This is a genomic window from Candidatus Tumulicola sp., assembly GCA_036490475.1.
In the GTDB taxonomy this organism is placed as follows: domain Bacteria; phylum Vulcanimicrobiota; class Vulcanimicrobiia; order Vulcanimicrobiales; family Vulcanimicrobiaceae; genus Tumulicola.
Window position 1 is genome coordinate 805,184 of record DASXDT010000005.1, and the last position, 43,628, is coordinate 848,811.

The window sequence follows — 43,628 nt, forward strand, 5'->3', positions numbered from 1 at the left end:
AACGGGTTACCGGAGAAGACGATTCTCGCATCACCGGCCGACGGGCCGGTGAACTTCATGCCGTTGCTCTGGGCGGTGATTCCGCCGGCCGCGATCTTCGTGACGTTTTTGAACGCGACGATCGAATTGTTTTGCCCGTCGGCGAAGTACAGCGTGTCGACGCTAGCATCGTATGCGAGCCCGGAGGGTGCCAATGCAGTTCCGGGCTTGCCATGATTCACCGGAAAACCTTTAGCGATAACGTCGTACGTAAACTTTGAAGCCAGGTTGATGCGCACGATCGTGCCGGTACCGGCATTGGTGGCGTAAAACGCCGGTGCGCCGCTGGTCGGCGCGGCGTAAATCTGGCCCCATGGTTGGCTGAACGGCTTGCCTTTGATATTGACCAGAAGTTTGCCGGCCGCATCCAATACGGGATTATCGTTTGCGACCATCGATGCCGCCCAGATGGTGTCGGCGCCGTCGAGGGCGAGTGCATCGCATCCCTTTAACGTTTTGTCGGAGGATATGTGTAGCGGAACAGAGTTTGCCACCGGATGCAGCGCGATGATCGATCGACCGGTTCCCTGTACGCCGGACTTCGCATTGAAATTGCAGACGACGAGATCTCCCTGTGTGAAACCTCCAATGGTCTGTGGCGCGATCGCCAAGCCATATGGATTTCCCGCACCGTTTACCGGATCCACCGTCGATCCGATCACGACTTGGTGCTTGAGTGTTTTCAACACCGACCCGCCGCCCTTAGCAGCAGATCGTACCGGCTGTTCCATCGCCGGTAGAGTGGTCGACGGCGAGCCGGCGTTGTTAGCGCCGCACGCGCTGGCTAGAATAACCGCTGCGAGAGCGGCAAACCGGCCCATTGTTATACGATTCATTGAAGCTCCTCAACTACCAGATGTGTAGCGGAGCTATCGTGCGGCTTCGATGTGAAGAAAGTCTAAGGACGAAGGCTTTGTGCAACGTGTGAATGATTCATGAATCATTCACACTCAGGGAGAATTCTGAAACTCGACGCTGACGATGCGTGCACCGGGTGCGATGTCCGGCTGTCCTTGCGCCGCGATGGTCTCAACGAAACTGGTGTTTACCGCGAGCTGCGGTGACTTGAAGCAGCTCGCACAACGGCCCATCGTATCGACGATGTGACTCGCCGTCTGGCTAGAAGCATTGAAACGCCAGTTTACCGCCGGCTGCTGCGAACCGTCGCCGGCGATCGAGCGCTGAAACGTGACGGAAAACGTGCTGCTGCGGGCATCGAACTGCAGCTGCGAAGGTGTAACGGCTTCGGGAACCTGGGCCGGCGGCTGATGCGGATCGTTGGGGTCGCTAATATATTGAATGACCTCGACGCTGGGAGCGCCGGACCCGTTCATGGATCTGAACGTCGCCGAGAACGCTTTCCAATCGGCCTTCGTACCGAACTCGGGCGTTAACGCGCTTCCAGTCGTGTTGAACGTGACACTGTATTGGTACTTTGAGAAATCGAGCTGACCGGCGACGCTGAACGTCAGTCGCATGAAACCGGATTTCAGCTGCGGCTGTCCACCAACGGGAACGGTTGTCGCCGTATTGCTTGCGCAAGCCGATAGCACGATCGATACGATGCCAGCGAGGGCCAGGTGTTTCGTTGTTGTAGCGGGGCTCATTCTCGTGTACCTGCGATTCTCAAGCAATTAGTGTTGCGGAAGATACGATTCGAAGATCTTGCGTACTTGCGCGGTCAGAGCCAGACGATTCTTGTACGGGTTCGGCGTATCTGCCGGGAGCGCGGCATCTTCTGCGGCGAGCCGGTCGTATATCGCCTTCCACTGCGGACCGGCAAACCCCGTAGCCATACATGCCAATTCCAGTGCGGAACGAAGCGCCCAGGCTCCATCGGCAGTTTTTGCCGGGTACGGTTGGACCATCCAAATCAGCGCTTCCTTCGACGCGGGATCGATTCCGGCGAAATGCGCGACGGGATCGTAGGCCAGCATTTCCGCCGGACCTCTTGCCCGTAACTGCAGCGTGATCTTCGGACTCTTCTCGGCATCTTCCGTCGCTCGTATGAGCGTTGCAACGTCGTGAGCGGAAAACGTGATCTGATTTGCATCGGGTGCTTGCGGAGCGGGCGAAGCCACCGGTGACGAGGCTTGACTGCCCTTTTGCACGGTTAGCGAGCTGTGCGTATCGAAAAAGAAATCACGTCGATCTTCGCCGGCACTGCATTGTGCGTGTACGACCGTCATTGCCATTGGATCGTGCGTGGCCGAGTCGGGTAGAAACTCTTGCGTCGCAGACTTCCAATAGCCACCGCTTCCGCAATCAGCATGCGCGAGATACGTGTCGATCCACAGTGTATTCGACACTACCACCGAGGGTCGAATCCATATCGCCCGCTCGCGGGACGTTCCGTCGTTCGGCGTTGCCGGTGGCCCGGGCGTCAACAAGTTTAATGTACTTTGACCGGCGAGCAGCTGGATGAAATCGAGTTTGTTCGCGTGGAATTCGTAGACCCACCCGTATGGAAGCGAGCGGTATGTGAGATCGAGAGACCCATCGTCGCTATTGGTCGACTCGCGGACCGCAGGTCCAAGCTTGGTTCTCACCTCATCCGGCGTCAGTCCGAACGTTATGCCATTTGGATCGGTAAAATCTACACTGTTGAAGCGACCGAGAACCGTCACCGATTGCGCGACGTTGTTTTTTACGATCACGTCGGTAAACGTGCCGCCGCCGTGCGTCAAATAACGCCACACCACGGTGCCACCATAGGAACTCACGAAAATCGGATCTCCCAATGTGGGCCGTAGATCGCCCATGGGCTGACCGATGGAAATGCCGTCGAACGATCCTGTCGCCGCCAGCGTGGGCTCTGGCGGCGCGGGCGACGATGACTGCGCCGGCGCCGGATTAGTACTACAAGCGAACGCCACGGTCAATGCCAAAGCCGAACGCCGCGAGAAGCGAGCCAAAATCGACATGCGCTTGCCTTGCTCGCAGTTTTTCTGAAACCCTGTTAGAAAATGGTACGGCGTGAGAACAATAACGCTGGGTCTACGCGCGTCCCGCGGCGGCGCGATCGTCGTCGGCGTCGACGTCAAACAGGGTGCACCACACATTGTGCTCTCGTCGTTCGTACCGACTGCTACTGAAAACGACCGGCTCGCTTCGCAACCCTATCACGTCGCCGCCGAGCTCGCACGCGACCTAACCGAAAATAGCTTCGCCGAAGCAGCGGCCGCCGTTCGCGAAGGGCGCAAACGCCAAGATGAATTCGCAGCCGCCGGATTGCGAAGTGTCGTCGAACGGTTGAACGACGACGGCTTCAATGCCGGCGGCGCCGCGTTGCTCGTCAACCGCGCCGGCTGGGTGACCGATCTGCTGCGCTACAGCCTTGCAACGCCGGAGCATCCGGCCGTCGCCGAGGGGCTCGCGGTGCGCGAGGCATTCCGCCACGCCTTGCGTGAAGATGGCATTCGTTTCGTTGAAGTAGACGAAAAAACGCTTACGTCAGAGGCTGCGTTGCAGCTTCGATTGTCGTCCGTCGAGATCGATGCGAGGCTCAAAACTCTCGGGACCACCGTCGCCCGGCCGTGGCGCAAAGAGCACAAACTGGCGTGTCTCGCAGCGTGGACGGCCGCAACGCAAAGCTGAGATCTACTTTACGAACGGAACGTTGTTGGGCGTGACGATCCGTGCGATGTCACGAAAGATCGCGTTCGTCACTCCGGGAAATGGCTTTTCGACTTGACTGTTTACGAAGGCGATGATCGTGATGCCGGTCGCAGGCATATAGTACGCTCCGGTGTTGTAACCGGTGATGCCACCCGTATAACCGTACCAGCCGGCCGAACAACCGATTCCGAGGCCGAACGATAAGTTACCCACGCCGGTAGGTATGCAGGCAAGACGGTCCTTCTGCGTCGCTGTACTATTGGTCGTGCCCGTCACGTAGGCTTTGACCCAACGCTTCATATCGGCCATGTCGGAGATCATGGCACCGGCCGCCCACGACACCGATGGCGCCAAGAATACCGACTGATCGACCCACGCGCCTTTTTCCAACGTGTAACCGTGCGCGTACGGCGAGGGCATGTTCCAATCGGTCACCGGAAACGACGTTGCCGCCAGCGACATCGGGACGAGTATACGCTTCGAAATCTGGCTTTGAATGGAGTCGTGCGTCACTTTTTCGATGATGAGCCCCAGTAAGAACCAATTCGTGTTGCTGTAGTTGTACTTCGTGCCGGGAGCGAAGAGTAGCGGCTGCTTCGCAGCCAGAGCCACCCATTGGCGCGTCGTTTGCCTCGACCAGAAGGCGTCGCTTTGTTTCTGAACGCCCGGTACCGAGTACACGTCGATTATGCCGCTTCGCATCTCCGCGAGCTGACGCAGCGTGATTTGATTCTCTTTCGGGATGTTGAACCCGAGGCCGAACTTGCCGATCGTGTCGTCCAGGCGCAACTTCTTCTCATCGACCAGTTGCAGCAGCACGGTAGCGACGAAGGTTTTGGTGTTGCTGCCGATGCGAAAGCGGTCGTCGAGTTGCATGGGCGACTTAGTCGCGAGATTGGCGTAGCCATAACCCTTGGTATACTCGCCTTTTCCAGGCACCCAAACGCCGACCACAACGCCCGGAACCGGTTTCGCGCCACCATAGGCGGCCAGCTCGTGTACCACTGCGGCGTCGATTGCCTTTTGCGTGGCGGGATCGAGAGTAGCCGTTGCCGCCCCGCCGGCGGCGGGCAGCGCCAGTAGCGAAAGCACTACGGCAAGAAGGCCGAGCTTGAAATAGGTCATGGGGCGCATTTCGCTATTCACAGTAATTCCTCTCCCTCGGCACGAAGCGTCGCGGCATGCGTGCGGTCGCAGCATTCGTCGTCGCCTGCAGCGGACTTCTCGCGATCGGTGATTCACCATTCGACGTTGGTCACACACCGTGCGCACTGTCGATTCCAAACCGTGACTCCCAGCCGTGCACGCCTTTTGTTCTGACGCCGGCACGAATACTTGCCACGTTTCCCACTCGAGCGTTTCGAGCGTTCACGATCGATGCGATTGCGCCGCTGTCGGACGGCTCGCTCGCCGTAGCGGCAGGAGACGAGCTGTTCAGAGTGCGGAGCGGTGGAGTCGAAGCGCTCTGGGGATCGGGGCACCGACACTCTCGGCAAAGACCTTGGGTCGCCACATGGACGAGTGGGCTGCCGCCGACTCCGCCACCAACGGCCAAACCGTACGATGCGTTTCTGTACCTGCTCGGAACGTTTGGCGATACAGCCCTGATTCAGTACGGAACAGATTGGCTATTCGGAATCGGCAACGATGGAGCGATTAACTTTCGCTTCTACCGCGCGAACAGTGAGCTCGGCGAACAGCCTACATTCTTCGGACGCGATCCCGATGGAACGCTCTGGTTTCAATCCGGCAACAATCGAATTAAGCGTGAAGCCGTCTATGCGTTGTACCCGAACGGTACGCTCGCAATTCTCACCGTAGCTGTTAGCGATGTATTCCAAGCTTCCTCGGGGTTCGTCTACGCGGCGTCGGGTCGCGACCTCGTTCAGCTTCGATCGATTCCCTACCCACAAGCACGATCGGTCCACGAGTCTCCAGTATCGAATACAGATTATCTGAATGATCTCTCCGGAAGTTTCACCGTACGACGGCTCGGTTCGGATAAGTCTGTGTGGTTAAGCACGCCCAATTTCATTTTTCACGAGCATCCGGATGGGCAAATAATAAAATTGCGGCTCGTGAGAGATTTTACCACCATCTCCCATATGCCGAAACCGTTCGAGATATCAAGTAGCACCGACGGCTCCGTTTGGTTTACATACGGCTCGCGGGTCGTTCGGATTACAGGAGACGACCGCATTCAAGTAATGAGTTTGCCCAAGATAGGTTACTACCCGAATCTACGTCTCGCGCCCGACGGAAGTGCATGGGTAAGAACCGATGCCAACGACCGTTCCATTCTTCACATCGCTCCGCCGGCGGAGCGACCCTAAGAACTGCGGATACTTTAGCAACGTTGCGATGGTGCGACCGAACCCCGTTCGTCACGTATTCAACCTTCTTCAGCGGAGCGTACAGCAGCAATGAAGACGCATACGGGCATGGCGCAACTGGGAACCACGAACACCCCTTCGTTCGAATTCATTCAGGACGTTCGAAAAGTCTACGGCTTACGCATCCATTCGCAACGACCCAAAGGCGACTCGACCCATCAAGCGTCGGGCAGGTTTAGCGTGATTTTTCGAAAAGAGAAATTGCATGAGCGATCAGTTCCCAAACGATGAAATAGATGGCAAACCGCGCACGATCGTGCACATTTGGTCCGCGGCGCTCGACGCCGACAGCTGTCCCGGACTAACGTCTCGCGCGACCGATCTGCTTCGCACTGTCGGCGTCGGACTGGAAGGGTTCCTCGAAGGCCAGGTCTTCGAAGCCGACGATGCAAAGAGCGTCACCGTCGTAACCAGTTGGAGGACGCGACATGCGTGGGCCGGCGCCCTTTGGAACCAGCGGGTCGATCAGCTCATTCAAGCGGTTGAAAAGAGCACTATTATGCTCGACATCATCTCGTATCCGATAGCGACGGTCGTTCCGGCCAAAACCTAGTGCCGTGCGATTTGTAGCCATGCTACTCGCGGCTACCGCGCTGCTTGGCGTTGCGGGAACAACGAGAGGCGAGGCGCTACGCGGCTCGCTACAGCAAGACCTCGACCAATATTTACACGCGCGTTCCAGCGTCGAGCATGTAACGGCGATTTCTCTTAGCATCAGCTTGCACGGAGCGCCGGCCAACATCAACATTACCGCTGGATCGACGCGCATTCAAGACGGCGCGCCGGTGGCTTCCGACAGCCTTTGGCAGATCGGAAGCAATACGAAGGCCTTCACGGCAGCCATCATTCTTCAACTCGAAGCGGAGGGCAAGCTCACGATCGATCAGACCGTGGGCCGATGGTTACCGCAATACCCGGCCTGGAAACGCGTGACCATCCGGCAGTTGCTCAACATGACCAGCGGCATCCCCAGTTACGATCACGTTCCCGCCATGCTGCAAGACTATGCGAAGGAGCCGCGGCGGAATTTTACTGTCGCCGAGTTGATCGCGTACGTCTACCCCGGCAACGCGCACGCACCCCCGCCAACGACGGGCTGGAGCTACTCGAATACGAACTACTTGTTAGCCGAACTCATCATCGAGCGCGCCGGTCACGATAGCTACACGAACCAGCTAGAGCAGCGATTCTTGCAATCGAACATCGGGTTGACTTCGTCCTACTATGCGGCCGACCGCTACGCGGCGGCGATCCTCAGTCGCATGGTACCGGGTTACTTCTTTAGCCGAGTCGACGACGCGCCGCTCGCACCGCTCTTCGGACGCGACGTGCGCGACTATAGCGTCTCGTGGATGAGAGCCGCCGGCGGCATCGTTTCGACGCCCGAGGACCTGACGCGATGGGCGCGCGCGCTGTACGCCGGACCGATATTGGCGCCCAAACAACGCACCGAGCTGATGAGCATCGTCTCGCTCAAAACTGGTCATCCGATCGCAAAGACCACGCTCCAAGATTCTGGCGGCTTCGGGCTGGGGGTCGGCCAGACGACGACAGCGCAGATGGGAACGGTCTGGTCGTACGAGGGCTCGACATTCGGGTACAGAGTTCTGCATTTCTACTTCCCACGTCAAGACGCAGTGATCGCCTTTGGACTTAACAGCGATCCCGATCACAAGGAAGATCATGCGGGCAAACTGGCGCTATCGCTCTATGAGACGCTGCATAAGGCGGGCCAACTTTGAACCCTACGAGCGACAAAAAGGTCGTTGTCATCACCGGCGCCTCGCACGGGATCGGCGCAGGTCTCGTCGCTGCTTACCTTGCGGCCGGTTTCAGAGTCGTCGCGAACGCACTTGAAATCGAGCGGAGCACCGGTCCGGATGTACTAAACGTTGCCGGCGACATCAGCGATTCCGCTACCGCGGATCGCATCATGAGCGAGGGCGTTGACAGATTCGGCCGAATCGACACGTTGATCAACAATGCGGGCGCGTATATCTCGAAACCGTTCACGCAGTACACCAAGGCCGACTGCGATGTGATGCTGTCGACGAGCCTTGCCGGCTTCTTCTACATCACGCAGCGGGCACTGAGCCGTATGGAAACCCAAGGATCGGGGCACGTCGTCAACATCACTGCGACGGTTGCCGAACAACCCGTCAAGGGCGTTCCCGCCGTCCTCGTATCCATGGTGAAGGCCGGATTAAACGCAGCTACAAAGTCGCTAGCCATTGAATACGCTGCGCGCGGCATCCGCATCAATGCGGTATCGCCGATCATCATCAGGACTCATCCGGAGGTTTCTTATGCCGGCGTGGAATGGCAGATCCCACTGGGGCGGATCGGCGAGATCGACGACGTCACCTCAGCCGTGATGTATCTAGAAAACGCATCGTACGTAACCGGCGAAATTTCGCACGTAGACGGAGGCCAGAGTGCCGGTCATTGGTAGCATGAAGCATATTGCGGCCATGTTTTGCCTCGCGATCGTCTGCACGGGTTGTGCACATCCGTTTGCGGGGAGGGTTGACTTCGAAGCACCGAAGGGTTGGATTCACTCGGACGATCCCACCGCCGGCGAAACGTGGAACAAACCGGGCTCTTCGAAAGAATCGATCATGGCACAAACCACAAATGGCCCGGTGCCACCACGCCAGCCAGGTTCAAAAGACATCACCATCTGTGGCAATCACCCAGCCGTGTATCTGACACAGAATCACGACCCCGGACAAGTGTGGGAGGTCGTGAGTACCAATTGGAACTCCCACCGCTACATGGCGGTGTACGTACGACCCGTCTCGACTGCACCCGATCCAGCGGCCGAAATAGCCATTCGAACCATCTGCCTAAAACGGAACTAAATCAAGGTGTTGCTCGAACGCAGGTATCGACTGACGCGATAGTTTTACCGCCAACGCTGTAGCTCCCATGCAGGGTGTACTTCGTATCGGAAATGCGATCGAACGTTGTGGAAATGCTTGCGTCGGGATAGACGCTAGTGTACGCGATGTGATTCGGATCGCCGCCCGCTGCGTGCATCACCGTGGCGTCCCCATGCTCGTCGAGGACGACCGCCGTCCACATACTATGTTGTGAATCATATGCGAGCAGCTCTTCGTCGCTGCCGGCCGCCGAGGAAGTGAACTGACGCAACGTTTTGCCGTCGAGATCGTATACGTACGTGTTGGTGTACGGCATGCGTTCCGATCCCCCAACGTACGTGCAGTTCCACGTACCGACGAGATAATGGAATCCATCGAGCGGAGCCGCCGTTGCCGGCATCGTCGCTACGAGCATGAGGGATACGAGCATAAGGAACGTACGCACTTATCTGGATACCTCCGTCGGCGGTTCAAGTCGAACCGAGAGCACTCAATTCCCCGAACCGCCGAGCGAACCCCTACCCGCAGAGCGGCTTGCGCTAAGAAGAACTGCTCCGTCCCATAGCGTCCACATCGATCACGGCCTGTGCGAAGGCTTGCGGAGCTTCCTGGGGCACGTTGTGTCCGATTCCGTTGAAGATTCTGTGCGCGTACTTACCCGAGAACTTCGCTCGATAGGCGGCGCCACTCGCATTGGCTCCGTCGAAATCGCTTGCGATCGTAATCGTGGGAACGGTGATCACCGGCCCCTTCTGGAGCTTGGCCTCAATACGATCGTACTGCGGCTCACCCTTGATCAGATCGATGCGCCAGCGGTAATCCGAAATGACGATGGCTACGTGGTCAGGATTATTGAAAGCCGCTGCACTTCGATCGAACGTCTCGTCGCTGAACTTCCAGTTAGGGGACACGATAGTCCAAATAAGCTTAGCAAAATCGTGCCGGTATTTCGTGTAGCCGAGCACGCCATTATCGGTGGCGAAGTAGTACTGGTACCACCATCCCAACTCAGCCCTCGGAGGCAGCGGCAATACGGTCAGTTTGCGGTTCGTGATCAAATAGCCGCTGACGGCAACGAGACCTTTGCAACGCTCCGGCCAGAGCGCCGCTAAAATGGCGACTTCGCGCGATCCCCAGTCGAAACCACCGAAGATGGCGCTCTTGATCTTGAGCGCGTCCATGAGCGCGATGGTATCGAGTGCTTCCACCGCCTGTTGACCAGTTCGCGGCGTTGCGCTCGAGAGGAACGTCGTTGTTCCATAGCCACGCAGATACGGAACGATAACTCGATAGCCGGCCGCCGCTAATATCGGAGCGACATCGACGTAACTGTGAATATCGTACGGCCACCCGTGAAGAAGGATGACTACTGGTCCATTCGCGGGCCCAGTTTCAGCGTAACCGACATTCAAGAAGCCGGCCTCGATCTGCTTCATCGCACTAAACGAGGTATGCGTGCCCTCTTGAGGAGTGAGGGTGGTGGTCGTGGTGTCGTTCGCTGAGCTATCCGATTGTGCGCTTGCAGAGCCCAGAGTACCTAACTGAGCGGCTGCGATGCTCACGGCCGCGGCTCCCAAGAAGCGACGACGATCGAGATGGAAGTCTTTTGCCATAAGAGATGCCTCCAAAAGATAGATAATTACGACAGCGATCTTTGGATAAGCGTTCGCTGTTTTGCAAGCACTGACGCTAGCATAACACTGGCTTAGCGGAAACAAAAGACATCGTTATGCTTGCTTGCTTGAACGGGCTGTTTTTGGCCGCGCTTTGCCGGTAACGGAGGGCGAGAGCCGAAGGCCGTCCCTATGTTAGACGCACGTCATTCGACCGTCCGCGTTGGTCCCGCAAACGTCTTCTACCGTGAAGCCGGCTCGCCAGACAATCCGATTCTGCTGCTGCTTCACGGCTTCGCAAATTCCTCGCACTACTTCAGGCATTTGATGCCGAAGCTCGCGGATCGATTCCATTGTATCGCGCCGGATCTGCCTTCGTTCGGATTTACAACGATCGAAGACGGAGCAGATTATCGATACACGTTTGCCGGCTTAACCGAGACCATGCAGGGCTTCGTGGACGAACTTTCGCTCCAGCGCTTCGCAATGTATGTGTTTGATTATGGCGCGCCCGTTGGATTCAATCTCGCGGTCGCCAATCCGAATAGAATTACCGCGATCGTGACGCAGAACGGCAACGCCTATGAGGATGGCCTCGGCGACGCTGCTTGGGCGACGTTGCGCGCGTACTGGACCCAGCCTTCACAAGCTCTTCACGACGCGATTAAAGAGCGCATGTCGTTCGATGGAGTTCGCGAGTCATACGTTCAAGGAATGCCCGATTGGGCGGCGATCGAGCCCGAGGCGTACTGGCTCGATGCAACGCTTCTCGCGCGCCCTGGAATGATGGATCTTCAAGCCGACCTCAAGATCGATTACAAATCGAACATCGCACGGTACCCGTTATATCAGCAATATCTCCGGACGTACCAGCCTGAGTTATTGGCGATCTGGGGAAAGAACGATCCGTTCTTTATTCCGCCCGGTGCCAACGCGTTCAAACGAGATGTGCCAGATGCCGACATCCGATTCTTAGACGCGGGTCACTTTGCTCTCGAAACGAACGTGGATGACATTGCCGCGGCAATTTCAGCAATGAAGGTGAATGAGTGAGGGAAGGAGCGAACCGCCCCTTCCCTCGTTCGTTATTTCTTGACCGAGTAGGAATGCGCTCCTGCGCCGGCCAGTTTGCCGCCGTCCACGATCAAATATTCTTCGCGCAACGGCCGGTTCTCGAACCAGCACTCGAGAATTTCGCGCGTTCCTGCAGCGTAGCGTGCTTGCGCGGACAGGGTGGATCCTGAAATGTGCGACGTCATACCGTGGTGCGGCATGGTGCGCCAAGGATGGTCCTTCGGCGCAGGCTGCGGATACCAAACGTCGCCCGCGTACCCGGCAAGCTGTCCGCTTTCTAGCGCGCGAACGACGGCGTCCCGGTCGGCGATCTTTGCGCGCGCCGTGTTGACCAGGTAGGCACCCTTCTTCATCTTTCCGATCATCGCGTCGTTGAATAGGCTTTCGGTTTCGGCATGCAGCGGCGCGTTAATCGTAACGACGTCGCAAACCGGAAGCATCGATGCTACGTCGGGGTGATACGTCAGACCCAGTTCGCGTTCCACATCTTCGGGCAGCCGATGGTGATCCGTATAGTGCAGCTTAACATCGAACGGTTTCAGACGACGAAGAACCGCGGACCCGATGCGTCCGGCGCCGACGGTCCCCACGACCATGCCTTCGAGATCATAGCTACGCTCGACGCAGTCTGCGATGTTCCAGCCGCCCTTGATGACCCACTGGTACGACGGAATATAATTCCGCACCAGCGACAATATCATCATAACAACGTGCTCGGCGACGCTAATGCTGTTGCTGAAGGTAACTTCGGCAACCGTCACGCCGGCTTGAATGGCGGATTCAAGGTTGACATGATCCGATCCGATGCCGGCGGTAATGGCGAGCTTCAGGTTTTTCGCTTTCGCAAATCGTTCGGGCGTAAGGTACGCCGGCCAAAACGGTTGCGAAATGACGATTTCGGCATCCGGCAACTCGCGCTCGAAGACTGAATCGGGACCTTCCTTGTCGGAGGTCACGACGAGCGTGTGTCCCAGGCCTTCAAGGTATTTGCGTAGACCAAGCTCTCCTGAAACGCTGCCTAAGAGCTCGCCGGGCGTAAAGTCGATCGCCTTCGGCGTGGGCAACGTTTGGCCGCCCGGATAGTGATCGAGCTTAGGAATGTCCGCTCGCGCGTACTTCGGCGGAAAACCATCGATCGAATCGTCGTACAGTACGCACAGCACTTTCGCCATCATTCGTCTCCTGCAAGATTAGTGGAGAACGATAATACCACGTTCGACCGGGGCCACTCAATCGCGAAACCGCGTGCGCGGGACCTGCGACTTATCTCGTCGGACGCTCGCCCATGGCATTGCTCGATCGCTCGCACGCAGCAGCAGCCCGGTTTCGGTATTTTACAACCACCTAAAGCGCGCACCGGAGCAGATTCGCTCCACCAAATCTTTCGAGACGATCCGAAGGTTACGATCGTGCGGGAGCGCTGCGAATTTCGTTTGGAAGTGTCTCGAGCGGATTGTTTGAAACGAGGAGGATTAGCCGTGCGCTGAACTGGCGGAATCGATACGACCCTCAGCTATCGCTCTCTGCGATTATGCGAAGCCCGAAGTAGACGCAGCGGAACGTGCATTCAGCCTAATGGTGAAACCCTATTTCAGCTCGACTTCGTTAGACTTGCCATATCGGAACCGGAGTGATCAACCCGCATTCATTGCGTTTTCCGGATAGCCGCAGGCTACTCGCCACAGTAGAGTAAAGGGTGTTCGCTCTTGTCTCTTGCCGTGGAGGTATCGATGTCGGGCTCTACTGAGTCATCAAAACGTGTTCAGCGCGAAGTGCTTCCGATTCCTGACCAGCCCTATGCGGGCTTTATGGCGTACGACGCAAAGGATCCCGACTCGTCATTTCCGCCAATCGAGCCGTTGCGGCCGCCGAAAGGCGCCCCAAATGTCTTAATCGTGCTCATCGACGATGTGGGGTTCGGCGCGTCGAGCGTCTTCGGCGGCCCGTGCGAAGCGCCCACAGCGGAGCGGGTGGCAAAAGACGGGTTGCGCTACACGCGCTTTCATACGACGGCGCTCTGCTCCCCGTCGCGTGCTGCGCTCCTGAGCGGGCGAAATCATCACACCGTTGCAATGGGCGGCATCACCGAAATCGCGACCTCCGCGCCCGGCTACAGCTCGGTGCGGCCCAATTCGATGGCCCCGCTTCCCGAGATCCTTAGGCTGAACGGTTATTCGACCGCGCAGTTCGGAAAGTGCCACGAAGTCCCGGTGTGGGAAGCGAGCCCGGTGGGTCCCTTCGATCGCTGGCCGACCGGCTCGGGATTCGAACACTTCTACGGGTTCATCGCCGGCGAGACAAATCAATGGTACCCCGCGATTCACGAGGGTACGAAAATCGTCGAACCCGACAAGACGCCCGAAGAGGGCTATCACTTCATGGAAGACATGACCGATCGTGCGATAGCATGGGTTCGACAGCAACGATTGCTGGCCGGTGATAAGCCGTTCTTTATGTACTTTGCGCCGGGCGCGACGCATGCGCCGCACCACGTCCCCAAAGACTGGGCCGACAAGTACAAGGGCAAGTTCGATCAAGGCTGGGACAAGCTACGCGAAGAGACGTTCGCTCGGCAAAAACAGCTCGGCGTCATTCCGAAAGACTGCGAACTCACGGTTCGCCCAAAAGAGATTCCATCGTGGGATTCGCAAACGCCGCAGTTCCAGCGCGTGCTCGCGCGCGAGATGGAAGTGTACGCCGGGTTCTATTCGTACGCCGACTACCACATCGGACGACTCATCGATGCACTGGAACAAGTCGAGGCGCTCGACGATACGCTCATCTACTACATCATCGGCGACAACGGCGCCTCCGCCGAAGGCACGCCCCAGGGCACGTTCAGTGAGATGATTCCATTCAATGGAATGAATGCGCTCGAAACGCCCGAGTTTCTCACAGAACGTATCGATAAGCTTGGCGGCGTCGAAGCATACAATCATTATGCGGTTGGCTGGGCCCACGCCATGGATACGCCCTACCAATGGACCAAGCAAGTTGCGTCGCATTGGGGCGGCACACGAAACGGTACGATCGTGCGATGGCCGAAGGGCATCAAGGCGAAGGGCGAGATACGACATCAGTTCCATCACGTCATCGATGTGGCGCCTACGATTCTTGAGGCAGCGAATCTCCCGCAGCCGTATATGGTCAACAGCGTAGGACAGGTCCCGATGCAGGGCGTGAGCATGCGTTATAACTTCGACGATGCGAACGCGGCCGAACGGCGTGAAACGCAATATTTCGAAATGTTCGGCAATCGTGGTATTTATCACAAAGGCTGGACGGCGGTCACGCGCCATCACACACCATGGCTTATGACGGAGAAAACACTGCCGTTCGACGATGATGTCTGGGAACTGTACGACACGACGAAGGATTGGTCGCAAGCGCACGACCTCTCGAAGGAGATGCCCGACAAGCTGCACGAGCTGCAGCGTCTTTGGATCATCGAAGCCACACGCAATGGCGTCTTACCGATGGACGATCGCATGTCGGAACGAATGAACTCGGACACCGCGGGACGACCGGTACTCGTGAGCGGCACATCGCAGGTGCTCGCTACCGGCATGGGCGGCCTCAATGAGAACGGGCTCATCAATGTCAAGAACAAGAGCCATTCGATTACGGCTCAGGTCGCCGTTCCCGAAGGGACGGTTGCCAACGGAACGATCCTTTCTCAAGGCGGAATCGGCGGCGGCTGGATGTTTTATGTCAAGGACGGGAAGCTCACGTACATCTACAACTTTCTTGGACTTCAGAAGTTCCTCATAACTTCAACCGAGGTGGTCCCTTCGGGCAAGCACCAGCTACGGATGGAGTTCGCCTATGACGGCGGCGGCCTCGCTAAAGGTGCGACCGTAACGCTTTTCATCGATGGAAACGCCGTTGGCAACGGCCGCGTCGACCGGACGGTCCCCGCCGTTTTCTCCGCTGACGAGACATCGGATGTCGGGATCAAGCGGGGCTCTCCGATTACGCCGGACATGCCTCCGCAAAAGAGTGCCTTCAATGGCGCCATCGACGTCGTCGTTATCGAAACCAGCGGTGAGGACACCGACCATCTTCTGAATCGTGAAGAGGTCATGAATATGATTATGGCGCGGCAGTAGCCAACTACCCCGTCAGTCTGAACGGTTCGGAGCGAAAATGAAACTCATTCGATTTTCTGCCGGGGTTGAGGCCGCAACCGGCCTTGTCCTCATCGTCGGTCCCTCGCTGGTCGCGCGGCTGTTGCTAGGCACCGAGTTGTCTGCCGGCGGCGAGGCCGTGGGCCGTATCGCCGGCTTCGCATTGCTTGCACTGGGGCTAGCCTGCTGGCCCCAGACCGGATCCCCGAGCCGCGCCACTCCAGCCGTTCGCGGCCTTCTGATCTACAATGTGCTCGCGGCAATATTCTTTCTCTACGTAGGTTTCCGCCGCGAGTTCATGGGGCTGCTACTGTGGCCGGCGGCCGGGTTGCATGCGGCTTTGGGAATTCTATTCGCTCGCATCTTCTTCGTTAGCGATCGCGACTAAGTAGCTTAACACGTTCGCACTTTCTACGGAGCGTACGCGGCCGAAGGTGCGGCGTGGCCGAAAGACCTGGCGATAGAACAAGCGCCCGAGGTCTGATTGTAATACACGCCCAGACCGTTTTCGGTGACTTTGTGAGTCGCGATCCGCCTTAGTTGACAGACCTTAAAAACAATCCTCACAGGTTGTGGAGGCGGTGGCACGAGCCCGATCGGATCGAATAGTCTTCCGAGTGTACAAAATGTTCCCGGAACACAGGCCGCGCAGAACGTCGCGCCGCTTGTAGAGACGACCCTTCTCGAGGTAACGATTCAGAAACAAAAAGCCACGCTGCAAGGATACGTTTATGGGCGCAATCATCGTCATAACGACAGCAGGTGTTGCGAGCCCCCCTTGTCCAAGCCATTTGATCCGGGAGACAAGCCGATCGCCTAGCGACCGGCTTGTCTTATATCATTGCTACTTGATGAAGTAAACTATTTTCTAGCCGCCGTTACGCCGAGTGGGAAATCGAAGTCTCCCGAAAACGTCGCGAGCGGTGAACCACCAGCCGGATAGCTGAAAACATACCCTTCGTCATTTGCGGCGTCTGCGCAATACATCAGGCCCTTAACGAGCCACGTCTGCGCACAGTCACCCGACCCATTGAATTGGATGGTATTCTTCAACGTTGCGTTCGTTCCACTCACGTTATATTGATACATCTGATTCGTGAGTTGATCGAACACTGTGAGATATGTGCCATCCCACTGTACCGACCCGGGAAATTCCGGGGAGTTGCTGGTTGTGATCTGGACGGCTTTGCCGGTGCCATTCGGAATCTCGACGAGCATAAAGCCATACGATTCATTCTCGCCGTCGGCGAAGAGATTGCCCTTCGGATCGTAACCCGCGAAGTACGCTTTGTACATCGGCGTGTCGTACACCGTACCCTTACCGGTCGCGTTCTTAAAGATGATCTCCTGGCCGCCTCGGCTGTACGAGTCACCCAGTAGAACTCCAACTGCAAGATCGCCGTTCTTATTCATGGCGCAGCTGGAGGTGTAATCGTAGCCAAGAGGCAGCGTCTTGATGACCTTGTTATCAGGAACGGTATACTCCGTGATCACGTCGTTCGTACGTCCGGCGTTCCACATAATCTTCTTCCCATAACCGTGCAACCTGTTGGTGCAACCTTGTCCGCCCGCGCCGTCAAGCTGGCCGACCATGTTGTTGCTCGTGGGATAGTTGAAAATGCTTCCGTACGAGCCGTAGTCGTTGAAGATGTATTCGTACGTATTTGACTTCGAGCCATCCGGCACGAGTTCGGCGTAACGCGGCAGTGGATTCAGCCTTGCCGCCGTTACCGGCCGGCCATTTACGAACAGCGTCCTGCCTACGTACGTCGCCTTGAGTTTGGCTGACGGCGCGACGGTAGCGGCCGACGGCGCGACCGTCGAGGCGCTTCCGCACGCCGAAACGAGCGCAAGGGCGACGACTGCGCCGGTGCATTTGAGAAAACCGGGGGAATTCATGAATCTTGCTCCCTTAAAGTAGTTGTCAGGCTTGGTGTCGTTGCGTTCTCGGCGAGCATTAGGCCCTCCGCTATACATAAAACCCCCGGCGCTCGAGGCAACCGGGGGCCTTCGCTAACTAAGGTCGGGGAAGTATGCTAGTTCTTCGCGGCTGCCGTCACGCCGAGCGGGAAATCGAAGCTGCCCGTGAACGTCGCAAGCGGCGAACCACCGGCCGGGTATTTGAAAACTTCTCCGTTATCATTTCCCGCGTCGGCGCAATACAGGAGGCCCGGAACGATCCACGTCTGCGCGCAGTCGCTAGCTCCAGTCAACTGCACGGTGTTTTTCAACGTTGCCGTCGTTCCGCTCAGCGTGTACTGATACAGCGCCTGCGTATCCTGATCGAACACCGTGAGATACTTGCCATCCCATTGAACCGATCCGGGAAACCCGATAGTGTTGCTCGTCGTGATCGTAACCGGTTTCTGCCTGTGGCCCTGCGGAAGCTCGACCAGTCTGGTGTAATAGGTCGCGTCGAAACCGTCGGCAAAGAGATTGTTCTTGGGATCGTAACCGGCGAAGTACGCTCGAGCCAGCGGCGTTTGGAAAACCTTACCGGTGCCTTTCGCCTTCTGGAAGATCACTTGCTGACCGGCCGAACCATAGGAATTGCTTAGCAGGATTCCAACTGCGAGGTCGCCCTTGGCATTCATAGCACAGCTGGACGTGTAGTCATAATCGATTGGTAGCGTCTCGATCTGCTTGTCCGGAACTTGGTATTCGGTCATCACGTTGTTCGTGCGTCCAGCATTCCAGAAAATGTTCTTCCCATAGCCGGACAAAACGTTGGTGCAGCCTTGGCCGCCGGCGCCATCAAGCTGACCGATCATGTTGATGCTGGTGGGATAGTTGAAAATGCTTCCGTACGAGCCATAATCGTTGAAGATGTACTCGTAATCCTTTGCCTTGGATGCATCCGGTACGAGCTGGGCGTAACGCGGGAGCGGATTCAGCCGCTCCGCCGTTATCGGCCTGCCGTTCACGAACAGCGTTTTACCGACGCGGGTGATACTGGGCGTAGCGGCTGACGGCGAGACCGTCGATCCACCGGCGCACGCCGAAACGAGCGCAAGTGCGACGACGGCGCCGGCGCATTTGAGAAAACCAGGGGAATTCATTGAATCTTGACTCCCTTAAAGTAGTTGTCAGGCTTGGTGTCGTTGCGTTCTCGGCGAGCATTGAGCCCTCCGCTATAAGCAAACACCCCGGCGCACAAGGCAACCAGGGGTGTTCGTTTGACTAACGCTCGGTGAATTATATTAGTTCTTCGCGGCCGCCGTCACGCCGAGTGGCGTATCGAAGTCTCCCGAGAACGTCGCAACCGGCGAACCGCCAGCCGGATAGTTGAAAACCTCGCCGCCGTCAGTTCCGGCGTCGGCGCAATACAGCAGGCGGGGAACGATCCACGTCTGCGCGCAGTCGCTAGCTCCGACCAACTGCACGGTGTTTTTCAACGTTGCCGTCGTTCCGCTCAACGTGTACTGATACAGCGCCTGCGTATCCTGATCGAATACGGTGAGGTAGGTGCCATCCCACTGTACCGAGCCAGGAAACCCGATAGAGTTGCTGGTCGTAATGGTGACTGCTTTCTTCTTAGTGCGCTGCGGAAGCTCGACCAGTCTGGTATAATAGCTCTGGTCGAAACCATCGGCAAAGAGATTGCCCTTAGGGTCGTAGCCGGCGAAGAACGCTCTAGCCAAAGGCGTTTGGTAAACCTTACCCCTACCTTTTGCCTTCTTGAAGATCACTTGCTGTCCGGCATTACCATACGAGTCGCTTATGAGGATCCCAACTGCGAGGTCGCCCTTGGTATTCATGGCGCAGCTGGATGTGAAGGCGTAATCGATCGGTAGCGTCTCGATCTGCTTGTCCGGAACTTGGTATTCGGTCATGACGTTGCCCGTGCGTCCAGCATTCCAGAAAATGTTCTTGCCGTAACCGGACAAAACGTTCGTGCACCCTTGGCCGCCTGCGCCATTAATCTGTCCGATCATGGATGTGTTCTTAGGATAGTTGAAAATGCTGGCATACGAGCCGTAGTAGTTAAAAATGTACTCGTAGTCTTTCGACTTCGTCGCCTCCGGTACGAGCTGCGCATAACGCGGGAGCGGATTAAGCCGCTCCGCCGTTATCGGCCTGCCGTTGACGAACAGCATCTTACCGACGCGGGTGACACTGGGGGTAGCGGCTGATGGCGAAACCGTCGATCCACCGGCGCAGGCCGAAACGAGTGCGAGTGCGACGACGGCGCCGGCGCATTTGAGAGAACCAGGGGAATTCATTGAATCTTGACTCCCTTAAAGTAGTTGTCAGGCTGGTGCTTGCGTTCTCGGCGAGCATTAGGCCCTCCGCTATAAGCAAACACTCCGGCGAACCACCGGCCGGATATGCGAAAACCTCGCCATTTCCGACGTCGGCGCAATACATCAGCCCCTTAATGAGTCGCGATCGGTCCGCTTGCAATGCGAGGCTTAGTGAGTTACCTCAGCCAATGAGCACCACGTTACCCTGCTTGTGGTCAGGCTGTGTGCGCTGCTTCGATCGCCCGGTCTTCCGACCACGTCGCGCCTTCGGCCGCGAGCTTATCGATGGCGGCTTCGCTTAATGGCTCGTGCAGTGCGGCTATGAGCTTCTCGTAGCTCCACGTCTCCGTGGCCTCACGCTCACTCCCGAGTTCTTTGTATTGCAGATTGACGTAGCCGATGAGCCGCGCTGCATCGCTCACCTCTCCGCGCAGCGCCAAGAGCAGCGCGATATGCTGCAACGCGATCGCGATGCCTAACGCGTACTGTGTTTGTCGCGCCCAGTGCAGCCCCGTGCGAGCAGTCTCACGCGCCCCGTCCATGTCTCCCAGCGCGATGCGATAGGCGGCGAGGTTGAGGTAGGAGTCCGCCAATGTCGATGCGTTCTTGCCACGCGATTGGATCCCCAGGGCTTCCTCCGCCAGGCGGACTGCCTGCTCCACCTGACCGTCTCCGAACTCCAACTCCGCGAGATTTCCCAGCACCACGGCTGCCCCAGCCTCGTCTCCCCCCAGGGCGGTGTATGCGGCTAGCGCCTTGGTGTATTCCTCGCGCGCCGCTACGACATCACCACGAGCCCAATGAATAATCGCTTGCATGTTCAGGCACTCAATCACTCCCGGTGCATCCGCCACCGCGCGCATCGCCGCAAGCGCGCGTGCGCTCGCATCACTCGCTTCTTCAAGGCGGCCCGCCATTTGATAGAGACTAAGCGCAAGAGCGTGGAGCGCCCAAGCCTGCCCCTTCTCGTCGCCCACCGATTGGTATAGCGCGAGGGCGCGTTGCGCACAATCGCGTTTGCGCTTGCCGGAGGAAGCTACACCTAGCGTACGCCACATTCGCGCCGCCACCAGCGGGTGCATGGATTCGGCAAGGCCTGCTTGCGCTAAGCGGATCCAATACTGCCCTTCCTCTGTGAGCCCACCATGAAACCAAAGCGACCCTAGCGCTCCGGCGACAGCACCACCCAGCGCCAGATCGTGGCCGCCTTTGAGTGCCCACTCCAACACAGCGCGATAGTTGTCCAGTTCCAGTTCGACGCTCGTCAGCCACGCCGCCGTCGAGCCTGTGCCAACGCGCTCGTCGGCATCATGCGCCCGATCACAAAAATACGCCGCGTGACGGTGGGCTAACCGCTCGTGTTCGCCCGCTGCAACAAGTATCTTCAGCGCATAGGCGCGCGTGCTTTCAAGCAAATGGCAGCGTTCTCGCTCGCCCGCGGTGTCGGTCACGACCAACGACTTATCGGTCAGCGAAGAGAGCAAGTCGAAAATGTCGAGCTCATCGAGGTCCTCGCCGCCGCAGACGCTCGTTGCAGCATCCAATCCAAATCCCCCCGCGAACACCCCGAGACGCGCGAACAATAGCTGTTCTTGCGGCGTGAGTAAGTCGTAACTCCAGTCGATCATCGCGCTTAACGTCTTCTGACGCGGAAGCGCGTCGCGGCTGCCCCCGGTGAGGATCCGAAAACGTTCGTCGAGGCGTTGGGCAAGGTTGGGGATGCTCAGAATCTTGACTCGCGCAGCCGCAAGCTCGATCGCCAACGGAATGCCGTCGAGCCGCTTACATACCTCGGCCACGATGGGTGCGGTATGGTCGGTGAGCGTAAAGCGCGTATCGGCGGCCGCGGCGCGATTGGCGAACAGCAGGATTGCCCCGTACTGCAACGCTGTCTCTGCGGTTAAGCCGGCAATATCGGCCGGAAGCGGCAGCGGTGGAAGCCGATGTACGATTTCGCCAGTGATATCGAGCGCTTGTCGCGACGTAGTGAGGATTGCGACTTGCGGTGCAGACGTAACTATCGACGTCACGATTCGGGCCGTCGACTCTAACATGTGTTCGCAGTTATCAAAGATGATGAGCAACGTCTTCGGCTTGAGCCACTGGGCGATCGTCTCGTCGACGCGCTGGTCCTGTTGCTGTCGCATGCCCAAGGCCTGCGCGGTCACGCTCGACACCAGTTCTGGGTCGGAAATCGGTGCAAGATCGACAAACCACACCCCGTCGGGATAGCGATCGAGCAACTCTGCGCCAACGTGCAACGCGAGCCGCGTTTTGCCAATGCCGCCCGACCCAACCAGCGTAAGCAAACGATGGCGCTCGAGCAGTTCGCCGACGTCGGCGACATCGTGCTCCCGCCCGACGAAACTCGTGCGCTGTATCGGAAGATTGTTTGGGCGTGCGTCGAGCGATCGCAGCGTTGGAAATTCCGCCGGTAATCCCTCAATGCTGAGTTGCCACACGTGCTCGGGTTCGGTGAGATCTTTTAATCGGTGCGAGCCGAGATCGAGTAGTGACGCGCCTGCTGGCAGATCGCTGAAAGCGAGATCTCGAGTGACGCTCGATAATAGGATCTGGCCACCGTGACCGATCGACATCAGTCGCGCGACGCGATTGACGGCCGGTCCGAAGTAGTCACCCTGACGTTCCGCAGCTTCGCCGACGTGTACGCCAATGCGAATGGTCAATCCGCCGATTGCACGGAAGTCTTGCTCGACCAGTGCACGTTGCACTTCACACGCCGCCGCAACCGCGTCGGAAACGCGCGCAAACACAACGCAAAACGCATCTCCAACGGTTTTGAACACATAGCCGTCGCGCCGTTCGATGGCATCGCGCACGAGCGCGTCGTGGCTTTTGACAGCATCGTCCATCGCGTCGCGGTGCGATTCCCAGCGTTGCGTTGAACCTTCGATATCGGTAAAGAGAAACGCAACCGTGCCGGTCGGACGCGCCGAACCCGGACCCGAGTCGAGCGAGTTGACCATCGGTTTGGCGTTTCGTGTTAAGCCGCTTTCCCCTACGCCGAATCATCGCAAGAACTGCGCTTCCAGGCTTTGTCAAACACAACGCCGTCGGCAACCTTCGCAAGCGCATGAACGATATCTGCAAATTGGGACTGGAGGCGCACGGCTGCGCTAAAATACAGATTTCTGTCGTTGCAGTGATCTGCACGAAAACCGCGTGCGGGGCCAGCCCCGTGAAGTACCGAACGCATCGGATCGTGCGGCCTCTGCATCGGCTCGCCATCGGCGTATTCTGCATAGCACTGGGTGCGTGCTCGGGTCACGTAACTCCGATCGCGCCGATCTTGTCGACGCCCAATCCCGCGCCCGCCCATGCAATCGTCCAACTCGGCCTCAATACAGGGGTCAAGCCCGGGCTCAACGTGTTGTTGAGCGTCGGCGGCGCACCAAACCACCGGTTTCTGCTCGACACGGGATCGACCGGGCTTTGGGTCTATCCGCATGCGATCGGACGTTACACGGCGACGCCATACGTCGTGACAAATTCGTACGGCAGCGGCCTGATGTACGAAGGTGTCTTGGCCTACACGACGGTCGACTTCGGTAACGGGCTCGTCACGCAAAAAATACCGGTCGCGCTCGTTCGGCGGGCGACTTGTGTGTCGAGCGCAACATCCTGTCCGGCGACTCCGAATCAGCAAAACTGCCCGGGCGTGAAGCCGGGGCCGGATGCGGGGATTCGCTGTTTGGAAGCCGGGCGCAAATTATTCGGCACGTTCGGTGCGGCACTCGCAACGATTCCCGTCCCCTCGACGAAGCCGGTCACCGAGCTGTACAACGTTCTGTTTGGAATCGACCAGCCGTGGGCGGCCTCGTTTGTGGTTACACCTTCGGCAATCGAAGTCGGCCCGTACTCGATCGATGGATTCAAGATGATCCGAATGACGCTTGCGTCATCGCCTCCGGCACGGCCAATCCCGAGCGGAGCGCGCGGCTGGATAAAAACCGTGAATCTCTGCTTTGGCGTCGGCGCGTTACGGAACTACTGCGCGGCCACGACATTCGATACCGGCGCCTATAACGTCGAATTTCTGGGGCCGGTGAAGCTCCCGCTCGTGCAAACGCATTGCGGCGAACGCGTAAAGAGCGGGACGCCCTTTGAAATGCGCTCGCCGGACGACACCATATTGGAATCCTTCCATGCGGGGGAAAAAGCGAACTGGAACGTCGTTGTAAATCACCCTCACGGCACCAGGCCGAAAGTCAATACCGGGCTTACGTTTTACAACCGCGACGAAATCTTGTTCGACGCGGCAAACGGGCGCGTCGGTTTGCAAAAGCTAGCTACGCCCGGTCAGATTTCCCGCAACGGCTGCTTCTAGGCCAAGTAACGAATCGCGACCAAAGCCCACACGGCCTCGCGAACGCGAAGCCGTGTGGGCACGATACAAGAATTCTAAGTTGGTCAGAGGTGGTCCAAGACTTAGAATCCCGATATGGAGTAGATCGTCCCCTGGTCGTTGCTTCCGCCCTTTTCGGTCGTGCCGTAAAGCTTGCCACCGACGAGGGTAAGGTTAGACCGCGGGTTTGCGCCCTCGATCCCTCCGCCAAACTGAAAGATGGTTTTTACGGAACCGCGGGTCGTAACGGAAAACACGGTTCCACGCTTTCCATGAGGACCGTCGCTCATGGTGCCGTAGAGCGTGCCCCCGACTTTGGTTAGGCTCGCGCGAGGATAACCGCCGGTGTCGCCCTTTCCAGAAGCGCTGTAGAGCATCTTGAACGTGCCACCCGGTTTGATCGAAAAGACCGAACCGATGCCGGCCTTTCCCCCGTTGTAGGCTGTGCCGTACAGCGTTCCGTCGAGGTTGGTCAAGTAACAGCCGGAACCGCATGCTCCGTCGGCGCCGCTAAAGCGGTGGAGGACCGTTTCATTACCGCCGGTCGACACGCTGAAGACCGTGCCGTTACCAAAAACGCCGCCGACCCCACCGCTGGTGGTCGTCCCGTAGAGTTTGCCCGCGAGGTTAACCAAGTGGCCCTCCGGCTTGCAACCGTCGTCCTTAACCTCAGTGAAGAAGTAGCGCACTTTATATTGGCCGGCCGTCGAGATCGAGAATACGGTGCCGCAGTTGCTGTAGCTGCCCGTACTGCCGCCGTCGGCGGTCGTTCCATACAGCACCCCACCAACGTTAGTCAAAGCCGCCAGTGGTCTTGCGCCGTCACTGTTTCCGCCTTCGAAACTATATAGCGTCGCGAACGTGCCGGAAGGCGTGATCGAAAAGACCGTCCCCTTGCCATTCGCCCCGCCCGCTGAAGTCGTGCCATAGAGCGTGCCGTTCAGAGCGGTAGGGCTCGCGTACGGTATGGCACCATCCTTTTTGCCCTGGAAACTATATAGTAGGATAAATCCATCACCATTGGGCGAGATCGAAAATATCGTCCCTTTGTCGTACTTTCCGCCACTGGGAGTGGTGCCGTACAGAAGATTGCCGACCTTGAGCAAGCCGGAAATAGGCGTCGAACCATCGCTCGAGCCGCCCGCAAAGCTGTGCAGTATCATTTCCGGCGCGCCGTTCTGGCGTACATGCTCAGTACCTGAGGTCAGTCCAGATAAGGGACCCGGTGGTAACGACTTGCTGCCGCCGCATGCGGTCAGTAGAGCGGCGCTCAGACACGCGCCGAGAAGTGTGGATACATGTTTCATGAGTTTCTAACTCCGAACTCGACTCCGCGCCTGCTACGCATCGTCTAGAGGGCAGCGTTACCTTAGGCCTAAGCCAAGATCGCAGATCGCCTTAAGGGGCTGGCTTACCGGAAACCTGGATGCAAAAAGCCTCAACTCGGCGCATCAGGAAAGCCCCTACTTGCTAGCTTGCAATTTTCTGATATTTTTGTCAACGTAAGGCAACCGCCCAGTTCGCGAATTTCACTTATACTGTAGTGACGAGAATGCTTTCGCAGACCAGACTCTGGAGGGGATTGGACATGACTCAATCCACTCTTTGCCCGAGTCGGAGCGCAGTCGCAGGCATTATCGTGTCGGCACAGTCATCGCGTTAGCAGTTCGGGTATCGTGCGGGCGGAACACGCAATGCGTATGCACGTCGACGGCGTCGGGATTCCAGGTGCGCGAAAATGAGGGCGGGCGTTCGCGCGTCGAGTTCGATGGGACGCGATAACTACGGTCCGATGTCGGCCCTAAAAAGATATTTCCCACCCGACACCGCCTTACAGTTCCGAATCTCCGGCTTGTAAGTCGAGTCACGAGCTGCGACTAAGACGGCGTAGTCGAGCGTGTCGTTTCCGGAACTCTTTACCTTTATTATATCGGACGGGTTTCCGTGGGCGGTAACGGTAACTGCCAACTCCACTGTTGCATTAGGATGCGCTTTGGCGAGGCCTTCCGGAATGTTGGGTCGCACGGGTTTTATGATCTCGACGGGTGACGAGCAGCTTGCGTTGGCGCCGAGAGCCCTTGGATTTTGGAAGGCAAACCCGAGAAGCGCGAATAGAGCGGTGGCTGCAGCAACAGCGACATAGTTTGTTTTCACTTGGATAGCCTTTCCACTTAGTAAACGCTCGATACGGCCGACAAGAATTCGCTTCGGCCAGATCGCGCTCGGAGTGAGCAAACTTGTTTTAGTGTGCGGAACACGGAGCGCCAACGTCGCTAGACAGGAGGCAAAGCTGTTAGGACTGCTCCCGGCGCTAACGGCCCAATCGTCGCACGCAGCCTCCCGCTCTTTCACAAGTTGACGACCTATGAGGTACACCCACGGGTTGAAAAACAGCAATGACTCGATGGCGCGCTGGACCACATTACCGAGCACATCGTGACGGGCAATGTGGGCGCGCTCGTGCGAAATTATAGCCGCCAGGTCGGAAGGGGAAAGCGCGTCCACAAGATCGTCGGGAACGACGACTACGGGATGCCACAACCCAGCCGCTATCGGGACGCTAACCAAGGGCGAAGTAAAGACGCGGTCGCCGATTTCCGAATGAGGACCGACGGAGCGCAAAATACGGCCGAGGCGAAAATAACTAATCGTGAAGCGAACGATACAAGCAACGAGCCCCACGCCCCAGATGACGGCAAACCAGACATCGGCTTCGCTTGACGTTTGTTCCGTCAGTTTCGAAATCGCGCTCGTCGTCTGCGCAACGGAACTAAAAATGGTTGATGAGGGCGTGTCGAAAGAAAGTTGCGCGATCAACGGCAGAATCACCAGCGCCATGAGGGACACAAACCAAACGGCATAACGCGTCGCCGCGTGCCGACGCGGCACCAGCGCGGTTACGCCTGCAGCAATCACAAAAATGAACGCGCCCTGCCAAAGACTAGCCAGCAGCACCTCGATCATGATGCGTTTTTACGGGGTCCGAGCAGCCGTTTAATTTTTAATACGTCGGCATCGCTTAGGTGCGTATCGTCGAGAAGGGCGACAGCGAAGTCGCCCGGCGAGTTCTTAAAGAACCGGTCGAGAATGTGTTTGATCGCGGATTTTGCCGCATGTTCGCGCGCGACAAGCGGACGATATACGTACGCGCGGCCCTCACCTTGGTGCGCGACGTACCCTTTTTGCTCGAGCGTTCGCAACGTTGTTAGTACCGTCGTGTATGCCAGTGGTGGCGGCAACAGAGCATCCACCACGTCGGCCACCGTTGCCCGGCCACGTTCCCAAAGTACTTCCATGAGCCGAAGCTCATGGTCCGTCAGAGTTAGCGATTTCTTTCGGGACATCGTGCTCCGTACTACTACGAATGTAGTACTACGCTATCACGAACAAAACATCCCGTCAACTAGATTTCTAATAATCGTTGGTGAAGTTCGATTTCAACGTGCCGTCGGTGTTCTTGGCGACCGTTAGTGTGACGCGCCCGCCGTCCATCACGATGCGAGTTGGGAGCGTCGTCGGACAGCGTGCGCCTGGGGAGCGACCGCGCTCGAGGTCGCGTGAGAATTGGTAGATCGTGCGGCCGCCGTTCGTTCGATTAAAGTACAAGACGTAGGGCTTGCAACGCCCGGCCCCCTCGGAGTAGATCGCTAGCTGATCACCGTTGGCGTACGAGACCAGCGCGCAAAGATCCGTTGCATAGCAACGATCGACGGCTTGGCCAACGCTCCCATCGTCAAACTCGATATGCTGCGAGACCGGCGAAGCGAATGAAGGCGTACCGCCGAACGTCATTATGCGAAAGTTCGGGCGCTGCACAGTTCGGGCTGGTATAACCCGCGTCGGCGTTGTTCGCGGCGGCTCGGATGACGGGCACGCAGTAACTGACGCGGTTTCGCTGCGCGCGCCGGTATAGTTAGGTGCCCCGCTCCCCATTGCACCCGCAACTACGTATTGCTTGTAGGCTTCCGCGGTGCCGGCCGGGTCAGCGTTTTCGTACAGGGTCGGCAGGCCGGCCTGTGGCTCCACCTGTGAGATTGGTCCTGAAAGGGGCTTGAGCTTGAACGACCCAACGACGCCGAACTGCGAATAGACCGCCGCGCTCCACGCCCAATCTATCGCAATTCTTGGACGCGACGCAGAGAACGTTGCGGTCCAGGTTACGGGGCCGCTGGAACGCGGAAGGAATGACTCCGGCGCCTTGTACGGTAGCGCATCGAATAGCGCTTCCATCGAAACTTGAGACGGCGAATACGCGACGTTGAGTTCCTCAGGGCCGCTCCACAACCGGCGGGGTACTTGTATCGACGGATCGAGGACGACGGTGCTGTCGGGCACCGTGATGACGTACGGCCATCGGCCGAATGTGATGCGCGATTCACGCACGTCGATCCGAATCGGCGACGTTATCGCACCGCCGTCGGAGGTGTGAACGGCCTTCATTACACTGGTAAACCAGATGGTTGAGCCGGCCGGTATGGGCGTCATCCCGAAGGTGTCGAACCGCACACGGATCGCCGACGTGCACGACGACGTGTTCTGCGTTTGCGCGCTGGCACCGCGCGAGAACAGCAACATGCACGCCGCTATGAAGAAAAACCAACGCATCACTTCTGCTCGTTCGCGGCGCGAATGGCTGGAGCGATAATGCGCACCACGAGCACTTGCAACACCGCCGCGGCCGGTACGGCAAGGAAGGCCCCGCCGATACCAAGCAGCGTTCCGCCCACGACCGTCGCCAGGATGATCAGCAGAAAGCTGAGCTGAACTCGTTGGCCGAAGATAATCGGCGAAAGCACGTTTTGGTCGATCACCTGAACGACGGTGAAAATCACTAAGGCGATGAGCATCTTCGACCAGCCACTCGTCGCTAGTACAACCAGGAGAATGATCGGCCCGGAGATCACGGCGCCAAGCATCGGAATCGCCTGAAAGATTGCGGCGATAAATCCCAAGAGTAAGTAGTATGGTGCGCCAAGTAGTGCCAGCGAGATGCCCATAACGATGCCGACGATCGAACCATTGATGACGACGCCTCCCACGTACGCGCTCAGGCGCTTCGCAATGTCTTCAAAGGCGTCACGCCACTGCGAGCGAGGCTTGGGGGGCATCAAGCTCAGTACAAATCGCGACAGCTCATCACTCGACAGCATCCAACCGACGGCGAGCAGAAGAATGAGCAGACCGTTGCCGACTGCGGCGACGGTGAGCGCCGTCCCGCTGAGCAGGCGAACGCCGATGACGCTGGCCGCATTGCCGGCACTGCCGGCTAAGGCGCCGGCGATCTGGCGTGCAGTCTGATTATTTTCGAAATGACGCTGCACCACCTCAAGTTGCGTTTGAAGCGCACTTGCATAGCCCGGTAACGATTGGACCAACTTGATGAGCTCCGCTCCGAGCGGCTGAATGAGCACGGCTCCAATCACCACGATTACCGCGATGACAGCAAGGAACGCTAGCCCGACCGCAATGCCATACGGTATTCGCTTCGCCATTCGATCGACGATCGGCCGAAGCCCGGCAGCGAACAGCACGGCGGTAAACATCAGGAGCAACGCCGAGAGCGCTCCCGAGAACACGTCCCATATCAATACGGCGCCGGCTACGACCGCCGCGCCGATAAGCCAGCCGCGCATGCTATTCATCTAATACGCCTCATGTGAAGGAAGCCTACAATAGAATAGAGGTTCCCCATCTAGACGGGGCTTCCGTTATTCCACGACGCTCGCGGCGCCGAACACTCCTCAGATGCGCACTGCACTCCAATCGGGTCGGCTAATCGCGTATGTTAGGTCGACGCATCGCTGCTATAAAACGGCGGTCACTGCTGCCACTCGATCGTTACGTAACCACTACCCGTGTTAGCTTTCCAGCCTCTGTACCATCGAAAACCTTTAGCACTCGGTTCTACGAACGACGAGCCTCCGCCGCCGCCACCCCCACTGCCATCATAGTATCCGCCGCCACCGCCGCCGCCACCACCATAATATCCACCGCCTCCGCCTCCGCCCGCCGGACATCTCCCACCGCAAACCGACTTGCCTCCGGCGCCGCCAACTCCTACGTTGCTGGCCCTTCCGTGTTGTCCGTGCGCAGAAGAACCGCTACCGCCCTTCCCACCCAAGCCACCGTGCGTTTGCGTACCACCAGCTCCCCCATCTCCAGCGCCATTGCCATAAGCATCCTGGCCCCGTTCACCCGTACCCGATCCGCCTTGACCACCAGTGCCTTGCGAGTAACTACACAAGTCACCGCCTGCACCGCCTCCCCCGCCCGCAACAACAATCCGATCGGTTAAACTTTGCCCACCCTCGCGTACATCGCTCGCACCTCCACCGCCGAACGGACCACCACAGTAACCCCAGCCTTCGCCGTTCCCACCACCGTTAAATCCGCCGCTGCTGCTATTAGAAACGCCGCCAACGTAAACGTACAGCATTTCATTTGATAGTACGGGCACTACAGCATGAACGCGTCCGCCACGTCCGCCCGGCGCATAACCCGTGCTACTTCCACCCGATGCGCCGTCAGCAATGATCGTGACTTGCGTTACGCCACTGGGGACTTTAAAATGTTGCGGCTTTCCCGTGTAGTCAAATGATCTAAACTGTGCGACTGCGTAAGAACGAACGAATGGCATTGTTTTTGTTTGCGAAAGATTCCCGCTTGGGGAAAGTCCCGCGCATCCTGAAATCAGACTTGCGCATCCAAGAACCGTTATTAGGCCTGTCCGTCGTGAATAAATCATTTTAACCACTCACCTATTCAAACTTGACCGAACGAAGAAAAGCGCTGGGCGTGATACCGTCTGCCCGACGTTCAGCGCAATGTAGCAGCGACCTGTTCCCGTGCCGCTTCGGGAATCGATCCTTTCTTTATAGGTCGAGCATCCACGCCCACCCCGCCGCCATTGCCGGCCGATCGGAAGAGCCTAGTGAGCCAAGCTAGGCAAGCGTTGTGACATACACACGATCACGTAGTCGCGACAAACTCTTCTCTTTTAGCGTTGCCTGTAGCGTGCGGTCGCAGCATTCACGTCCTGGATCGGTTCTTCGCCGGGGTTGCGTCCCGACAACGCGAACGATCTTCTCGATCGTCGATTAGCTATGGGGGAAACCCGCCAATGAGCATCTCCACTACGAGTCGCTACGCCTTGAGTCTGAGCGCGGCTGCCGCATTGCTTGCAGGCTGCGGCGGGTCGCAGCCCCCGCTGAGCCTGTCGCCGGACGGATTGGCGTCGCAGCAATCACGCGGAAGTCAGGCGTACCACATACTCCACGAATTCGGCGACTCAGCGGGCGACGGCACGAACCCGACCGCAGAACTCATCAACGTCAAGGGCACCCTGTATGGCACGACTCGTAACGGGGGCGCCAACGGCGCTGGAACGGTGTACTCGATCACCAAGACCGGCGAGGAAAAGGTGCTTTACAGCTTCTCAGGCCTGGCATTCACGAGCTCGAGCGACGGCGCGCAACCAACGACGCGACTTGTCAATGTCAACGGCACGCTCTACGGCACCACGTCGGCGGGAGGCACGCACATGTGCGGCGGTGTTACCTGTGGCACCGTGTTCAGCATCACGACGAGCGGCAAAGAGACGGTGATTCATAGCTTCGACTACAGCACGACCGATGGCGCTTTGCCCGACGCAGGCCTGATCGACGTAAACGGCACGCTGTACGGCACCACGTACGCAGGAGGAGCGCACCTGTGCGGTGGGACTTATTGCGGCACGGTGTTCAGCATCACGACGGGCGGCACGGTAAAAGTGCTGCACAGCTTTGGCGAGACCAATGATGGCATGTATCCTGAGGCTGCGCTGCTCGATGTCGGCGGCACGCTCTACGGCACGACCTCCGACGGCGGTAAGTACAAACGCGGAACTGTTTTCACCGTCAGTACGGCCGGACAGGAGCACGTCATCTACAGCTTCGGGGCGACCGGGTTTCACGACGGCACAGATCCTACGTCCGCTTTGGTGAACGCTGGGGGCACGCTCTTCGGCACCACGGAGCAAGGCGGCAATGGTTCGAGCGGCACGGTCTTCAGCATCACGAAGTTCGGCCGGCAGAATTTAGTGTATAGCTTCAACGGGAGCGACGGCAGTCAGCCCATCGGAGGTGTAGTCGCCGTGAAGGGTGTGCTCTATGGCACGACCTTCGCGGGCGGTGTAAAGAACGTCGGTTCGCTCTATAGCGTGACAAAGAGCGGCGAGGAGAACGTCGTGCACAACTTCAGCGCCGGAAGTGGCAAAAATCCCATCTCAGGCCTGCTCGATGTAGGTGGCACGCTGTACGGCACGACGTATGGCTCCATCTATGAGCAACACGGAAACGTCTACTCGTTCACGCCGTAAGACACAAACAGATACTTTCGCAGCGAGCTCGTGCGTCGCACTAAGCTATTTCTGAGGATCGTGGGGGTTTGTTGGCACTATCGTCCAGGCGTTGCGTTCGGGGTGATAGACCAGGGCAAAGCGCGCTCGCGCGTTCCCAATCGGAACTAGAGTGATGCGACGATTCGCGTACAGCGCAAATAAACCGCGCGTTGAAATACCATCAGGACCATCGTCGTCATAGGCGATCCAGTCGAAATTCCGCGCTACCGCTATTGAATCACCGTCGCGAACATCTGACACCAAGCCGCGGGTGAGCTGTTCTTCAAGTGCGGACCGCGCGTAACGTGACGGTAAGCCTTCTCGGACCAGGCGAACATTGGCCGCTTGCGTCATGGTGGCACACATCGCGATAGCACCACACAGAACGATTTGTCCCGGCACCACCCGCCAACGCAAGAGTATCGCTTTTGCGAATGCGGTTCCGATAAGAGCAACTCCGAAGGCCTGGAAAAACACTGGGAGGTAGCCCAAGCCGAGCTTGAGCTCGTGCTGATATTTGATCGTCAACGCGATGGGTAGTGCCGGCAGAACGAGCACCAGAAGGCCGACCCAAACAAGCGGCGCGACTCGTCCTGCGTCATTGCGAACCACCTCGCGAAGACACCACCATGCGGCGAGCATAAACGCAATAAACACAATTGGGGACAATGGAGCGTTTCGAAAGAAATCGCCAACGTCCGCGCGACTATATATTCCCGAAGGATCAAAGGCCCAGTAACTTAGGGGAAACGCTGCGACAATTTGGTAACCTGCGGTACGTACGATCGCGAGTGGGTCCGATCCGATTGCATAGATCGATCCTGACGGCAGCCCTACGATACGGCGCATTGCCAGCGCAAAACCCGTTAAGGAGGCGGCAATTAGGACGTACGGCCACGACATCCGGACGATTTCGGTTCGGCCCCTTCGTACCAACGCGGTGATCGCCGGATAGATCAAGCATAGGGGATACACATCTTCGTACGTGAGAGCTGCGATCGCATAGAACATGACTGAAGCAATCCGCATCGCGATACTCCGCGTAACGAGTGCACGTCGAAACGCCATCAGCGATGCGAGCATTGCGATCATCACTACTTGAGGCATCGCGTTGTACGCGAGAATTGAGTCGTGGTACCCGCGTTCAGTGAATAGCGTTACTACGATAAGAGCGGAAAGGTTTGCCATCGCGGCATTTGTATATCCCTTTACACACCGTCGAAACAATTCGACGGTAATGAGTGTCATCGCGACCAACAACGTCTTATACGCGACCAAATTAGTGAAGATATAAAAGACGAAATACTTCTCAACCACTAGTCCCGGATAAAAACGTCCGTTGCCGAGGAACCACTCTTCGAAGGAACGCAACATCGCCTGCCCGAGCGACAGCCCGTCAGCCCTGAGCACGCCGTTAAGAACTGAGTAGAAGGCGTCATCGCCCAACCATCCACTCCAAAGTGCGGGCGAAATAATGGAAAACCCGAGGACCGCCAAGATGATCGGGAACCATCGCGAAAACCTGGATACGTAACTCAAAGCATCGGCACACGAGCCGCGTTTCTACTCGGGCTTAAACTTTTCTCATGGCCTGATGCGCCGCAACCGTTCATATATTGTACCTTGTCTGATAGTCCTAAGCACCGAGTTGTTCCTTGGATCGTAGTCGGTCACGTGCCTCGCGGACTTTTTACGTTTTCGACGTGAAGCTCCCAAGATAAATCAAACCCTAGCACTCATGCCCACCGCAACCCCGCCACCGATCGCTACGCCATTATAGTTGCGACCGACTCGCAATCCGGCTCCTATGCGCCTCGATGCAAGCGCCGCGATCGGTGGCGAGGCGGCTACGTGGCGACGGTTACCAAGGGCGGCTTCCATTGACCATTAATCGCGGACTCCTTCGGCCAATAAACGCGTAAAATCATGAAAAACGGCCCTGCAGGCGCCGGTAACCAGTTCGACTCCTCATTCGTGCCGGGGGACGTACTTTGGATGTAGATCGTTAGTCCGCCATCATTATCCAATTTCAGGCTTGGAAGCATCGGTGAGTTAATTAGATACCTGCTAATGGGATTTGCGACCAGAAGTTGCTGCGGCAAGTTGTACAGGGTCACCGACCAAAATGCTCTGGCCGGAGGGAACTCACCCTTAGCGAAGTGGATCGTATAGTTAGCAGAGCCACTAAGCGGCTGACCATTCGATGATTTCGTGATTCCAAAATACTGGGCTTCCGCTACGCTATTCCCAAGTATTCCGTACTGCGCTCCGACCGCTCGATTCAGATAGTTGTCGTGCATCTCCTCAGGAGTCCCAAAGAGATCGTTTGTACCCGTAACCGCAGCGCGAGCGGTGTCGATTCCTTTTTGCCCAGCCGCCATGCCGGCGACATACGAGCTGGCCCGCGAGCCCGCATCGAACGGCTTACCCGGGACGATACCGATGCTCGCAAAGCTTTGCCGAAGCGCAACCTCACTCGGACGCGTCGGACAAAATTGTAAGATGAAGGCGAGGAGATTGAAAGCCTGTGGTGACGTGCGCTCCTCTGCTGGAGTCAGTGGTGGAAGCCAATCTACCGCCGGTGCCGCTGGTGGTGCGGTTGTCCCGAGGTATGACGACAACGATTGAACCGTGTACCCGGCCTGAATCTTCCTAACGTTATCGAGGTCCGAGGGTCCAAAAAGCTGCGTGCGGATTCCAACGAGCCCGAACTCCGTGTCGAAGCGAACAACCTTCGTAATGGCGCTTGGCGTCGGGCCCTTCCAATCTGGCCCGACGATGAGGATTTTGGCGCCGCCATTGCCCGTTGTACGCGTACCCGCGTAGGCGATATTATACGTGTATTGATCGACGAACTGCGCCGAGTAGTAACGATTCTTTTCGATCGCAGGCATCGTAAACACGAGCCCGTCAGCTCGTAAATCGAGGCCGATAAATGAATATGGCGTATCGGAGTTCGGTGTTTGAACAGTCGTGTCGGCGGGAGTGTAGACGTTCGCACTGTTGACAAGTGTATTAAAAGGTCCCTTGAAGGCTGGGGTTCTCGAATCAATGAAGTAGCCGAACATAATCCGGTAGAGGTCAACCATCGGAAATCCATAGATATACGCTTCTCTAGCCGCAGCCTCTATCTGCGCAGGTTGTGCACCCTGGGCCGCGGCGGAAGGCGGAAATGCCGCTAATAAAAACACCATCGCGAAGAAAAGAGCCGTGGACAACCGGGGTTTGCCTGCAACAGGTTTCATCATGGGGAGTCCTTTCAAATCCGCGTGAATAGGGCGCGGTATAGTCACGACCTTGTGAGCCGAGCATAACATTAAGCGGGAAGCCGGGCTATCCCAAAAGGGAATCGCCGGGTGTGGCTGGGCGCGCGGGTCAGCCAAGTCTCCCACTCGTCTCACGTGGTACGCAAACGCACGGTGTTGGGGTGGGAAGGGCAGTAAAGCGAAGCAATGGTGCTGCGCCTAGACCGGATGGCGCGAATGGTACTCGCGCTTGAGGGTGCCAGCGGGGCGAGTCGCACCGCCGATGCATCGCGCATGGAGTATGCACATCGGGATGGCGTGAAAAGGCGTTATCCTATGAAATCTTTTCGTCGTGTGCGAGCTCTTGCCGCAGTGATCGACAGTGCGTTCGCGACTATTCAGCGCTCTTCGTGACTAAGCGCCATACCTTGAGAGTAGTCCAGTCCGGTTGCGACTTTCAGTTGAAACGCGCCCGGAGGATAAGGGCTGATGTAGATATTATGGTCGGCGTAATTGGAGTAGTAGATGTTTCGCTGGTTTCCGCCAAGAACGATTTGCGTAGTGAAAACACCGGTGTTCACGACCTGGGACGGCTCCTTTTTCCCTGGCGGAAATATGTCAACGGTACCATTGCCGGTCTCGACGACGATGATGTTTCCGGAGCGATCGATCTGTAACCCTTGCGGCGCCCAAATATGCATACCCAAGACACGGCCGTCCGTAGAGTTCGGAGCGAACTCTTCAACGCTACCGTGACCTTGGCGGCCGCGATACGCCACATACAGGTTCGATGCATCGTCGACGTTTATGCCGTCAGCTTCGATGCCCGGGGTCTTTATCGTAGTATCCGGCGTCGTTTGCCGCCGAGGGTATTCGGTGATGGTTCCGTTGCGGTTAGCGGCGTAAAGCCTGCCCGAATGATCGGTTACGATGTACAACGGACTTGCGGTATCGTTGTAAGTCATCCAAGGATGCACGGTGCCCGGACGATAGGCTGTTATTGTGTTGGTATTGGCGACGTACAGGCCGCCTTTCGCGTCCGCGAACAGCCCGTAGGCACCAGCGACGCCGTCGGTAATTGATCCGACGGCGCTGCCATCTTTCTCCCGGAAGATCACAACTTGGTTGCCGCCGGCAACATAGATGAGCGCTCCTGTAGCGCGTTTTGCGTCCAGCCAGCCGCGCGGCTTCGACCCGAAGACCAGGGGTCTCAGCACGGTAGGCGATGGATCGGGAACTCCCGACCTTAGTTCCGACGATTGACCTACGGATGAGCTTGCGAACGACGAGACAACCGGAGCACAACCGGCCGACGCAAGTACGGCGGCGACCGTCACAAGAAAGACTGGAATCGTACGCATTAAACGTTACCATCACTTCGTAAAGAGCAGCGGAAAAGTGCTTAGCCTTGTCGCAGGGCCGTTCCTACGGCGCGACACGACGTACGCTAGGGCCGCACCGGACCTTGACCCGAAAACGTGGCGCTCCCCTCTGCTGAGCGACTAAGCTACCAAGCCACGCGAATGGGCTTGCATGTCGCGCAGCGGCTTATCGATCGGCGCGTGAACCGAAAGTAATTCAGCGATGAGCTTTGAAGGGTGGTCTATCAGTCCCGAAAGGCGAATGTATGCGCAGTGTGCGTCCTCTTCTTCTCGTTCTCGCCATGGCATTAATTGCGTCGCTTATCGATTGCTCGGCGCCGCAACAATCACTCGTAGTACCGCGCGGCGCCACATTCGCCCGGTCCGGCGCCACGACGGCAACTGAAACGCTTCTACACTCGTTCGCGGGAAATAGTGACGGATCGTATCCTAACTCGTCTCTCGTGGCGGTCAAATCGCTCTTCTTCGGAACGACGAGCAACGGCGGTAGCGGCGGTTGTACGAAAGTTGACGGATGCGGAACGGTGTACACCATCGACGCGTCGGGCAACGAGACCGTGGTCACCGCGTTTAAGGGCGCCACGGACGGAGAGGCTCCGAACCAACTTCTGCTCGATTCCGATACGACATTTTACGGTACGACACAGTACGGCGGGAGCTCCGCTGCACGCTCAAACGAGGCAATACGACCGGATGTGGCACGGTCTTTCAGCTTTCCCCTTCCGGCTCGGAAAAGGTTATTTATCGCTTCCCAGGCGGTGAAAAAGGGGCGCTTCCATCCTCCGGGCTAAGCAATTTTAAGTCGGTGTTTTACGGTGAAGCGGCTGCCGGCGGAAAAGGCGACTGCGATACCGCCGACCAGCCCGGTTGTGGGCTCATCTATAGCGTCACCAAGTCGGGTCATGTCAAAGTAATTTATACGTTTGCCGGCGGCACCGATGCCGGCTCTCCGAGCGGCGGCTTAACGGCCGACAAAGGTGCACTGTACGGAACGAGCACCGCGGGTCGCAAGGATCCGGCGTGCGAATCCAGCTACGGCTGCGGGGCCGTTTTCAAAGTGACACCTTCGGGAAAGGAAACAGTTCTTCACGTTTTCACCGGAAAGCGCGACGATGGGGTGCTGCCGAAAACCGGTCTCGTTTTACTGAACGGAACGTTCTACGGCACCACGTTTACTGGTGGGACGTACGATTGTGGGACGACCGCCTACTTCTTCGGTTGTGGAACCGTCTTCGAAATTACACCTTCCGGCGCCGAAAAGACGATTCACAATTTCAAAGGGGGGAGTGATGGCCGCTATCCGAGCGGTCTTTTCGTCGTCAACGGCGTTCTCTATGGAACGACGAGCGGCGGAGGCGACGCCTGCAAGCCCTACGGAGGATGTGGAACGTTCTTCAAAATGACCGCTTCGGGTGAGAAAAAAATCCTCTACTCCTTTCCCGGAACGCCAGATGTTAGCAGTCCTATTTCCTCGTTTTTATACGAAAACGGGACGTTTTACGGCGTCTCGGGCGGCGGAGGTTCGCATGCGTTGGGAACGGCTTTCGCAGTAACGCTGCAGCCCTGACGTGTTTTGTCTGCAAGCTGGATGCGTTACGTAGTCGAATTCGAGCGAAGAGCCATGAACGGACAGGTGGTAAGAATGAGTTACTCCAGAAGCATTTCCATCGTCAGTGTTTTGCTATGCCTTGTTGTGACCTCGGGGTGCGCTCAACTCTCGCCGAGCGTGCATCCGATGCCATTTGCTCGCGCGGACGCGGCGGCGCGATCTCGGACGTTCGAGTACACCGGTAGATCACAACCATTTATTGTGCCGGCCGGCGTAACGCAAGTAACGATCCTCGCCGACGGTGCGGCCGGCGGGAGCGTAAGTTATCCGCAAGTTGGCGGGCGCGGCGGTCGCGTTTACGCGATAGTGCCCGTGCAGCCGAACGAAACGCTTTACGTGCGTGTAGGTGGCACCGCAGACGGAACTAAGGGTGGCTATAACGGTGGGGGTAACGGTGAATTCATTCAGTCGTACAACGCCGGCTCGGGCGGCGGTGGCGGAGCGAGCGATATTCGTGAAGGTGGAAAATTGTTGAGTAATCGGATCGTCGTTGCGGCAGGCGGCGGTGGTTCCGGTTTCCACGGTTACAGCAACGACGGAGGGGCAGGCGGACCGGGTGGGACCCGCACCGGCGGCAAAGGCGTTAAGGGGCAGTATGGCGAGGCCGGGTCCGGTGGAAACGGCGGCGCGCCGAATCATGGCGGAAAGGGCGGCAAGCGCGGCGACGGCTGCGACTACCAGCACTGCAACCTTCATGGGCAAGCCGGTCGACGCGGCACGTTCGGCATCGGCGGTGACGGAGGCGGAAATAGCTGCCCCGCCAGCTGTTTTCCGGGCGGTGGCGGCGGCGGCGGCGGTGCTGGATGGTACGGTGGCGGGGGCGGCGGGTCCGGCGTATCGTCAACCACGGATACCGGCGCCGGCGGGGGCGGTGGCGGCGGATCGTCGTACGTCGAACCGAACGCGATAGGCGTTCGTATGTACAGAGGCTGGAAAGATGCTACCGGCAATGGCGTTGTAACCCTTAGATGGCCTCAGTAGTCAAGACTCCCAATAGTGTCTAAACAACTTCGTTCAAGTTCTGCCATTGGCAATAAGGGTTTTCGCCGCGATTGCGGTTGAAGCTCCCGAGACGACGGGTACAAGTGCGCTTGACGCGTTACGAAGAGGTACGAATATGAAAATACAACTTGGCACGGTTTGGCATTTCAGTCTTGCCGTCAGAGACCCGGAGAAGCACGCGCAGTTTTGGACCAAGAACTTCGATCTGCAGGAAATGTTCCGGTCCGATGAGGCCATCGCGCTGACGAACGACGCCATGATCATCGGGTTCTTCAAAGGCACACCACATCCAGACACGATCGACCACATATCGTTTCACCTCGACGGTACGCGCGCGCTGCGCGAAGCGCTCGACACGTTGAAGAAAAATGGCGTAGAACTGGAAGACCCGGGTGACGAGATCGGCCCTACATCGCCGGGCTCGCCGCATTTAGGCTTGTGGTTTCGCGATCCGGACGGATATCGCTGGGAGCTCTCGGTTCAGAACGCTGCGCGCGGTTCCTGAACGATTTTGCGTTAGTCGAAGGTCGCTTCGTCGACCTCATCTACCGTCCCGGACGCGACCTGTCGTGCGCCTTCGTAAAGAGCGAACTGCGAACCAGTTGCGATGTTTTCTACGACGGGAGCCACATCAGGGTGTCCTAGCATCGTAATATGCGCGGGACGCGTTCGTCCCACAACCATTTCGGAGACTTCCTCCAAAAGGGTCAACCCGAAGCGGACGTTCGAAAACCTAAATTGGATGTGCGGCATGTAGCGCATCGTCAACGTGCGGTTCACCGACGGCGTGATACTTGCTTTGAATCGGATCGGCATGCAAAGTTCTCCAAGGCCTGCCCACTTCAACAATCGCGAAGGTTGAGGCCTCGCTCGCGATGCTTGGCGGAGCGGAACGCCCTAGCGCGAACCACGCAACCATGGCGACCCAGTTCGACGCGGGCCCGCCGGATTCGGCTCGTCCTACCGGCACGGTCACGGCGTCCGGCAGGCACAATATCCCTTACACATCGCGATCGCGCTGCAGCAATGTCGCGCTGCTCTTGGCGCTACGTGGAGAGGCGAACAATACGGCGCGGTTGTTCGGCTAAGTCAATCTGCAATACAAAGAATTCGGCAATGAGCGTGCGCCCACGGAGCGGTGGGGCTACGAGAAGCTCGTGGCCGCATTGCACGAGCAGCTGATCGAAGCCGAGATAGAGACCTTCGGCCGAAGGTGTGGCGTGGTCGGAAGATCAGGCGGCCGAAGCAGCGCTCAAGGTTTGACCACAAGCACAGTAATGCCCGGCGCAACGGCCGCCCGCACTCTGAAACGTTTCACAACATCGGCAAACCGCAAACTCTTGAAGTTCGGACTGGCGTAACGCAAATCAGCGTCGTTGCTGATGACGCAATGGGCGGAAGTGTAACCGATCAATAACTTGGCGGTCTTTAAGCTTAGCGCTTCCAAGGCCGGTCCAAAATAGCAGCGCGCGGTCGCGGCTCGGACAGGCGTAATGACACTATCGTTCCGGCAGTGGTTGGGCGGCACAGTATTATACTCAAAATATGCTCACTCGACTTCCATGCGAACGTCGAGATACGTCTGTATGACGCATCATATTTCCGACGATCTCTAGGCCTCGCGCATCGTCGAGCGGCATCCAGAAATTGACCTAGGTATACTATCCTTGCAAATGAACTTTTGGGACAGTGCTGTGCTCTAGCCTCTTCCACAATGCGCAGGTATGCAGAGCTATGATGCAAACTATCGCTAGCGAATGAGCGGAGCAGACTTGTTGATTCGCTTGCCGGAGGACAATATTTTGAGGTTCGCTTCCAAGCTGGCTTCGATTTCGCCAGCAGCTGCGAAAGCACTAACATGACTTGGACCACCGTTCGATCGCTCTCCCTTTTCGTTTGTGTCGCGCTGACGTCGTGCGCAGGTTCAAGCGGAAGCCACGTGGTGCCGTCGTCGTTCGCAAGTGCCGCAGCGTCGTCTAGCAAGATACAGCACATCGTCATGATCGTTCAAGAAAATCGCAGCGTCGACAATTTGTTCGCTACGTTTCCCGGGGTCGATGGCGCTACATTTGGCTATTACTTAAAGAAAGTCAACGGCAAGTATGTGAAGACAAAAATTGCGCTGACAGAGAAGCCTCTAAGTGGTGGCCTCGACTTCAATCACGACTCTAAAGCGTACAACTATGATTGTGACGGGAAGGATACGTATCCCAAAACGTCCTGCGATATGGATGGTTTTAACCTAGAAGGCTACAATAACAATAATCCCGCGGGTACGATCCCGTACCAGTATATCGCCCCCAAAGATATTAAGCAGTATTGGGATCTGGCCAAGCACTTCGCCCTTGGCGATCATCTGTTTCAAACGCAAGGAAGTGGTAGTTTCACCGCACATCAGGATCTCGTTGCCGGCGGCACAATGATCGCCGATACGCACTGCGGAACATCGAAACCTACTTGCGCTCTCATCGATTACCCGGGGCCTTCTGACTTCAATGATTGGGGCTGCAAGGCAACTCAGTACACAACCAATCTGCTCACGCAGAAAGGGAAGTATCTCGCGTGGATGGGCCCCCCGCCGTGCATCTCATATCCGACGCCCACGATGCGAGATCTCATGGATGCAAAGAACGTAACGTGGAAGTACTACGCACCGCCATACAATAAAGAGGAACTTAATGGCCTGTGGAACGCCATGGCGGCGCTCAGTGAAGTCTATAATGGACCGGAATGGAAGACGAACGTGTCGATGCCCGAGTGTAACATCTTCGCGGACATCAAGAGCGGCGTGCTACCGCAAGTTTCGTGGGTCATTCCAGAAGCTCAAAATTCAGATCATCCCGGCGGGCCCTCGGCCCCGGATAATGGGCCAGAATGGGTAGGCGCCGTCGTCGATGCGATTGGCAAGAGCGCCTATTGGAAATCGACAGCAATCGTAATCCTTTGGGATGACTGGGGAGGCTTCTACGACCACGAGCCACCGCCGTTGTTCGACAATATGGGTGGCTTGGGCTTTCGCGTGCCGCTGCTCGTCGTCTCACCGTACGTACCAAAAGGTGAGATCTCACATACGCAGTACGAGTTCGGAAGCGTTTTGAAGTTTGTCGAAGGAACGTTTGATTTGGGTTCGATGGGCACCACCGACGTCCGCGCAACCTCGATCGCGGACATGTTCGCGCTGAACCAGAAGGCGCGACCGTTCGCGCCGGTCTCCGCGCCCCCGTCGAGTTCGTTCTGCACGGATCAGAAGTCGCTACATGAACCGATCGATCGCGAGTGAAATTGCAAGTACGGGTTAGCTGAATCGGCTCGTCCCGATTCAGCTCGCTTGCGGAGGTACAAACACTACTTTCGAAGGAAGATAAAATGAATAGTCGCACACGCACGTCTTCTTTATTCTTAATGGCTGCCGTACTCGTGTGCGGTGGCTGCAACGCTAGCGGCGGCGCCGGATCGGCAGCGCAGGCGATCCCGCAGCAACAAGCGCTACATGCCGAGTTGCAGCCTACGCTGGTAAAAGGCAACACGCCAGTCCAGCACATCATCGTCATGATCCAAGAGAATAGAACCTTCGACGATTTCTTTGCAACGTTCCCCGGCGTCGATGGCACGACCACCGGCAAGGAGAGCAACGGCAAAGTCATCGCACTCAAAGAA

37 protein-coding genes (1 of these 37 cut by a window edge) are annotated in these 43,628 nt (G+C 57.6%); 16 read left to right on the forward strand and 21 right to left on the reverse strand.

The features are described 5' to 3' along the window. From VGF98_07410 to VGF98_07420, 3 genes are all read right to left on the reverse strand, one after another. Nucleotides 1-875, reverse strand: partial view of a hypothetical protein gene (locus VGF98_07410; GenBank protein ID HEY1681443.1) — the 5' portion only. The gene continues 247 nt to the left of window position 1, outside the view; 875 of the gene's 1,122 nt are visible here — the first part of the coding sequence; its start codon is at nt 873-875; the stop codon falls past the left edge of the window. Nucleotides 876-989: 114 nt separating this feature from the next. Beyond that, entirely contained in the window at nt 990-1,517 is a 528-nt protein-coding gene (locus tag VGF98_07415; protein ID HEY1681444.1) for a hypothetical protein, read from the reverse strand. A gap of 156 nt (nt 1,518-1,673) precedes the next feature. Next, entirely contained in the window at nt 1,674-2,963 is a 1,290-nt protein-coding gene (locus VGF98_07420) for a hypothetical protein (protein HEY1681445.1), read from the reverse strand. A gap of 52 nt (nt 2,964-3,015) precedes the next feature. Between VGF98_07420 and VGF98_07425 the strand changes: the two genes are divergently transcribed. After that, nucleotides 3,016-3,636, forward strand: coding sequence for a hypothetical protein (locus VGF98_07425; protein ID HEY1681446.1), 621 nt, complete (start codon nt 3,016-3,018; stop codon nt 3,634-3,636). Nucleotides 3,637-3,639: 3 nt separating this feature from the next. On the opposite strand, the gene VGF98_07430 is transcribed toward VGF98_07425, so the two are convergent. After that, complete coding sequence (locus tag VGF98_07430; GenBank protein HEY1681447.1) at nt 3,640-4,782, reverse strand: serine hydrolase domain-containing protein; 1,143 nt, start codon at nt 4,780-4,782, stop codon at nt 3,640-3,642. A 56-nt stretch (nt 4,783-4,838) separates the two neighbouring features. On the opposite strand from VGF98_07430, the gene VGF98_07435 reads away from it, so the two are divergent. From VGF98_07435 to VGF98_07455, 5 genes are all read left to right on the forward strand, one after another. Further along, on the forward strand, nt 4,839-5,990 hold the full coding sequence (locus tag VGF98_07435) for a hypothetical protein (GenBank protein ID HEY1681448.1): 1,152 nt from the start codon (nt 4,839-4,841) through the stop codon (nt 5,988-5,990). A gap of 265 nt (nt 5,991-6,255) precedes the next feature. Further along, nucleotides 6,256-6,603: a hypothetical protein gene (locus VGF98_07440; GenBank protein HEY1681449.1), complete on the forward strand. Its 348-nt coding sequence runs from the start codon at nt 6,256-6,258 to the stop codon at nt 6,601-6,603. 19 nt (nt 6,604-6,622) lie between these two features. Then, nucleotides 6,623-7,792, forward strand: a complete 1,170-nt coding sequence (locus VGF98_07445; GenBank protein ID HEY1681450.1) for a serine hydrolase domain-containing protein — start codon at nt 6,623-6,625, stop codon at nt 7,790-7,792. Further along, nucleotides 7,789-8,502 (forward strand): SDR family oxidoreductase, encoded by a 714-nt coding sequence (locus VGF98_07450; GenBank protein ID HEY1681451.1) that lies wholly within the window; start codon nt 7,789-7,791, stop codon nt 8,500-8,502. The genes VGF98_07445 and VGF98_07450 overlap by 4 nt, the downstream gene beginning before the upstream one ends. 1 nt (nt 8,503) lies before the next feature. Further along, on the forward strand, nt 8,504-8,911 hold the full coding sequence (locus tag VGF98_07455; GenBank protein ID HEY1681452.1) for a hypothetical protein: 408 nt from the start codon (nt 8,504-8,506) through the stop codon (nt 8,909-8,911). 1 nt (nt 8,912) lies between these two features. On the opposite strand, the gene VGF98_07460 is transcribed toward VGF98_07455, so the two are convergent. Together VGF98_07460 and VGF98_07465 are read right to left on the reverse strand one after the other, a co-directional pair. Beyond that, a complete protein-coding gene (locus VGF98_07460; GenBank protein HEY1681453.1) occupies nt 8,913-9,362 on the reverse strand; it encodes a hypothetical protein in 450 nt (149 codons plus the stop codon). A 109-nt stretch (nt 9,363-9,471) separates the two neighbouring features. Then, entirely contained in the window at nt 9,472-10,545 is a 1,074-nt protein-coding gene (locus VGF98_07465; protein HEY1681454.1) for an alpha/beta hydrolase, read from the reverse strand. A gap of 192 nt (nt 10,546-10,737) precedes the next feature. On the opposite strand from VGF98_07465, the gene VGF98_07470 reads away from it, so the two are divergent. Next, nucleotides 10,738-11,598 (forward strand): alpha/beta hydrolase, encoded by an 861-nt coding sequence (locus VGF98_07470; protein HEY1681455.1) that lies wholly within the window; start codon nt 10,738-10,740, stop codon nt 11,596-11,598. A 32-nt stretch (nt 11,599-11,630) separates the two neighbouring features. On the opposite strand, the gene VGF98_07475 is transcribed toward VGF98_07470, so the two are convergent. Further along, nucleotides 11,631-12,794, reverse strand: coding sequence for an NAD-dependent formate dehydrogenase (locus VGF98_07475; protein ID HEY1681456.1), 1,164 nt, complete (start codon nt 12,792-12,794; stop codon nt 11,631-11,633). A 597-nt stretch (nt 12,795-13,391) separates the two neighbouring features. Between VGF98_07475 and VGF98_07480 the strand changes: the two genes are divergently transcribed. Both VGF98_07480 and VGF98_07485 read left to right on the forward strand, forming a co-directional pair. Next, a complete protein-coding gene (locus VGF98_07480; protein ID HEY1681457.1) occupies nt 13,392-15,728 on the forward strand; it encodes an arylsulfatase in 2,337 nt (778 codons plus the stop codon). Between the two features lie 37 nt (nt 15,729-15,765). Then, complete coding sequence (locus VGF98_07485; protein HEY1681458.1) at nt 15,766-16,134, forward strand: hypothetical protein; 369 nt, start codon at nt 15,766-15,768, stop codon at nt 16,132-16,134. 473 nt (nt 16,135-16,607) lie between these two features. Here the strand turns inward: VGF98_07485 and VGF98_07490 are convergent, their stop codons facing one another. From VGF98_07490 to VGF98_07505, 4 genes are all read right to left on the reverse strand, one after another. Continuing rightward, nucleotides 16,608-17,645 (reverse strand): hypothetical protein, encoded by a 1,038-nt coding sequence (locus tag VGF98_07490; GenBank protein HEY1681459.1) that lies wholly within the window; start codon nt 17,643-17,645, stop codon nt 16,608-16,610. Nucleotides 17,646-17,782: 137 nt separating this feature from the next. Next, nucleotides 17,783-18,805, reverse strand: a complete 1,023-nt coding sequence (locus tag VGF98_07495; GenBank protein HEY1681460.1) for a hypothetical protein — start codon at nt 18,803-18,805, stop codon at nt 17,783-17,785. Nucleotides 18,806-18,946: 141 nt separating this feature from the next. Further along, nucleotides 18,947-19,969, reverse strand: a complete 1,023-nt coding sequence (locus VGF98_07500; GenBank protein HEY1681461.1) for a hypothetical protein — start codon at nt 19,967-19,969, stop codon at nt 18,947-18,949. A gap of 236 nt (nt 19,970-20,205) precedes the next feature. Next, the gene (locus VGF98_07505) at nt 20,206-22,977 is read right to left on the reverse strand and encodes an adenylate/guanylate cyclase domain-containing protein (protein ID HEY1681462.1); all 2,772 of its coding nucleotides are present in this window, start codon (nt 22,975-22,977) and stop codon (nt 20,206-20,208) included. 212 nt (nt 22,978-23,189) lie between these two features. Here VGF98_07505 and VGF98_07510 point away from each other — a divergent pair, with 212 nt between their 5' ends. After that, complete coding sequence (locus VGF98_07510) at nt 23,190-24,338, forward strand: hypothetical protein (GenBank protein ID HEY1681463.1); 1,149 nt, start codon at nt 23,190-23,192, stop codon at nt 24,336-24,338. Between the two features lie 101 nt (nt 24,339-24,439). Here the strand turns inward: VGF98_07510 and VGF98_07515 are convergent, their stop codons facing one another. The 6 genes from VGF98_07515 to VGF98_07540 all read right to left on the reverse strand — a co-directional run bounded on the left by VGF98_07515 (nt 24,440) and on the right by VGF98_07540 (nt 30,993). Further along, nucleotides 24,440-25,519, reverse strand: a complete 1,080-nt coding sequence (locus VGF98_07515) for a choice-of-anchor tandem repeat GloVer-containing protein (GenBank protein ID HEY1681464.1) — start codon at nt 25,517-25,519, stop codon at nt 24,440-24,442. A gap of 619 nt (nt 25,520-26,138) precedes the next feature. Beyond that, a complete protein-coding gene (locus VGF98_07520; protein ID HEY1681465.1) occupies nt 26,139-27,320 on the reverse strand; it encodes a M56 family metallopeptidase in 1,182 nt (393 codons plus the stop codon). Beyond that, complete coding sequence (locus VGF98_07525) at nt 27,317-27,700, reverse strand: BlaI/MecI/CopY family transcriptional regulator (protein HEY1681466.1); 384 nt, start codon at nt 27,698-27,700, stop codon at nt 27,317-27,319. Before VGF98_07525 ends, VGF98_07520 begins: the two co-directional genes overlap by 4 nt. A gap of 67 nt (nt 27,701-27,767) precedes the next feature. Further along, nucleotides 27,768-28,964, reverse strand: coding sequence for a hypothetical protein (locus tag VGF98_07530; GenBank protein HEY1681467.1), 1,197 nt, complete (start codon nt 28,962-28,964; stop codon nt 27,768-27,770). Further along, on the reverse strand, nt 28,961-29,989 hold the full coding sequence (locus VGF98_07535; protein ID HEY1681468.1) for an AI-2E family transporter: 1,029 nt from the start codon (nt 29,987-29,989) through the stop codon (nt 28,961-28,963). The genes VGF98_07530 and VGF98_07535 overlap by 4 nt, the downstream gene beginning before the upstream one ends. A gap of 185 nt (nt 29,990-30,174) precedes the next feature. After that, nucleotides 30,175-30,993 carry a glycine-rich protein gene (locus tag VGF98_07540; protein HEY1681469.1) on the reverse strand — a complete coding sequence of 273 codons (819 nt, stop codon included), beginning with the start codon at nt 30,991-30,993 and terminating at the stop codon, nt 30,175-30,177. A 483-nt stretch (nt 30,994-31,476) separates the two neighbouring features. Here VGF98_07540 and VGF98_07545 point away from each other — a divergent pair, with 483 nt between their 5' ends. Then, complete coding sequence (locus VGF98_07545; GenBank protein ID HEY1681470.1) at nt 31,477-32,712, forward strand: choice-of-anchor tandem repeat GloVer-containing protein; 1,236 nt, start codon at nt 31,477-31,479, stop codon at nt 32,710-32,712. A 45-nt stretch (nt 32,713-32,757) separates the two neighbouring features. On the opposite strand, the gene VGF98_07550 is transcribed toward VGF98_07545, so the two are convergent. The 3 genes from VGF98_07550 to VGF98_07560 form a co-directional block, all read right to left on the reverse strand. Beyond that, a complete protein-coding gene (locus VGF98_07550) occupies nt 32,758-33,375 on the reverse strand; it encodes a hypothetical protein (GenBank protein HEY1681471.1) in 618 nt (205 codons plus the stop codon). Between the two features lie 1,205 nt (nt 33,376-34,580). After that, a complete protein-coding gene (locus tag VGF98_07555) occupies nt 34,581-35,981 on the reverse strand; it encodes a DUF1254 domain-containing protein (GenBank protein ID HEY1681472.1) in 1,401 nt (466 codons plus the stop codon). Between the two features lie 395 nt (nt 35,982-36,376). Next, a complete protein-coding gene (locus tag VGF98_07560) occupies nt 36,377-37,195 on the reverse strand; it encodes a hypothetical protein (protein ID HEY1681473.1) in 819 nt (272 codons plus the stop codon). A gap of 970 nt (nt 37,196-38,165) precedes the next feature. Here VGF98_07560 and VGF98_07565 point away from each other — a divergent pair. The 3 genes from VGF98_07565 to VGF98_07575 all read left to right on the forward strand — a co-directional run bounded on the left by VGF98_07565 (nt 38,166) and on the right by VGF98_07575 (nt 40,476). Then, a complete protein-coding gene (locus tag VGF98_07565) occupies nt 38,166-38,927 on the forward strand; it encodes a choice-of-anchor tandem repeat GloVer-containing protein (GenBank protein ID HEY1681474.1) in 762 nt (253 codons plus the stop codon). A gap of 168 nt (nt 38,928-39,095) precedes the next feature. Next, the gene (locus tag VGF98_07570) at nt 39,096-39,950 is read left to right on the forward strand and encodes a glycine-rich protein (GenBank protein ID HEY1681475.1); all 855 of its coding nucleotides are present in this window, start codon (nt 39,096-39,098) and stop codon (nt 39,948-39,950) included. Nucleotides 39,951-40,086: 136 nt separating this feature from the next. Then, nucleotides 40,087-40,476 (forward strand): VOC family protein, encoded by a 390-nt coding sequence (locus tag VGF98_07575; GenBank protein ID HEY1681476.1) that lies wholly within the window; start codon nt 40,087-40,089, stop codon nt 40,474-40,476. Between the two features lie 11 nt (nt 40,477-40,487). Here VGF98_07575 and VGF98_07580 read toward each other — a convergent pair whose 3' ends face one another. Next, the gene (locus VGF98_07580; GenBank protein ID HEY1681477.1) at nt 40,488-40,787 is read right to left on the reverse strand and encodes a hypothetical protein; all 300 of its coding nucleotides are present in this window, start codon (nt 40,785-40,787) and stop codon (nt 40,488-40,490) included. A gap of 1,042 nt (nt 40,788-41,829) precedes the next feature. Here VGF98_07580 and VGF98_07585 point away from each other — a divergent pair. Together VGF98_07585 and VGF98_07590 are read left to right on the forward strand one after the other, a co-directional pair. Then, nucleotides 41,830-43,251, forward strand: coding sequence for an alkaline phosphatase family protein (locus VGF98_07585; protein HEY1681478.1), 1,422 nt, complete (start codon nt 41,830-41,832; stop codon nt 43,249-43,251). A gap of 86 nt (nt 43,252-43,337) precedes the next feature. Beyond that, the coding region (locus VGF98_07590) for a hypothetical protein (protein ID HEY1681479.1) at nt 43,338-43,628 on the forward strand (291 nt) is incomplete at its 3' end.

Coding starts and splice junctions, on each gene's coding strand:
- VGF98_07435 (HEY1681448.1), top strand. CDS start 4,839: ATGCGTGCGGTCGCAGCATTCGTCGTCGCCTGCAGCGGACTTCTCGCG.
- VGF98_07420 (HEY1681445.1), bottom strand. CDS start 2,963: ATGTCGATTTTGGCTCGCTTCTCGCGGCGTTCGGCTTTGGCATTGACC.
- VGF98_07500 (HEY1681461.1), bottom strand. CDS start 19,969: ATGAATTCCCCTGGTTCTCTCAAATGCGCCGGCGCCGTCGTCGCACTC.
- VGF98_07555 (HEY1681472.1), bottom strand. CDS start 35,981: ATGATGAAACCTGTTGCAGGCAAACCCCGGTTGTCCACGGCTCTTTTC.
- VGF98_07465 (HEY1681454.1), bottom strand. CDS start 10,545: ATGGCAAAAGACTTCCATCTCGATCGTCGTCGCTTCTTGGGAGCCGCG.
- VGF98_07535 (HEY1681468.1), bottom strand. CDS start 29,989: ATGCGCGGCTGGCTTATCGGCGCGGCGGTCGTAGCCGGCGCCGTATTG.
- VGF98_07470 (HEY1681455.1), top strand. CDS start 10,738: ATGTTAGACGCACGTCATTCGACCGTCCGCGTTGGTCCCGCAAACGTC.
- VGF98_07415 (HEY1681444.1), bottom strand. CDS start 1,517: ATGCGACTGACGTTCAGCGTCGCCGGTCAGCTCGATTTCTCAAAGTAC.
- VGF98_07460 (HEY1681453.1), bottom strand. CDS start 9,362: ATGCTCGTATCCCTCATGCTCGTAGCGACGATGCCGGCAACGGCGGCT.
- VGF98_07440 (HEY1681449.1), top strand. CDS start 6,256: ATGAGCGATCAGTTCCCAAACGATGAAATAGATGGCAAACCGCGCACG.
- VGF98_07455 (HEY1681452.1), top strand. CDS start 8,504: ATGAAGCATATTGCGGCCATGTTTTGCCTCGCGATCGTCTGCACGGGT.
- VGF98_07580 (HEY1681477.1), bottom strand. CDS start 40,787: ATGCCGATCCGATTCAAAGCAAGTATCACGCCGTCGGTGAACCGCACG.
- VGF98_07475 (HEY1681456.1), bottom strand. CDS start 12,794: ATGATGGCGAAAGTGCTGTGCGTACTGTACGACGATTCGATCGATGGT.
- VGF98_07525 (HEY1681466.1), bottom strand. CDS start 27,700: ATGTCCCGAAAGAAATCGCTAACTCTGACGGACCATGAGCTTCGGCTC.
- VGF98_07445 (HEY1681450.1), top strand. CDS start 6,623: ATGCTACTCGCGGCTACCGCGCTGCTTGGCGTTGCGGGAACAACGAGA.
- VGF98_07540 (HEY1681469.1), bottom strand. CDS start 30,993: ATGCCATTCGTTCGTTCTTACGCAGTCGCACAGTTTAGATCATTTGAC.
- VGF98_07585 (HEY1681478.1), top strand. CDS start 41,830: ATGACTTGGACCACCGTTCGATCGCTCTCCCTTTTCGTTTGTGTCGCG.
- VGF98_07430 (HEY1681447.1), bottom strand. CDS start 4,782: ATGACCTATTTCAAGCTCGGCCTTCTTGCCGTAGTGCTTTCGCTACTG.
- VGF98_07575 (HEY1681476.1), top strand. CDS start 40,087: ATGAAAATACAACTTGGCACGGTTTGGCATTTCAGTCTTGCCGTCAGA.
- VGF98_07570 (HEY1681475.1), top strand. CDS start 39,096: ATGCCATTTGCTCGCGCGGACGCGGCGGCGCGATCTCGGACGTTCGAG.
- VGF98_07485 (HEY1681458.1), top strand. CDS start 15,766: ATGAAACTCATTCGATTTTCTGCCGGGGTTGAGGCCGCAACCGGCCTT.
- VGF98_07505 (HEY1681462.1), bottom strand. CDS start 22,977: ATGGTCAACTCGCTCGACTCGGGTCCGGGTTCGGCGCGTCCGACCGGC.
- VGF98_07545 (HEY1681470.1), top strand. CDS start 31,477: ATGAGCATCTCCACTACGAGTCGCTACGCCTTGAGTCTGAGCGCGGCT.
- VGF98_07515 (HEY1681464.1), bottom strand. CDS start 25,519: ATGATACTGCACAGCTTTGCGGGCGGCTCGAGCGATGGTTCGACGCCT.
- VGF98_07495 (HEY1681460.1), bottom strand. CDS start 18,805: ATGAATTCCCCTGGTTTTCTCAAATGCGCCGGCGCCGTCGTCGCACTT.
- VGF98_07520 (HEY1681465.1), bottom strand. CDS start 27,320: ATGATCGAGGTGCTGCTGGCTAGTCTTTGGCAGGGCGCGTTCATTTTT.
- VGF98_07490 (HEY1681459.1), bottom strand. CDS start 17,645: ATGAATTCCCCCGGTTTTCTCAAATGCACCGGCGCAGTCGTCGCCCTT.
- VGF98_07550 (HEY1681471.1), bottom strand. CDS start 33,375: ATGCTCGCCGCATGGTGGTGTCTTCGCGAGGTGGTTCGCAATGACGCA.